Below are 57,671 nucleotides of genomic sequence, written 5' to 3'. Positions count from 1 at the left end.
GGCATCTACCTGCTCGGTTATCTGCATAGTGCCCAAGCCGCTGGCAATGTTTGAGCCCACTTTGCCTGCCAGTACTATGGAAGTTATAGTTGGGGCCAGCTCCAGAATGGTCATTTCGCGTACCATAAACCCGATGGTAGAGCGGGGAATAAGCGCATTGGTCAGGTTATATGAAACCTGAACGCAGGTTACGGCGCCAATAAACGTAGATACAATACCAACTATAAAAATGGAGTTTATACCTATTAATATGGCTTCGTCTATCGTTCTGTTAAACAATATGCGCGGCGATTCGATGCGGGTAACCAGGCTACCCAGGAATATGAGATATTTTCCGAAATGCTCCAGCATAGGGTGTGCGATGTCTGAACTTGGTGGTTTGTACTTGTTTAAATCAAATTTACGCTATAAATACCTATCTTACGCGTGTAATAGCTAAACATATAAAATTAAATATATTTCTGCATGCAACGTTACATACTGGTTACAGGCGGTACCAAAGGTATAGGAAGGGCGGTAGTAGAACTTTTTGCTAAAGAAGGGTTCCACATTATCACCTGCTCCCGAAACGAAAATGACCTGCAAAAGTTGAAGTTAGATATAGAACAGGCCTATACTTTTACAAAAGTGTTTTACCAGCAGGCTGATCTGAGTGATATAAAGTCAATCAATGACTTTATAAAATATGTTCAGGGCCTGAATGTGCAGGTAGATGTAGTAGTGAACAACAGCGGCCTGTTTGTGCCCGGCAAGATTACGGAAGAAGACGATGACGCGCTGCCGTTCATGATCCATACAAACCTGTACAGTGCTTATTATATTTCAAAAGCCTTTGCCAAGGACATGATCAAGCGCCGCAGCGGGCATATCTTTAACTTGTGCTCTACGGCAAGTATCACTCCTTACATAAACGGTGGCTCGTACTGCATCTCTAAATTTGCACTGTACGGCATGACCAAAGTACTTCGCGAGGAGACAAAGGAACATAACGTTAAAGTTACAGCGTTGCTGCCCGGAGCTACGTTAACCGCAAGCTGGGAAGGTGTGGATTTGCCTGCAGAACGCTTCATGAAGTCTGAAGATGTGGCAAACGCAATCTGGGGTGCCTATACCATGTCAGAGAACAGCGTAGTGGAGGAAATACTTATTCGCCCGCAATTGGGAGACTTGTAAGTTTGGGAGTTAAAGAGTTTAGGAGTTAAAGAAGGTAAAAGTTAGAAAGTTTTGAAGTTAGAAAGTTGTGATAGGTAGAGACGCAATGCTTTGCAACTTACACTACAAAAGAAACAACAATTTATCCATCAACCATTCAGCAATTAAATACATATAACTATGGAATTAAAAGGGAAGATAGCCGTGGTAACCGGTGTGAGCAAAGGAATTGGATTGTCTACTGTGGAGGCGCTATTGGATAAAGGTGCTATAGTTGCGGGTTGGGGAAGAAACGCTCCGGAGCTTAAGCACGAGAATTTCCACTTTTTTGAATGCGATGTTCGCTACCCAGAGTCGGTGCAACGTGCGTTTGATCAAACCATTTCGCAGCTAGGCGTTCATGTATCGGTGCTGGTAAATAATGCCGGCCTTGGTATTGGCGGTTACCTGGACGAACAATCAATAGAAGACTGGCTTACGATGTTTGAAACAAACGTGAATGGCGTATTCTACTGTTCGCGTCTTGTGCTGCCTGGCATGAAAGAGTTAGGCGAAGGCCACATCATCAATATCTCCTCTATAGCCGGAACAACCGGTATAGAAGGCATGTCGGGGTATTGCGGTAGTAAGTATGCGGTGCGCGGTATTTCACAATCTCTTTACAAAGAAGTGCGCAACTATGGCGTTAAAGTTACCTGTATTTTCCCGGGATCGGTTAACACCAATTTCTTTGACAATTTCGAGAATATAACCAGCCGCGAGAACATGATGCGCCCTGAAGACATTGCCTCAACTATAGTTCATGCCCTGGAGTCGCACGCAAACTACCACCATGTAGAAATTGAAGTACGCCCGCTGATGCCGAAAGGCAGAATTCAGAAGTAGAACTAAGATTTAGTGATGTACAGGAAGCCAGGATTTTGTTAATTTTGGACTGAAATATTAATGAATACTTAATAATGAGTGATGAATAATGGCTCAACTATAAACTATAATTAGGCATTACTTATTACTCATTAATCATTAAAGAATGTCTGTAGAAGTAAAGAACCTTACCAAAATCTTCGGGGAACAGCGCGCTGTAGATGATATTTCGTTTACAGTGGAGCAGGGGCAGATACTTGGTTTTCTGGGCCCTAACGGTGCCGGCAAATCCACTACCATGAAGATCGCTACCTGTTACCTGCCGCCATCAGCCGGAACTATAGTTGTGAACGGCTATGATGTGGAGCAGGACCCGATTGCTGTGCGCCGCATGGTGGGGTATTTGCCGGAACATAACCCGCTTTACCTGGATATGTATGTGCACGAGTACCTGGAGTTTGTGGCATCTGTTTATGGTATAAAAGGCAAAGCAGCCAAGGCCCGTGTGCAGGAGATGGTGGAGCTGTGCGGGCTTACGTTGGAGCAGGGTAAGAAAATAGGTGCCTTATCGAAGGGGTACCGGCAACGAGTTGGCTTAGCACAAGCACTGGTCCACGACCCGCAGGTACTGATCCTGGATGAACCAACTACAGGTCTTGACCCTAACCAGATCGTAGAGATTCGCTCGCTCATCAAGCGTATTGGACAGGATAAAACGGTGATCTTCTCGACACATATTATGCAGGAAGTGGCCGCCATCTGCGACCGCGTGGTGATTATTAACCGTGGCAAACTGGTAGCAAACAGTGATGTGGCGAGCTTACAGGCGGGTAGCAGGGGAGAGAAAACAACTATAGTCGAGTTTGAGCACCCTATTCAGATTGACTTGCTGCAAACTATAGCCGGAGTTACTAACGTGGGACAGGTACAAAGCAATACATACCGCATTACCTCGCGTCAGGATGCCGATATCAGATCTTCCGTATTCCGGATTGCAGCCGAACATAACTGGCCACTTGTAGGCCTGCGCCAGGAAGAAAACTCACTCGAACACATTTTCCAACAGCTTACTAAATAATGATGAATTATAAATTATGAATTATGAATGAGATGGTGGGATATCAATAGTTTATCATCCATTTCTAATTCATAATTCAGCATTCATAATTATAACAGAATGTTATCCATACTTAAAAAAGAATTTAACGGCTTCCTGAACTCGCTGATCGCTTACATGGTGATTGCGGTGTTTCTGGTAGCGACCGGCATGTTTACATGGGTGTTTCCGGATAGCAGCGTGCTGACGTACGGCTTTGCCGATATGCAGACACTTTTCTCGATGGCTCCGTGGCTTTTCCTGTTTCTGATACCAGCCATTACCATGCGCACGTTTGCTGAGGAGAAACGTGAAGGAACTATAGAACTGCTGCTGACTAAGCCCATTACTGATCTGCAACTTATACTTGGGAAGTTTTTTGCTGCGCTGTTGCTGGCCTTATTTGCGCTGGTGCCAACACTGCTATATTACTATACGGTATATGACTTAGGCAATCCACAGGGCAACGTCGACTCTGCTGCTGTTGTTGGCTCTTATCTTGGGTTGATCTTTCTTGCCGGTGTTTTCTGTGCCATCGGCGTGTTTGCATCGTCTATCTCCAGTAATCAGATCATCTCGTTTATAGTGGCGCTGTTTATGTGCTATATCATCTATACAGGCTTCGATCTGCTGGCTTCTATTCCGGCACTGGCAAGTTATAGTTATGGCATCAGCCAATTGGGTATTTCATATCATTACGATGCCATCAGCAAAGGCCTGATCGATTCGCGCGATGTGCTCTATTTCCTGTCCGTGATCACGATCATGATCTTATCTACCAAACTTGTATTAAGCAGCAGAAAATGGTAACGCAGGAAACGAAAAAACCTACAAGCAAACGCCGCCGCGATATCACCCGCTATCTTTTAGCTATAGTTTCGTTGGTTATGGTTAACATGCTGGTTTACAACTATTTTTTCAGGATAGATCTGACCGAAGATAAGCGTTACTCCATCTCTCCGGTAACAAAACAGATGCTGGGTGAACTGCCGGGTGAAGTATTTGTGGAAGTTTACCTGGAAGGCGATTTTCCGTCTGGCTTTAAGCGGCTACAGCAGTCGGCTCGTGAAACGCTGGATGAATTCCGAATTTATGCTGATGGCAATGTGCGGTATACATATTTTGACCCTAACTCTATTACCGACGAAAAGAAGCGCACCGAATTTATGCAGCAACTGGGCCAAAAAGGCATACAGCCGACCAACCTGCGTGCCACCGAAGAAGGTAAACAAGTAGAGCGTCTTGTATTTCCGGGAGCAATTATCCGGTATAATGGCAAAGAAACAGCTGTTAACTTTTTGAAAGGCAATCTTGCTGCAACACCAGACGAACGTTTGAACCAGTCGGTAGAAGGAGTGGAGTATGAACTGGCTGCCGGAATTCGTAAAATAGCTTTCCAGGGTAGTAAAACTATAGGTTACATTACTGGCCAGGGAGAACTTGAATTTCAGCAGGTAACAGACTTGTTAGGCTCATTGCAGCAATATTACCGCGTAGCGATGGGTAACCTAAACGAAATACCATCCCTTGAAGGCCTTGACCTGATTATCGTTGCAAAACCTACTCAGCCTTACTCTGATGCAGATAAATACAAAATAGACCAGTTCTTAATGAATGGGGGCAAAGCTGTGTTTTTTGTTGATGCCCTGGATGCGAACCTGGATAGCCTGGGCAGAGGCGGCACCTTTGCGATGCCTTATAACCATAACCTGGACGACCTGTTTTTCCGGTATGGCGTGCGCCTGAACCCGACACTGATCATGGACCTAAACTCGGGCTTTATTCCGTTGGTAACGGGCTATACAGGCGGCAGACCATCAACCGAGATGATCAACTGGCGTTTTTATCCGCTTCTTAACAAGTTTAGCAAGCACCCGATCACGCGCAACCTGGATGCCGTGTACAGCAAGTTCATCGGAACTATAGATACTGTGAAAGCTACAGGGGTGATTAAAACTCCATTGCTGTACACGTCACGATACTCACGCATTATGCAGGCTCCTGTACCGCTTACCCTGGAAGAAGCCCGCATGGATGTTAATCCGGAGCAGTACCAGGCAGGAGAGCAACCGGTGGGTTATTTGCTGGAAGGTACATTTACGTCTCTTTTCCGGAACCGTCGTGCACCTGCCGGAGTTGCCAATACTACGGTTAAAGAACAGGGGGTACCTACCCAGATTGCTGTTTTCTCTGATGGCGACCTGATCCGCAATGATGTGAACCCCAGAACAGGGCAAGCCTATGAACTGGGCTTCGACCGTTTTAACAACATTAAATTTGCCAACAAAGAACTGGCCATGAACACCATTCATTACCTGCTCGATTCGGAAGGATTGATTAACGTACGGAGCAAGGAAATAAAGCTGCGACCGCTAGACAGAGTGCGTGTACAGGAAGAGAAAACTTATTGGCAGGTACTGAACCTGGTAGTCCCGATCGCGTTGCTGGCCCTGTTTGGCGTAACCCGTTACTACCTGCGCAAACGGCGTTATGAAAAGTTTTAAAAAATCAGCATAAAACAGCCAAAAACCTGAAAAACCTTTGCTGTTGAGCTTAGTATAAATCCGAAATATTTTTAACTTTGCCTGAATAACATTATAGGGATATAGAATGAAATTTATAGTTTCTTCATCTGCGCTGCTTAAGCAGTTAGCCAGCATAAATGGGGTGGTAACCAACAACCCGGTAGTGCCAATCCTTGAGAACTTTCTCTTCGAGATCAGCGACAGCACACTAACTATAACAGCCAGCGACCTGGAGACATCCATGATCACAGAGCTGCCTGTTGAAGCAAGAGAGAATGGCCGTATTGCCGCTCCTGCTAAAATTCTGTTGGATACCCTGAAGAACCTGCCAGACCAGCCGGTAACCTTTACCATCGACGAAGAAACTTATACGATCGAGATCAGCTCATCAAACGGCCGCTACAAGCTGTCTGGCGAGAACGCTACTGATTTCCCGCGTGTGCCTGTTGTAACAGGTGGTAACGCGATCGAGATTCCTTCTAATGTACTTTCACGCGCAATCAATAAAACGATTTTTGCTGTCAGCAACGACGAGCTTCGTCCGGCTATGACAGGTATTTTTGTGCAGCTGCGTTCTGATAACGTTACGTTTGTTGCAACTGATGGTCACCGCCTGCTGCGCTACCGCCGTATGGATGTGGCTACAAGCCAGGAAGCATCGCTGATTATTCCGCGTAAGGCTTTCACGCTGCTGAAGTCTACACTGCCAACCGAGGCTACTGCAGTACGCATGGAGTTCAATAACTCAAATGCTTTCTTCAGCTTCGATAACATCCGCATGATCTGCCGCCTGATTGATGAGCGCTATCCGGATTATGAGAACGTTATCCCGGTGCAGAACCCTAACAAGCTGATCATTGAGCGTCAGTCGCTGTTAAGCTCTGTTAAGCGTATCTCTATCTACTCAAATAAAACAACGCACCAGATTCGCCTGAAACTATCTGGCTCTGAACTTCAGGTATCTGCTGAAGACCTTGATTTCTCAAATGAGGCGAATGAGCGTTTAGCTTGTCAGTACGACGGCGAAGACATGGAAATCGGTTTCAATGCCAAGTTCCTGATCGAGATGCTGAATAACATCGATTCTGACGAGATCACATTCGAACTGTCTACGCCAAACAGAGCTGGTTTGCTAATGCCACTTGCCAACGAAGACAACGAAAATGTTTTGATGCTGGTAATGCCTGTAATGCTGAACAATTACGTATAAGAACTATATTTCTCCTAACGCGCAGAAGGCGGGCCTCAAAGCCCGCCTTCTGTTTTTATATCGTATTCAGTATCTAACTGTAGTTAGCTATAAAATACTGGTTATCTGGAAAGTATAACTATAAATTAAACAAGTATCTTTCTAGTACAGCTTATTATATTCTGACTTGTTTCTACATTTGTAGTTAATACTTTTAGCCCTCTACTTCCAGATGAAGTTGTATTTATTCAGGTCTGTTCCTGCCGCCGCTGCAGCCGGATTCAGATCCAGTTATCAGCTACAAAATAACAGAAGCACCACTATAGTAGCCCGTGTATGGCTGGCTATTGCCCTTATTGTAGTTGTTAGTAACGAGCTGGTACCATATGAGCATAAAATCAGAGGTGCAGGCCTTTACCGGGTGGCCTACTATAGTTATGCCATGAGTTCTATGGCTGTATTGGCAACGCTCTGGTGGCTAAAACGCAAAAAAATATCCCCCGATTCTAAACTATACCGTTGGGCCTGCCTGGGCTATAGTTACATTTTTGCCATAACCTGCCTGCTGATGTCGGTAGCTTACCAGGGTAACCCGGTAAATAACATGACCATGTATCTGATGGGCCTGATGCTGGTTGGTATGCTGGTAGTGCTGGAATTGAAGGAGTTGCTGCTGCTATCAGTGCTTATTGAGCTCACTTTTGCGATAGGAGTACAGTTTCTTGATCTTTCGGAGGCACAGCAGATCACTAACCAAACGGGCTCTGTCTTTATCCTGATTTTCTTTTTCCTGCTTAGCCGTTTGAACTATACATTCAGAGCGAATCATTTTATGCAGCTACAGCTCATAAAAAAACAGAAGCACGCACTACAAGAAGCTAATAAGGCGAAAACTGCTATTCTCGGCGTAGTAGCACATGATTTGCGGACTCCATTTAACAATATACAGGCGCTTGTAAAACTTATGCAAACGCGCGAACTGAGCCTAGCTGATAGGCAAAAGTTCTACGACATGATCCTGAAAAGCTGCCAGAGTTCTGAAGATACAATTAATGACCTTTTGGTGATGGCACGCTATGAGCAGGAAGATGAATATCCGCTTCAGAAAACCGAACTTTGCGAGTTTATAGTATCGCTTTCTGAAGAATGGAACATTCGCCTGAAAGAAACCCGCCAACTAACTATAAGAGGTTCAAATGCTCCGTTATATGTAAACCTCAATCCCGAAAAGTTCAGGCGTGTAATGGATAACCTTATATCGAATGCTATTAAGTTTACGGATGAACACGGTCAGATCAACATCGGTATTTCCCAGACAGATCGTGAAGCGTTGCTGAGCATCTCTGATAATGGCATTGGCATACCACAACACCTGAAGCCACATTTATTCAGTGCTTTCTCTAAGGCATCTCGCAAGGGCCTGCGCGGAGAGAAATCAGTAGGGTTGGGGCTAAGTATTGCCAACACACTGGTGCAGCAGCATAAAGGAACTATAAATGTAGAAAGCGCAGATAACGGTACCACTTTTAATATTGCACTGCCGCTTTGCAATAATTAGGTCAGCGCACTTTCTTAAGTTTTATGTAAACCGGGAAGTGATCGGAGTAACCACCTATATAAGTAGTGCCGTTGTAGGTAGTCCGGGGTGTGTTTTTATACTTGCCAAACGTGTATTTAAGAAACTCCGGGGCGTATATCTGAGCGGAGCCATGTACATATTCAAGTCCCTGTTGGTCCAGCAAGGCTTTGGATACAAGGACCTGGTCCAGCATCATAAAATTGCCGCGCCTATGGTAACTGCCTAGCCCCTGCACATAGTTTATATAAAACGTATTGAACAGCTCAGTTTTATAGTTTGGATTTGGTCTTCCGTTAGCCTGTAGCACCTGTTGCAATACCGGCGAGTTAGGTTCTTCGTCAAAATCACCAATTACCAAAATGTTAGCGTCCTGATTCTGTTTCAGGTCCGCATCTATAAGCCGTCGGAGTGTGCTAGCCGCTGCACGACGATTGCGTGTGCCCTGCGCTGCATTGCCATAGTTTGCAGGCCAGTGGTTTATGTACAGGGTTACTTGTTGCCCTTCCAGTTCTCCTTTAACCTGCAATATATCCTTGCCTTTGAAATTCCGCTGCGGGAAATCAATTTTTACAGCTTTCTGAGCTAGTGGCTTAAAGTTTTTAGGGTTATAGATCAAAGCTACTTCCAGCCCCAGTCTGTCATCCGACTCAAAATGAATAAACCGATATTTCTTTTTCCGGAGTAGTGGTTGATTCAGAAGAGACTGCAGTACCTGGGCATTTTCCACCTCGGTTACTCCGAGAATAGCCGGCCCGTCTTTCCCGCCTATTGTAGCTATAGCTTGACTCAGGTTCTTAAGTTTATGCTCGTACCGGATGCTGTTCCACTGCAGTTCTCCATCCGGATTATAAGCGCTGTTATAGGGGTTGTCCTGTGCATCGTATAGTTTTTCGAGGTTATAAAAGCCTACTGTATAGGTTTTTTCCTTGGTCGGGAGTATACGGGCACAGCCTGCAAGGGTAAGAAGGGTAAAAAGCGTAAAGAGAATTTTTATTCCGTGGCGCATCGCTTAACTTTGTAGAAAATATATGCATTCAGGCATATTACGAGAGGCAGATACTATAAAGTTTAAATTTTAAAGAAATGAAGAAGTCAGAAATATATTTTAGCATTGCTTTAGACGACCAGAAGATACCTGAAGCCATTAGCTGGCGTGCAACTGATGCAGGCGAAAAGATCCATTTTGCAAAGGCAATCAACATTTCGTTATGGGACCGCGACGAAGCAGGCACTATGAAAATTGACCTGTGGACGAAAGATATGCCTGTAGATGAAATGAAATATTTTTACATTGATACGATTGGCGCTATGGCCCAAAGCATTGCTACGGCTACCAGTGATAACGTAATGGCTCAGAAAATGCGCGCGCTTTGCGAGGAACTAATGAACCACGTAGAAGCAGAGCGTCAGAAGAATATCCAGCAGTAGTCTGCCGAACTATAAAATCAAAAAGGCCGCTAGAAATAGCGGCCTTTTTTGATTTTATAGACTGGTATAGATTAGTTTACTGCAGTAGTTTCGCCGGTTGTTGCACTGGCGATTGAGTTGTCAGCTGGCTGTCCGCCTTTTGCCACAAACTCCTTATCATAATTGCTATAGTATTTGCGGTCTCCGAAGTAGTCGTTGTACTGCACAGTGCTCAGAACATTCTCCAGTTTTACATCACGCTCAGCGCAGATAGCTTTGCATTTCTGATCAATCAGCTCCTGGTTACCTGCATACTGAGTTTCTACAGCCATCATTTTTGCAACTACGTCCAGATTTATCTCACGCACTTTATTAGACTGATAATTGTTCAGGCGTAACTCGCGAATCATTTGATCTGAAAGGTTGTTGGCTCTGTTTTCTACAGTTATAGATTTCTCGTTTCCGTCGGCTGCAGCTGTGAAGATGAGACCTAAGCAAGCGCACAATGTTACCAATAAGCTTTTCATAGTTGTTTTCCTTTTTCCTGTTTTACTTTTCTACAACCAACCGGTGATGAAAATAATTCCCTGATACCAGATGATTTCTTATGATCTGTATAGTGCAGGAATTATGCCAAAAAGGCTATCCCTGTAACAGAATAGCCCTTTATATGCAGTTTTAACGAAAAAAGTTACCAGTTATTACGCCACATCATCGATTCGACAGGAGTAATGGTACGGTTATTATATTTCGCGTTTTCTTTCAGGTTATAATAGTTTTCGATGCCGCCTTTCACTTCAAAATAAATAAGCTGGCCAATTGGCATGCCATAGTAAACACGCACTGGCTGTGTAACCGAGATTTCCAGGGTCCAGGTATTGCAGAAGCCAACATCGCCTTTGCCTGCGGTAGCATGTATGTCTATACCCAAACGGCCCACACTCGACTTACCCTCCAGGAACGGAACGTGCGCATGTGTTTCGGTATACTCCAAAGTAACACCTAAATATAAAGTGCCTGGTTGCAGCACAATCCCTTCTTCCGGTATCTCAAAAACATCGATTTCATTGTGCTGGCGTGCATCCAGTATTTCGTCGCGGTAATTGGCCAGGTAACGGCCAAGATGCACATCGTAAGAGTTTGTACCGAGGCTTGAGCGTCTGAATGGTTCTATCAGGATAGTTCCTTTTTCTATCTCTTCTAGAATTTGCTTATCTGTTAGGATCATGGAAAGTGCAGGCTAAAAAATTGATTGTAAAAGTAATGAATAAAGCGCATACACACCAAGTATAAAAAGAACGGCAGCCCAATTTTGTGGTGCTGCCGCTATTTTATAGTTAAAAGACGCTTCTATTATGCGTGTATAGCCTTTAATGCTTCGTAGTTGGCCTGCACAAATTCATCTACCATTTCTGGGGTAATGGCCGTAGAAACAAACATAGCTTCGTACTGTGATGGCGCCAGGTAAATGCCACGCTGCAGCATTTCGTTAAAGTAACGTCCGAATAGGGCTGTGTCAGAAGTTTTGGCGCTATCAAAATCAGTTACGGGGTTGTTTGTAAAGAAGATTGTAAACATAGAGCCTAACTGGTTTACCGTATAGTTCAGCCCCAGCTTTTCCATGTTCTGTTTCATTCCGGCAACCATGCGGCCTGTAGTTTCCGCCAATTGGGTATATACCTGCGGGTTGTTTTTCAGGTGCTGTAGCATGGCCATACCGGCAGCCATGGCAATTGGGTTACCTGATAAAGTACCTGCCTGGTAAACCGGGCCGGCCGGAGCAACAAAGTCCATGATCTCTTTCTTGCCACCATAAGCACCTACCGGCATACCACCACCAATAATTTTTCCGAGTGTGGTCATATCCGGCGTAATACCAAACAGCTCCTGTGCACCGCCCTGTGCAAGTCTGAAACCAGTCATTACTTCGTCGAAGATCAGTACAATGCCTTCTTTGGTGCAAAGATCACGCAAGCCTTGCAGGAATTCCTGTGTTGGCTGCACAAGGCCCATGTTACCGGCAACGGGCTCCAGAATAATGGCTGCCACGTTGTTTTTGTTAGCATCTACCAGCTCCTGCACGGCCTGCAGGTTGTTAAAAGGAGCTGTCAGCGTATCGTTTGCTGTGCCTTTGGTTACGCCCGGGCTATCAGGTACACCTAGCGTTATGGCGCCACTGCCTGCCGCAATCAAAAAAGAATCGCCGTGGCCATGGTAGCAGCCCTCAAATTTGATCATCTTATCGCGGCCGGTATAGCCACGCGCCACCCGTATAGCAGACATAGTAGCTTCAGTACCGGAGTTCACCATGCGCACTTTCTCGATGCTTGGCACCATGCTGATAATGAGCTCTGCAATTTCTACTTCCTTGCGGGTAGGAGCACCGAAGGAAAGGGAATTTGGGATAGCCTGCTGTACTGCTTCCTGTACAATTTCGGAAGCATGGCCCAGGATCATTGGTCCCCAGGAATTAATAAACTCCATGTAACGGTTACCATCTTCATCATATAAATAAGCGCCTTTGGCAGACTTTATAAAACGTGGGTTTCCACCTACGGCTCTGAAAGCTCTAACTGGAGAGTTAACGCCGCCAGGAATAAAATTCTGGGCGCGCTGAAACAGTTCTTCACTGATTGGTGCAGTTTTCATCGGGTAATTATTTTTTAAGTATAATTAGTAAACCGTGTTTACTACTATAGGTTGAAGGTTCTCTAATTTAATGATCGGTACAAACTGGTTGTCGGGCTGCAGGTGATTGCGGGAGGCCCGGCTGGTATAGCCTACGGCAGGGTAAAGCGCACCTTTGCCAACACCATTTTCCTGTAGGCCCTGTGCAATGTTAGACCCATATTGCTGCAGCAGGCTGCCATAGAAGTACAGCATCTCGAAACCGGCATAAGCATACACCGAAGGCGGTACATTGTAGCGGTTGATATACTTCTGCCGGAAACTTTTAACGGCAGGTGTTCTAAGGTCGATAAATTTCGGACTGATAAAATATACTTCCAGGTTATCGAGCTGACGTAAAGAGATCTGGTTTATGTTAAGCCAACTATAGTAAGTCATCAGTGGGAGCGAGGCTGATGTCGCTTGTATTTTACTGGTTGCATTTACTGCTGCAGTCATCTTATCAGAAAAAACTGCCATGTGGCCTACATCAGTTAAGTTAAGGTCGTTGAACGTTTTAGCTGTGGCAGCTGCCTGTGCAGGATTTATTTTCTTATAGTTCTTTACTTTGCCACCCAACTTCTTAAACTGCTCTTTGTAGAAATAAGCAAAAGTGGTATCCTCTTTTGTATTCTCGAAAAGGATGACTGCAGTTTTTGGGGAGAAAGTGTTATAGGCATACGTTGCAGCCTGGCGCGCCTGTGTAGCTACTGAAGACTCAAAAAGATAAACATTGCTGCCTTCTTCTGCCAGATCAAGGTCCTGAGACAATGGATTAATAACCGGAATACCTGTTTCGCGGGCAAAACGGCTGGCTACACGTGCCGAGCTCTTATAAACCGGGCCAATAACCAAGTCCATTTGCTTTAGCTCGGGCAGGTTCAGTATACGGTTAACTATAGTTGTATCGGTACCGGCATCGTACGTATACAGGTTAACTTTAAGGCCCTGCGCAGCCAGTGAGTCCTGAGCTAATTGTATGCCTGCATACAGGTCGTTAATGAACTGGTTTTTGCGGGCGTTCTGGCCTGGAGCCTGGTTTAGCTGGAAGGGCAGGAGCAGGGCTACATCTACGCCTTGCTGATTACGGGCGGCGGCATTTAAATACCTGTTCTTGTCAAGGTTATGTTTAGCTACCAGTCTTTCCAGCGTCGCTTTGTCTTCCGGACGGTACCAGCCACTAACCAGTTTATCTGCATACACCTGGGCCAGTATCTTGTCGTTGGGGTAACGCTGTACTAATTTCTCAAAAGCAGCTTTATCGGTTAAGAGACGCAGGTAGTGTTGCTCTAATGCTGCAGCATCAGAGGCAAGCGGGCTAGTGTTTAACTGCTGAAGTTGCGTAAGCGCTTCGTTATAGTTGCCCAACTCAAACAGGACATTAGCCAGCAAGTAAGTAGCATCCGGCATCTGTGCCCAGTCAGGGTGCTGTGCTTTCAACTGTTGCAGCATTTGCTGCGCTTCTTTGTATTTTTGAGCCTTAAAAGCTGCAACAGAATAAAAATAGGAGGCTTCGGGGGCGTAAGGATTGCCGGCAGAAGTAAGCGGAAGAAATTCCGACATGGCCTGCTCATAGCGTTGTTGCTGCAACAGAATTTTACCGTTGCTGTAGGTAACATCCTGGTTTTGCTGGGCAAGTACCGGAGACGCCAACGAAAGCCCTAACACTAAAACTACACTCTTACAGAAGTTGCTCATATTTTCCAGTTTTGAATGTGAGAATGAGTGACCGAGTGAATTTTAATACCGAATATTATTCACCCAATCACTCATTCAAAATTCACTCATTAGTAGTTATTCCCACTCTATAGTTGCCGGTGGCTTAGAGCTGATGTCGTATACCACGCGGTTAACGCCTTTTACTTTGTTGATGATCTCGTTTGAAACATCAGCCAGGAATTCATACGGTAAACGGCTCCAGTCGGCGGTCATACCATCGATACTTGTTACTGCGCGCAGTGCTACTACATTTTCATAGGTACGCTCATCGCCCATCACACCCACCGATTGTACAGGTGTAAGGATAGCGCCGGCCTGCCATACTTCGTCATACAAGCCAGACTTTTTCAGGTTGCTGATAAAGATATGATCCACCTGCTGCAATATCTGTACCTTTTCCGGGGTAATATCACCTAAAATTCGAATAGCCAGGCCAGGACCCGGGAAAGGATGACGTCCAAGTATGGCATCGTCGATGTGAAGGGTTTTACCTACCAGGCGAACTTCGTCTTTAAATAACGTCTTAAGCGGCTCAACCACCTTCAGTTTCATGAAGTCGGGGAGACCACCTACGTTGTGGTGCGATTTTATAGTTGCTGAAGGGCCTTTTACGCTCAATGACTCAATCACATCCGGGTAAATGGTGCCTTGCGCCAGCCACTTCACGTCTTCAATCTTATGTGCTTCTTCGTCAAAAACCTCGATGAACACGCGGCCAATGGCTTTGCGTTTTGCTTCAGGGTCAGTTAAGCCAGCTAAAGCATCGTAGAACTTCGATTTGGCATCTACACCCTTTACGTTCAGGCCCATGTGCTTGTAAGAGTCCAGTACGTTTGCGAACTCATCTTTGCGAAGCAGGCCGTTATCTACAAATATGCAGTACAGGTTTTTGCCAATGGCATGATGTATCAGCATGGCAGCCACGCTGGAGTCTACACCACCAGATAAGCCTAGTACTACTTTATCGTTGCCCAGTTGTTGTTTCAGTTCAGCAACAGTAGCATCCACAAATTGTTCTGAAGTCCAGTCCTGCATGCAGCGGCAAATGTGTACCACAAAGTTACGGAGCAGGGTTTTGCCTTCGTCGGAGTGGGTTACTTCTGGGTGAAACTGAATGCCATATGTTTCCTGGTCGCGGAGCTTGTAAGCAGCTACACGAACCGTATCGGTACTGGCAAGAATCTCAAAATTATCCGGAACCTCTTTTATCGTATCGCCATGCGACATCCAGACTACTGAACCCGGCGTGAGCTCTTTCATGAGGCGGTTAGCCGTATGCAGCTCCGATAACCTGGCGCGGCCATACTCGCGGATGGTGGATGGTGTTACTTCACCGTTGCTCTCGTGGGCAATTAGCTGTGCACCATAGCATACACCAAGTACAGGCAACTTACCAAGGTATTGAGCAAGGTCTATAGTTGGGTGTTCTGCGTCCCGCACGGAGCATGGGCTTCCTGATAATATAACACCTTTTACTTCGTCTGTGAGGGCAGGAACGTTATTGTAAGGGTATATCTCACAGTATACATTAAGCTCGCGAACCCGTCTTGCTATAAGCTGGGTATATTGGGAGCCAAAGTCGAGGATGAGAATTTTTTCTGGCATGCGCAAAGGTAAGGCGCTTTTACAGTATTTACCAATACTTTTGAATATAAGTGAGGTTTGAGGGAGTTATGAATTATAAATTATAAATTATGAATGGGGGAGGGGGATTTGAATTTACCTCACCCCAGCCCTCTCTTAAGAACAGGAGAGGGAGTTTTGTTCTGTTGCTATAGTTGTGTCGTTCCTTAGTCGATACGATAGTTAACACCCCTGTGAGCTACGCTCGCAAGTTTCGAACTCCCGTTCTCACTTGTCCTCAAGGGGACAGTTTCTGTCACTGCTATAGTTTGAGCTGTCCTTCTATAGTTGGCAATTAACCTACCCCTCCCAAGAGGGGAATTCTGCTGTTGCTATAGTTTAAGTTATACATCTATAGTTCAGACCACGAGCAGGTAGGCGCAGCCTGCCCCTCAGAACTACCACCATGAAAAGGCGATGCAACTATAACTGCTCAAGAAGCATGAACTATAGCTATCGAAATGATCACAGTCTTTGGGTTGAGCGCCTTGTAGATTTCAGGTGCCGTCAGGCATTGCGACGCAGGAGCAAAAGAAATATACACCGCGCGATGCCCGAAGACGAGGCCTCGCGGCCGTGAGCGCACCAAAGCTGGATTGAAACTTTAGGCTGGTAAAGCTCCCAGGATAAAAGGAAGCTATGAAAGAAACTTCTCGTGTCAATTCAGTAACTATAGTTTGATAAGGTCATATAAGATGTCTCGACTAACGCTCGACATGACAAAGGTACTACTATAGGCTGAGATAGATTTCTCGCTACACTCTAAAAAACATAGGATTCAACTGTAGACATCATCGATATCTAAATTTAAAAGCACCTGATAATTTGAAACTTATAGTTTAAGAGTAAAATTTATGCGTTTTTAAACCGCAATAATTTGCTTTCAATGAGAATATCCGTACTTTTGTAACGGCAAATCGGCACGGCCAGCTCCTGCCAAATCCCCCAGGACCGGAAGGTAGCAAGGGTAGGTAGTCGAAGCGGCGCGATGTTGGTTTGCCACTTTTTTTTGCCCATACCCCAACGGCATCTGCTGCCATACCTAAAAATAGCCGCTTTTCTTCCGGTTTCAGGATTTATAGTTTAGCTTTGTAACTATAATCATCCCATCTCATATGAAATTCTTTATCGATACTGCAAACCTGCAGGAAATTCAGGAAGCGCACGACCTAGGCGTGTTAGACGGCGTTACCACCAACCCATCGCTGATGGCGAAGGAAGGCATCTTCGGTCACGATAACGTGATGGCGCACTACAAGAAAATTTGTGAAATTGTAGATGGCGACATCAGTGCAGAAGTAATCGCTACAGATTATGAAAACATCATTAAAGAAGGTGAGTTTTTAGCTGAGCTGCACCCGAATATTGTGGTGAAAGTGCCTATGATCCGTGATGGCGTTAAAGCGATCCGTTATTTCAGCGAGAAAGGCATTAAAACAAACTGTACGCTGGTATTCTCGGCTGGTCAGGCGATACTTGCTGCTAAAGCTGGTGCTACCTATGTGTCTCCGTTTGTGGGCCGTTTAGATGACGTATCTACAGATGGTATGCAGCTGATCGACCAGATCGTGCAGATTTACAGCAACTATGGCTACCAGACGCAGGTATTGGCTGCTTCGGTTCGCCACGTAATGCACCTGGTGCAGTGCGCTGAGATCGGTGCCGACGTAGTTACCTGCCCGCTTAATGTAATCACTAGCCTGCTGAACCATCCGCTTACCGACATCGGTCTGCAGAAGTTCCTGGCTGATCACGCAAAAGGAAATAAATAGTATTAATTAGAAATTATGAATTAGAAGTTAGAAATGGGTACAAATGCCTTCATTTCTAATTTCTAATTTTTAATTCATAATTTACTCCCAATGTACATCATCAAAGTAAAAGGCAAGGCCAAGATTCCGGATTACATACAGTTACGCGATAGCAATTTCGTGCTGATAGCTTATTTCCGGGCCGACCGGCCTCTGAAAAACCTGGACCGCTATGGGCTGGAAGGGAAAGAAGATGCACTGGCTGCTTTGATAGATTCACTGGAATTTGGTAAACTGCAGAAATTAGAGATTTAAGTATACATGAGTTTTTCTTCTTCACCCGTAGTATCCCTTCGCGATGTAGCTGTTTACCAGGATGTTAATACCATTTTGAGTGGTGTATCGTTCGATATTGAGAAAGGGGAGTTTGTGTACCTGGTAGGGCGCACAGGCAGCGGGAAAAGCTCTTTACTTAAGACTTTATATGCCGACCTGCCTTTACTTACCGGCTCGGCCTCGGTTTCTGATTTTAACCTAAGCAAACTTCCCCGCACAAAAATCCCGTTTCTGCGTCGACGTTTAGGTATTATCTTTCAGGATTTTCAGCTGCTTTTTGATAGAACCGTTGCTGAAAACCTGAGCTTTGTTTTGCGCGCAACCGGCTGGAAGGACAAGAGCAAAATAAAGCAGCGCATTTCTGAAGTGCTCATGCGGGTTGGACTCGATGCAGCCGCCAACAAAATGCCACACCAACTTTCGGGTGGCGAACAGCAGCGTATAGTAGTGGCCCGCGCCTTGCTGAACGAACCTGTAATACTTATTGCCGATGAGCCAACCGGTAACCTCGATCCGATTGTAGCAGATGGCATTATGCAGCTGTTTATGGAGATAAACAACAGCGGTACGGCTATACTCATGGCTACACACAACTATGAGATCATTAACCGCTATCCAAAGCGTGTGCTTAAATGCGAAAGCGGAAAAGTACTTGATTCTAATAAAGAGACCTTCGCGTTTACAACAGCCAGCTACTAAGTTTTTCCGGTTTTATAGCCTCATGCGGCAGCTATAGTTTATAGTTGCAAGCGATAACTATAGTTTTCATTGAAGCACAATCTCTGATATCAGGCTGAGAGTGTCATCTAACAAAACTTAGTGCTCATGCTCATTGTGCGTGAACGTTTCTTCTGCAGCCTTATCTTTAAGGATGACCTCGCTGATCAGCAAGGCAAGCCCTAACCCGACACCGGTAGCAATCAGATCTAAGTAGTCAAAAACTCTTGAAGTATAGTTTTGCTCAAGCTCGTATACCGCTGCACCCAGAGCCGCTAAAGCCATGTTCTTAGGTATATTTTTATTGCTGAACCCTGCTATGAGTAAACAGGCGCCCAGCACGTAAAAGAAACTTGGAGCAAACCCTTGTAATCCAAAATCATCCATCTGATTCTCAATAACCCAGGGCCTGTATACTAATTTGCTGGCAAAACCCAAAAGTGCAGCTATTACCCCAACTATGCGTAAGGTTTGTTTTTTGCTGTCTGTAGTCATCATCTTTGCTTTCAGTAGATTTAGATTAACCAGCGCATTAAGCTGGCAGGGAATTACAATCCTGTGTAAGTTCTCACGAGTTTCCGCACCCAAACATTCAGTTCCGGATACACTTTAAAGCCCAATGTGAGTGCGCTATAAACTATAGTAATGGCTATTGAGCGCACCGCGATATCGAGGTAAACATTGCCCAGGTAAGGGATGAGATATGATGCAGCCAGCGACACCAAGGCTATAGTTGTTATGCCAAGTGAGCTCCAGGCAAATGGCTGCATTTTGTAAGCCCATAGTACAAAGAACATCCGCAGCAGGTTAATAAATATCAGCGACAGCATGGTGGCAAAGGCGGCCCCGTTCATGCCATAGAGCGGAATAAAAATAGTATTGGTCCAGATGGTTAGCCCGGCGAGCACAATGTTAAACAGCAGGTCCCAGCGGTACTTATCAGAAGTTGCCAGTATGATGCCGTTAATACCCGTTGCAAGGTCTACCAGTCGGGCCATAGCCAGGAAAAAAACCACCCACTTACCCGCACTATAGGTTTCGGGCATGAAAGAGAACAGGTTATCGAGGTTAGCCCAAATGCCGATAAAGAGCAGCAACCCAATAATAAGGTTAATAAGCGTAATTTGCTTGTAGAACTTCGCCATTCCCAGCATATCTCTGTTTTTCCAGAACTCGGCTACTTGCGGAAAAGCAATCTTAAAGATGGCCAGCGCAGGTGTAACAATAGCGCTCGTGATATAAAAGGAAGTAGTGTAAATACCATTGTCAGCCAAACTCACGGAACTAATCATAACCTGGTCGACTGACTTAATGATGGTAACCGAAATGTTGCCCATGAACGTGAACAGTCCGAAATACAGCATCTCCCGGAACGGAATAATACTTACCGCTTCGGCAAACTGTGGCTTTATGAAGAACTGTTTCAGCCACATGGTATAGGCGATCAGCACCAGCGCAATGGCAGAGTTGGCGGCCACGTACCACAGCACAAACATCTCAAAATCCATCCAGCCGAAACTATAGGCCAGCAGCAACACCAGTATCAGCACCCGTGACAGGAAATCCTTTACAAACGACGAAACTATCGTTTTAAAAAGGGAGCGCAGGTAGGCCGTGAACAGGTTAAAAAGCAGCGTAAAAAACGCCAGCGGAATGATGTAATGGTAATAATCTAGCAGGAGAGAGGAGTTCTCTTTGTAATAATCGGCTACTACGGGCTTAAAAATGATGAACAGCGCCGTCATGAGGGCGAAACCGAACATCGGCACCGAGAGCAGCACGAACAGGAAGCCGTGGTGTTTTTTCTCTTTGTTGCGGAAGTACGGGAAGTACCGTACACTCATATTCACAAAGCCAAGTGCTGCAAACTGCGCAAACATCTCGGCTATAGTTAGCAGCAGGCGTGTCAGGCCAACCTGCTCTTCATCCAGGATGTTCGGAAAAAGGATCAACACATTTACGTACCCGATGGCAATGCCGGCATACGAGATGATGGTGTTCCAGATACCTTCGCGCTGTAATTGTCTACTCATTGGCTAAAGTCAGGGAGCAAAGGTAAAATTTTTGGGGATAGTAAAGTAACTATAGCTTCGCCTTTGCAGGCTGACTAGTCTGAACAAACTCCTTTAGGTATTTTAAAGCCAGTTCACTGCTTTTTCCATCATGCTCCGTCCCAACAGTAGCATTGTAGTATTTTGCGCGCAGGTAAACTTCTGGTTTTTGATTTAGCGAACTTTGTAACAAATCCCGTAGCTCGCTATAGTTAGTCGCAGCATCTGCTAAGCCATGTGCTATAAAACCATAGTAATCGTGCAGGCTCTCGGTTGAGTTCATGTTGTAGAAGATCGACCAGACATTTAGTAATACTGCTTCCAGGTGAATTCCCGAATTCCCACTTAGTTGCACATCAATCCGGTTGAGATAATCGAATGTTGGCTCAGTGCGGGGATCGGAAATGCTGATGTTGGAGCTTATAGTGGAGAGCGTTTTAAAGTCTCGTTTGTCGCGGGGATGGGGACGAAGAATGAAGTTTATAGATGGGAAATCTATAGTTAACTGCCGGAGCAGCCTGGTAATTTCGCCCAAATCATCCATCAGATTACAGCCTATCCCGATGGTCCCGATCTGTTGACTGGTATTTCTATAGTTAGCGTAAGCATCGGCTTTGGGCATGCCTACCAACTCCACTTTGCCTTCAACTGGGCCACATAGTTTATACTTAACCAGTGCATCCTGCCCCTCAAGTAAGTTCAGGTCGAATTGCAGGGGGGGGAAAATAGGGCTGACACTGGCGTGCTGGATATAGGCTGTATTAATGCCAGCAGCTTTGGCGGCAAGCAGCATGGCACGGGCATCTGGGTTGTGATCGTTTGCAAAAACTATAGTTGCCGGCTTGTACTTGCGAAGCTTCTGCAGGTATACTTCATAAAAACCAATGGCATCAAACAACACATCATAAAACCGTAGCGTGCTTTCCTTTTTATGTTTCAGAAACTGGAAGTAAAGCGGCAGGAATTTATAGTAATAAAGCACCTTCTTCCGCAGCGACAGGCGGTTAACTATAGCATTGTACTTACCGATTTCCTTGCTCTGCCCAGCTACAAAAACAGCATCAGGAATACCTTCCTGTATAAACTTCAGACTGTCATAATTATTCTGGCTCACCACATATAGCCACACTTTTCCCTTCAACTTTCCAGGTTGCTCCACCGACTTAAACAGGTTGCCGACAAGCCGTACTAAACTATAGCCAAGTACTTTTAGCAAGCGCTTGACCAGAGAAGTTGGGGACACAGCATTTTTAGCGCTTTCTGGCAGTTTATAAAAACCATCTGAAAAGTGCAGGTGCAGGATGTTGCTGTAGAGGACGTACCAGTTTTTCACGATTTATACCATATCCCAGGTAAGGGGAGTGCCGGCTTTAATGTTGGTGGCAGCCGGTTTACCCAGCAATTCTTCATAATGCTTTGGTGCGAGCCCAAGTCCCGGACGAATGACCCGGATATTTTCTTTGGTGAAAGCTTCACCTGCGGCTATGTCTTTGGCCGCATAAACTGAGCGCTTGAACAAACGACTTTTCTCTTCGGCCTTTTGTACCCCATACTGCACGTGGCCCATGGCTTGCCAGGCTCTTTCCGATTCCACCACCAGCATTTTCAGTTCTTCAGGCTCCAGCGAGAAAGCAGAATCTACACCACCATCAGCACGGCGCAGCGTAAAATGTTTCTCAATTACGGTGGCTCCCAAGGCCACCGCTGCTACGGCTGCACCCACGCCCATCGTATGGTCTGATAGGCCAACCTGCACATTATATAGTTCGCGCATGTGTGGTATGGTGAGCAGGTTCGTGTTTTCGGGAGTAGAAGGGTAGGTGCTGGTGCATTTCAGAAGAATGAGCTCCTGGCAGCCCGCCTCCCGTAAAACCTGCACGCCTTCTGCCACTTCCTGCACAGTTGCTGCCCCTGTGCTCATGATCACCGGTTTTCCTGTTGCAGCTACTTTGCGTAAAAGTGGATGATCTGTGTTTTCAAAAGAAGCAATCTTATAGACAGGTGCTCCCAGCTCTTCCAGGAAATCAACCGCCGTCTCATCAAACGGCGACGAGAAAGCGATCATGCCACGCTCTTTGGCTCGCTCAAATATAGGTTGATGCCACTCCCAGGGCGTGTAGGCTTCCTTGTACAGGTCGTATAGTTCGCGGCCTTTCCACAACGAATTCTCATCCTCTATGGTGAAAGCGCCTGGCAAGGTCATGGTGTCGGCAGTGTAAGTCTGTAGTTTTATGGCGTCAGCACCAGCATCGGCAGCGGCATCAACTATAGCCAATGCCCGCTCCAGCGACTGGTTGTGGTTGCCCGACATTTCGGCAATAATAAAAGGCTTATGATTTGCGCCAACCAGGCGGCCTGCAATGTTTATATCGTTGATCATGATTTTCTAAATTATACTTTCTATGGCAGTTCCAGAACAAAGTGGTAGGCATCCGGGTGTTCCGGAGCTGGCGTGCCATAGTTGAAACCGGCTTTCTCAAATGCCCTTACAGAGGCTCTGTTGTTCTGCTGCACAAGCCCTTCGACTAATTTTAAATCCGGTGATTCAGCTTTGAGTTTGGCAATGCCTTTTTGCAGTACGATGTGCCCCAAGCCTTTGCCCCGGTAACCAATGCTGATCAGGTAGCTTATAGTTGCTATACCTTCCTTTATATCGAATCTGATCTGTGCGGCAGGTAAGCCATCTATCTCTGCAATATAAAATCTACAGGCAGTATCTTCAAGCCGGGCGGTATACCAGCGGGTGTGGTTATCAAGCAGAATCGGCTCTGGATTAAAAGACTGCCGGCGTACTTCCGGATCGTTGTTCCAGTCAAATATCAGTTCCAGGTCGGCTATAGTTGCCTGCCTCAGTGTAAGGCGCTGGCTCAGGTTCAGTTGCTCAAATACCGCTAATAACCGTTTGTCACTCTGTCCATCAAAAAAGCGCCGTTGTGCTGATAGTTGCTTCTCAAACTGGTTGAAAGAATCCGAGTTTACAGCCTCTAAACTATAGGGTTGCGCAACACCGTTCTTTGTCAGGAATTTGTATAAACCAGTTTGGTTATCGGCTGTCTGAAGAACGAAAAGCATTCCGCCAACTGCTGCATATTCGTATGCCACACCGCTTGCCGATGTAACTGCTACAGCACACTTTTGCATCAGCTTACACATTTGTTCAGCATCCAGGTTGTGGTGTAAGCTATAGTTGGTGCTATCTTCTACCCAGCTTTGCAGTTCATCCAGGTGTTTGTAGGCGCTTCCAGCTACAATTTCTATAGTTGCGGTCTTATGTAAAGTAGCTATTTCCTGGGCAAGTCTCAACGTATAGTTTTCAGGATCAGCGCCACCTAAATTTAAAAGTATGTGCAGCTCTCCAGTGGGTATTGTTCTGTGTTGCCTGGCAGCTTCTAAAAAAGGTGGTCGAAGCAGTGCGAATTCCGGGCCCAGCAGCAATTTTGTATATGGAGCAGTTCTATAGTTTGCAGCTTCAATTCCACCTGCTTGGTTCAGTACTACATCCGCTGCAAATGAGTAGGCGTGAATATCATCAATACAAACCAATTGCGCCCCTCGTGCTTTTATAGTCTGCTGATAAGCGGTAGCGAAACTATAGCCGTCCAGCACTACAATTTCTTCTTCTGAAATATATGCTGCCAGTTCATAGTTAAAACGTTCTTCAGTTGGGGCGCACAAAGGCAGCGAAATAATGCCGTCGCAAGTCTCCAGAATCTGGGCTTTCAGCGCATCATCCGGCTCCTGAATGGCAAATACACACTCAAAATAATCGCGCAGCATACTGGCTAGTGCCAATGATCGCACCACATGGCCCAAGCCAATGCGGCTGTTGCCATCAGCCCGGAGTATGATGCGACGTTTATGGATGGTGCTATGCAAGTTTATGGATGAGTTTATATTTTAGTTCGGCCAGTTTCCAGTCGGTTTCGTTGTCGATGTCCTGTACTTCCAGTTCGTCAAGTTCTACTGCCCCGGAGTTATCCGTAAATAGCTTACCTGTGTTTAGTAAACGGTCCGTCCTAAACCAATAAAACTGCCCGGCATCATGGTATGCGGCAGGTAAATCCTGAGAGCGGCTGTTTAGGTGCTCCGGCCAGTTTAGGGCTACCTTACCAGCTTCTATTTTCAGGCTTCTCCAGATCGGGTAATTATACTTTAAAACAGGAAAAACAGTATCAAAGTTTTTATTCTGCAGTTGCTGATATGCCTCCTTAAGCGCCGATATTGTAAGCAAAGGCGCCGTGGGGTAGATACAGCAACCAAACTCAAATTGCTTTCCTATAGTTTTATAGTTGTGCAGCACTTCCTTTAATACAGCAGCTGTAGTGGCAAAATCATCTGAGGTAGCTTCGCTCCTTAAAAAAGGAACATTCGCCCCCAATTTTGTGGCTACTTCTGCTATTTCAGCATCATCCGTAGATACCATCACCTCATCAAACAGTCCAGACTCCAGTGCTGTCCGGATAGAGTAAGCAATAATAGGTCTCCCTAAAAAGTCTTTGATGTTCTTTCTGGGAATACGCTTACTGCCACCTCTGGCTGGTATGATGGCAATGGTTTTCATCCTACAAATTCTTTCACCTTCTCAATTACAAACTCCTGCTCTTCGGCTGTCAGGCTTGGGTACATCGGCAGGCTCAGGCACTCGCTGTAGTAGGCTTCAGCTTCCGGGTAATCTCCTTTTTTATAGCCCAGGTTTCTGTAGTAAGGCATGGTATGGGCGGGAATGTAATGCACCTGTGCAAAGATGTTGTGCTGGCGCAGAAAATCATATAAGCCTTTTCGGTCGGCCACTTTGATCACATACAGGTGGTAAGCATGGCCGGTGTCCCCATTCTCAGTTAAGGCTTCTGCAGACGTGCCCAATACTTTAATACGAGCTATAGTTGCAAATGCTTCGTCGTACACCTTGGCAATGCCTTTGCGTCGTGCAAGGCCGGCATCGGCACGTTGCAGCTGCGTAATACCAAGGGCGCAAAGCATATCCGGAATTCTATAGTTGTAGCCGAGCTCCTGCATTTCCATGTACCAGCCGCCGTGGTTTTCTTCCATCAGGTTCGGGTCGCGGGTAATGCCGTGGGTGCGCAGCTTCAGCAGTTCCTGGTATAGTTCATCGCTGTTCGTTGTGATCATGCCGCCCTCGCCGGTTGCAATGTGCTTAACCGGGTGGAACGAGAAGATGGCCAGGTCAGCGTATTTTCCGTTACCGCATAGTTGTTTCTCGCCCTTGCTATCTATAAAATAACCGCCAGGAGCATGACAGGCATCTTCTATTATCCAGCAGCCAAACTCATCAGCCAGCTTTCTGAATTCTTCCAGGTTTACCGGGTTGCCGGCAAAATCTACCGGAATAATACCGGTGTAGTAACCTTTTGGCTTGCTTTCCACCATAGCCCGTACTTTGTTTATATCCAGTAAAGCTGTTTCCGGATCAATGTCTGCAAACTCAACAATGCCACCACAATAGCGCACGCAGTTAGCAGAAGCCACAAACGTTATCGGTGTGGTTATCACTCTCGATTCCTCATTTACACCCAAAACCAGTGTGCACAGATGCAGGGCCGCTGTACCGTTGCTTACCGCTACCGCATATTTAGCGCCCACGTAGTTGGCAAACGCCTGTTCAAACTCAGCTACTTTAGGCCCTTGTGTCAGGAAATCGGATTGCAGCGTTTCCATCACTGCATCAATATCATCCTGTGTAATGTGCTGGCGACCGTAGGGGATGGGCTTCATGTTTATAAATTCTGAGTTCATTGTTGGAACTACTATAATTAGAAATGAGAAATTAAAAATTAGAAATTTTTGTAGCGTTAAGCTTTAATCCATTTCTAATTTCAAATTCATAATTTTTAATTTAAACTGCAAAGTTCGGGTCTACGTGCTGACGGATCTGTTCGCGTAGCTGCTCTGCCGACAGCCACTCGGTGTTAGTGCCGGAATTGTATTTAAAGCCCAGCGGAACCATTTTGCCGTTAAAAGCTTTCAGGAAATCTTCGGTTGCCCAGGTTGGCGTTGATGGCAGGATCACGTAATATTTATCCAGCTCCACTGTGTTCAACGAGTCCGTTTCGGTAATCATCTCTTCGTGCAGCTTTTCGCCCGGACGAATGCCTACAATTTCCTGTTTGCAGTTTGGTCCAATGGCCTTTGCCAACTCGGTAATTACATAGGACGGGATCTTCGGAACGAAAATCTCACCGCCCCAATGCGTTTCCAGCGCATGAAACACCATTTCCACTCCTTCTTCTAGGGAGATATTGAAACGGGTCATGTCCGGATGGGTGATAGGCAGCACACCTTCACTGCGTTTTGTCAAAAAGAAAGGCACCACTGAGCCTCGGGAACCAATTACGTTGCCGTAACGAACCACCGAGAAGCGGATGTCGCGCTTGCCTTTCATGTTATTGGCTGCCACAAACAGCTTATCAGAGCAAAGTTTGGTAGCGCCATACAGGTTAATCGGAGCGGCAGCCTTGTCTGTAGAAAGGGCCACAACTTCTTTCACGCCACTATCCAGGGCAGCGTTAATTACATTCTCAGCACCCAGCACGTTGGTTTTGATGCACTCCATCGGATTATATTCGGCAGCGGGTACCTGTTTCATGGCAGCGGCATGCACAATAATGTCGATGCCTTCGCAGGCGCGTTTAAAGCGCTCGCCGTCCCGCACATCGCCAATAAAATAACGGATCGCCTTGTACTTGCTGTGCGGAAAAATCTGCGACATTTCGAACTGCTTGAGCTCGTCGCGCGAGTAAATGACCAGTCGCTTCACATCCGGGAAACGGGCAAACACCATCTCCACGAACTTTTTACCAAACGAGCCCGTGCCGCCCGTTACCAATATAGACTTATGATTCAGGTCTAATGCCATGCTTTGTTTTTATGCTTTGATATATGGCAAACTATAGCCAACATTCCGCTGCAAGTTAAATATTTAATTGTTGAATTGTTGGATGGTTTTATGGTTAAATTGTTGGAATCAAGTTTCGCAATTAAACAGTTCGAGACAACTGTTAAAGTCACTGAACAAGCTGTTTTCATAAGCTCTCAACTATAAACTATAATTTGTAACTTTCGGGCTACACTTTTAACCTATGCTGAAAAAGGCGCTCTTCCGACTGCTGCACACTGCCAGTTACTACTTCCGTTATACATCGGTGCTGCATCACTCATCTAAAAAAGTGATGGCTCCTTCGCAGGTGTTACAGTTTAATGAGCAGGAACAAGCATTTTTACAGCACTCTGCAGAGACCTTCAACTATAGCTTGGACTATAGTTTAGGTTACCGTGTTAAACCTGTGTTTATAGTTGCCCTTCAAGATGTTACGTTTCTGGGGAATTCCGGGGCGCTGGTGCAGAACGGTAAAGTAATAGTAGAATCGGTGTTTGATGTGAGCCGGTTAGCTAAATCTCCAGCTTTCAAAACGCCGTCGGTTATGTTGCCGAAAAGTAAAGAGGGGATTTACACTTCAATTCTGCATCTGCCCTGGGCTGCCAATAACAACTATCACTGGTTTTTCGACTGCCTTCCGCGCTTATATTTTTTGCTTCAGGAAGTAAAAGGACCTATTAACCTGATCATGCGCCACGATTTGCCAGCTTATCAGCATGAAACGTTGCATTTTTTGCTGCGGCAGCATCCAAATGTGAAAGTGGTTTACATTGGGAAACATGAGAAATGGCAGGTTGAACAGTTTTTGCTGCCTTCTTATCTATCTAACGCCCAGAGTGGTTATCTGCCTTTGCCTGTAAGTCAGTGGTTGCAAGAAAACATTTGGAAAGGGTATAAGGTAGCTTCATCTGAAACTAAACAGAGAATTTACATCAGCAGGAGCAAGGCCAAGACCCGCCGTTTATTAAACGAGCAGGAGCTTTTACCGCTGCTGGCAAATTATAATTTTAAAGTTGTCAGGGCAGAAGAGTTAAGCTACCAGGAACAAGTGCAGCTCTTTTATGATACTGAGTCAGTAATAGCTCCGCACGGCGCCGGACTAACAAATCTATTGTTTTCAAAGCACAGTAAGGTGTTAGAGTTACATCCCTCCAACGTCATTAAACCTCATTATTTCCTTCTAAGCAAAGGTCTTGGTTTTGACTATGATGCCATTATTGGTTCTGCAGGAGATATGAATGAAAACTTTACAGTTGATGTGGCGCAGGTAAAACAGTGGCTTGCGAAGTTTGTCTGAATCAGGCTTCCTTCACCACATTTCATAAATACAGGGGAGGGAGTTTTTGGCCTTGCTATAGTTGCGGCTATAGTTTTAATAGTTGTTGAATTAACACCCCTGTGAGCTACGCTCGCAAGTTTCGATCTTCCATTCTCACTTATCCTCAAGGGACAATTTCTGTCATAGCTATAGTCTATTTATAGTTGCTGAATTACCCCGCCCCAACCCCTCTAAAGAGGGGAATTTTGGCTGTAGCTATAGTTTAAGCTATCGTACTATAGTTACAAACTACGAACAGGCAGGCGCAGCCTGGCCCACGGAACTATGACCACGGAAAGGCGATGCAACTATAGCTTATCAAATTAAAGATAAACTATAGCTATCGAAAGATCACAGTCTTTGGGTTGAGCGCCTTTGACTTGTTGCGGTGCCGTCAGGCAATCCGAGCAGAGCGAGGATAGCAAGAAGGCAGCAGCGCGATGCCCGAAGACGGGGCCTCGCGGCCGTGAGCGCACCAAAGCTAGAAATGAAACGATAGGCTGGTAAAGCTCCCAGAATAAGTGGTAACTATAGCACGAACTGCTTGTTCCCAGTAGCAACTACAGTTGACTATAAAACATAAGATGCCTTGGCATCGCTCGACATGACAGGGAAACAACTACATGCTGAAATAAAAAGCGCAGTAAGTGTAAACCTGCTGCGCTTTTCAATCTTATTGAACTATAATTTCATTACTTCTTGGCTTTCGGCTTGGCTGCAGCCTTTTTAGCCGGAGCTTTCTTGGTAGTAGCTTTCTTTTCAGCTGGTTCAGGTTTCTTTTTAAAACCGCCTCTGCCTTTTTTCTCAGGAGTAGCTTCTGCCAGATCTAAACATTCCTGCAGGGTTAGCTCTGCAGGCTCTTTACCTTTCGGAATCTTCACGTTCTTTTTGCCAACCACAATGTAAGGTCCGTAACGGCCATTCAATACCTGTACATCAGGGTTTTCGTCAAAGCTCTTGATCAGCTTTTCAGCATCAGCTTTGCGCTTCTGCTCAATCAGTTCGATGGCTTCTTCCGGCGTAACCTGAAGCGGGTCGAGATGCTTAGGCAATGAATAGAACTTGCTGCTATGGCTGATATAAGGGCCGAAGCGACCAATAGCGGCTTTCATCTCTTTGTCCTCGTACATGCCTACAATGCGTGGCAGTTTGAAGAGCTCCAGCGCGTCTTCCAGGGCTATGCTTTCCAGGAATTGCCCTTTGCGCAAGCTGGCATACACCGGCTTTTCACCAGTATCGGGGTTTTCTTCACCCAACTGCACATAAGGTCCGAAACGGCCCAGTTTTGCAATCAGTTTTTTGCCTGATACCGGGTCAATACCAAGTTCTCTGGCGCCGGAAACCGCTGCACGGTCAATTGTTTCGCTGGATTCAATACGCTTATGGAATTTCTCATAGAATTTTTCCAGCATGGCTTTCCACTCTTCGTGGCCTTGCGCAATCTCGTCAAATTCAGCTTCAACTTTAGCTGTAAACGAGTAGTCAATCACCGTCGGAAAGTGATCTACCAGAAAGTCGTTCACCACCATAGCCATATCCGTCGGGAAGAGCTTGGCTTTTTCGGCACCGGTTATTTCGGTCTTGGTCTGTGCACTTACCTGATCCTTCTGTAAAATCAGTACGCGGTACGGACGTTCTTTTCCTTCGCGGCTGTCTTTCTCCACATACCCACGTTTCTGTATCGTTGAAATAGTAGGAGCGTACGTAGACGGACGGCCAATGCCCATTTCTTCCAGCTTCTTCACCAGGCTGGCTTCCGTATAGCGGGCAGCAGGACGGCTGTAACGCTGCGTAGCCAGCATGTGCCGCAGGTCAATTGTTTGTCCAACCGAAAGTGGAGGCAACATGCCTTTTACATCATCATCCTGCAATTCTTCATCGTCCTTCGACTCGATGTACACTTTCAGGAAACCTTCAAACTTGATTACTTCGCCGGTTGCTACCAGTTTTTCCGGCTGCGTAGAAATACCTATAGTTGCGGTTGTCTTTTCTATTTCGGCATCCGCCATCTGAGAGGCAATGGCGCGCTTCCATATCAGCTCGTAAAGTCGCTGCTCGTTGCGGTCACCGCTTACCGTCATTTGCGAAAAATCCGTAGGGCGGATGGCTTCGTGCGCTTCCTGTGCGCCAGACGATTTGGTTTTAAAACGACGCGTCTTAATAAACTTCTCACCGAAAGATTGCTGAATGGCATTGGCTGCACCACTGATCGCTTCTTCTGATAGATTCACCGAGTCAGTACGCATGTAAGAAATCTTACCTGATTCGTACAGCTTCTGAGCTACCGACATGGTTTGCGCTACCGAAAAGTATAGTTTGCGGCTGGCTTCCTGCTGTAAGGTAGATGTAGTGAACGGAGGAGCAGGGCTGCGTTTCAGCGGCTTCTTCTCCAAATTCTCTATTGTATGGGCAGCACCAATGCATTTCTGCAAAAAAGCCTGTGCTTCTTCTTCTGTTTTAAACCGGGTCGGCAGTTCGGCATCCAGGGTTTTACCTTCAACAGAAAAAGAGGCTGTAATTTTAAAAGCTGCATCAGCCTTAAAGCGCTCAATTTCACGTTCACGCTCCACCACCAGGCGCACCGCCACCGACTGTACACGCCCCGCCGAAAGACCAGTCTTTATTTTTTTCCATAGTACCGGCGATAGCTCAAAGCCAACTATACGGTCCAATATACGGCGGGCCTGCTGTGCGTTCACCAGGTCCATGTCAATGTTCCGCGGCGAACTTATAGCGTTCAGTATGGCGTTTTTGGTGATTTCGCGGAAAACGATGCGGCGTATTTTGGAATCATTCAGGTTAAGAGCCTCGGTTAGGTGCCACGAAATGGCTTCTCCTTCGCGGTCATCATCGGATGCGAGCCATACCGTTTCTGCTTCTTTTGCCAGTTTGCGGAGCTGTGCTACCACATCCTTTTTGTCGGAACTGATGACATAGGTTGGCTTAAATCCATTCTCTATATCAATAGCGTTGTTGTCCTTTGGCAGGTCGCGTACGTGGCCGAAGCTCGACTTTACAACGAAATCTTTCCCTAAATATCCTTCTATCGTCTTGGCCTTTGCAGGCGACTCTACTATTACTAAGTTTTTTATCATGCTTTGTTTTCCAACAGGACTGCGCTCATTTTTGCCCAAAGTTCATATTTTTTTTCAAACTATTACAACCTCTCGTACATAACATAGGTTTAATAATCTTTAAATTACTTTCGTTACAAACTAAATACCTAACCTAACTATACGGCTATACTTGTAAAATCTATGCAACGCTACCTTTACCTGTGCCGGCATGCAGAGGCCCGCGATTCATTCTTGCTACAACCTGATTTTGAGCGCAATCTCACGCCAGACGGGGTACGGCAGGCGCATGAAACCGGCAAATGGATCCGTGAGCATTATACAACTATAGACGCTATACTGGCGAGTCCGGCAAAAAGGGCAGGAGCGACAGCCAGAATTCTTGCAAGCCGGTTATATTACGATGAAGAACAGATAATTTACGATCCTGAAATTTATAACCCCAAAGAGGCACAGCTTTTAAAAAGCATAAGTCAGTTACCGGAGTCTGCCCAGAAGGTTGTAGTTGTCTCGCATAATCCAGCACTTACCCAGCTGGCGCGCAGCCTGGTTAACCGTAATTTGCCTTACCTGGAGCCGGGGCAGGTATATGCCATAACGGCCATATTACCGCAGTGGCAGGACATTTTTATAACAGAGGCCAGCCTGCTAGATACACATCAGCCGCAGCGGATTTAGCATTTTTAGTTTGGCAAAAGTTCATTTTATAGTTAGTTTAGGGCTGATATAGCTGTATAGATACCAACCAAGACCAATTTATGGCAACAACCACAGTGGCCGTTATAAACCAGAAAGGCGGCACAGGTAAAACTACCACCACCATTAACCTGGGCAGTGCATTGTGCAAACTAGGTAAGCGTGTGCTGCTGATTGATTTAGATCCACAAGCCAACCTGTCTTATTCTCTTGCAGTTACAGAGCCAAAGGCAACACTTGCCGACGCTTTTTTAGGAAACAATACGCTACAGGATGTATTGTTGGAAAGAGATGGATTATGGGTAGCGCCCGGGTCTAACGAACTGGTGGATATTGAAATTTCGCTGGTGGCACAGCCGGAACGTGAGAATTTTCTAAAAAACATGCTGCAGGATGTAAAAGGCTTCGATTATATATTGATTGATTGTCCGCCTTCGCTTTCCGTATTAACATTGAATGCACTTACTGCTGCCACCGAAGTACTGATACCGCTTCAGATGGAAGTTTTGACCCTGCAGGGGCTCGATCAGATCACAAATACAGTGCAAAAAGTAAAAAAAGCGTTCAATCCGAAACTTAAAATAAAAGGGATCGTAGTGGTGATGTTTGATGTACGCAGAAAACTAAGCCAGGAAGTGCTCGAATACCTGCAGGAAAACGTGAAAGAACCAATCTTTAAACAAAGTATACGCCTGAATGTAAAGCTTGCTGAAGCGCCTTCGTTTGGCAGAAGCGTGCTGGACTATGATCCTAGCTCGAATGGTGCCAGAGACTATAAGGCACTTGCTGAGGAGTTCATTTCCCGCTAATGATTCAGGATTAAAATTGAAAGATAAAGTTAAAATAAACTATTTTGCCCTATATTCAGTATCTGATATACTTTATATTTGATGGACGAACAGAATGTGCACCAAATTTCAGTGCAATTCAAATAGTAACTCAACACAACTCATATGGCCTTAGGTAAAAACTTGAAGTTGAGCAAAGACAAGCTCATTAGTGATGTGGAAGGCAGTACTGGTAATGAACCGCGGCCTGCGAAAGCTGCAAGCACCCGTAAGCCAACTGCTCCGGCTGTTGCAGCCGATGCACCTGCTGCTACCACAACGGTACCGGCTGGCCGAACTGCCCAATCGCCGGGTCCTAAAAATGCTCCTGACCCTGTGAAAGTGAACGGCAATGGTAATGGCAACGGTAAAGTTACTGACGAGCAATTACTGCAAAACCCGGATTACATCAATGATCAGTTGAATAGGGTGCTGTACGCGCTTGATGCCTTTAAAAAGGGTGATATTTCTGTTCGCCTGACCAAGCAGAACAACGATATTTTTGCCGAGATAGCAGAAGCCTATAACTCGATGGTGGAAATGATCGGTGGTGTGGGTGGTGAAGTATCCCGTATCTCGAAAGTAGCCGGTGTGGAAGGTAACCTGAAAGCCCGTGCATCAGCCGAGAACGCTTCCGGTTTCTGGAAGGATATGATCAACAACATCAACGGTCTTGTGGATTCGATCGCGGTTCCGGTACTTGAAGTGGGTAAGGTATTGAAGAATATCTCGCGCGGTAACCTGGACGAAACATTCCAGATTCCGGTATCCGGCGACTTTAAGGTGATGGCGGAAACTATAAACCGTACCATCGATAACCTGAACCTGTTTGCGGGTGAGGTAACCCGTGTGGCACTTGAGGTAGGTACAGAAGGTAAACTGGGAGGCCAGGCATCGGTACCAAACGTTGCCGGTGTATGGAAAGACCTGACCGATAACGTGAATACCATGGCAGCCAACCTTACCCTGCAGGTTCGTGATATTGCTAACGTATCCACAGCCGTTGCGAAAGGTGACCTGACCCAGAAAGTTTCTGTAGCCTCACGCGGTGAAATTGCCCAACTGAAGGACAACGTAAACCAGATGGTGGATTCGCTCAACATCTTCGCTGATGAGGTAACCCGTGTGGCACGCGAAGTAGGTACAGAAGGAAGACTGGGCGGCCAGGCAAAGGTGCCTAATGTAGGCGGCGTTTGGAAAGAACTGACCGACAATGTGAATACTATGGCCAGCAACCTTACCTCTCAGATGCGTGATATTGCAAACGTATCGACAGCGGTAGCAAAAGGTGACCTGACCCAGAAAATAACAGTGAATGTACGCGGCGAGATGGCCGAGCTGAAAGACATCATCAACCAGATGGTGGACTCACTTAACATTTTTGCCGGTGAGGTAACCCGTGTGGCACGCGAAGTGGGTACGGAAGGTAAACTGGGTGGCCAGGCGAATGTGCCAAAAGTAGAAGGAACCTGGAAAGAGCTCACGGAGAACGTGAACCTGATGGCCTCGAACCTGACGAACCAGGTACGCGACATTGCCAACGTAGCAACCGCTGTGGCGAAAGGCGACCTGACGCAGAAGGTATCTGTGGATGTGAAAGGCGAACTTGGTGACCTGAAGGATATATTGAATGAAATGGTGGACCGACTGAATGTGTTTGGCGCGGAAGTATCGCGTGTGGCACGTGAGGTAGGTACAGAAGGAATATTAGGTGGTCAGGCAAACGTGCCGAACGTGGCCGGTATCTGGAAAGAACTGACCGAGAACGTAAACCTGATGGCAGGCAACCTGACTAACCAGGTGCGTGACATCGCCAACGTAGCAACTGCGGTGGCAAAAGGTGATCTGGCGCAGAAAGTATCCGTGGATGTACGGGGCGAACTTGCAGACCTGAAGGAAAACCTAAACCAGATGGTGGACTCACTTAACATTTTTGCTGACGAGGTAACCCGTGTGGCACGCGAAGTGGGTACGGAAGGTAAGCTAGGTGGGCAAGCTATAGTTCCGAACGTAGCGGGAGTATGGAAAGACCTGACGGACCACGTAAATACCATGGCTGCTAACCTTACCCTGCAGGTACGCGACATTGCCAACGTAGCAACTGCGGTGGCAAAAGGTGACCTGACTCAGAAGGTATCCGTGGATGTAAAAGGTGAGCTTGCTGACCTGAAAATGAACCTGAACCAAATGGTGGACTCACTTAACATCTTCGCTGGTGAGGTAACCCGTGTGGCACGCGAAGTGGGTACGGAAGGTAAACTGGGTGGCCAGGCATCGGTACCGAATGTAGGCGGTGTTTGGAAAGACCTGACCGATAACGTAAACACCATGGCATCAAACCTGACAACACAGGTACGTGGTATAGTTAAAGTAGTAACAGCTGTATCAAAAGGTGACCTGACCCAGAAACTTAGCCTGGAGGCACGAGGAGAAGTTGCCGAGCTGGCAGAAACAATCAACACGATGGTGATTGACCTGAACAGACTGGCTGGTGAAGTGTCGCGTGTGGCCAGAGTTGCGGGTGTGGAAGGTAAACTGACAGAACGTGCCACCTTGCAAGGTGTGGGCGGTAGCTGGAAAGAACTGGTAGATACCCTTAACGATCTGCTGGAGTCTATTGTAACGCCGATGCTTGATGTATCACGTGTAGTACGAGCGATTTCTGAGGGTGATTTAACCCAGAAAGTAGAAGCACAGACTGCCGGTGATATCCTGGATATGGCCAATGCACTGAACCTTGCCGTTGATAACCTGAATGCCTTACTCGGTGAAATCAATGATTCCTCGCTCGTAGTAGGCTCTTCTTCAGAAGAAATGGCTGGCAAGGGGCTGGAAATGAACAAGGTGACGCTTGATGTGGCGCTTGCCATGCAGCAAATGGCAGAAGGCGCGCAGAACCAGGCATTAAAAACAGACCAGGCCTTTAAACTGATCGAAGAGATCATGAAAGGTACGAAAGAGACTGCCAACCGTGCCGAAGTGGTGAACAAAACAGCGTTGCTTGGTGAGGAAAGCTCTCAGATTGGTCTGAAAACAGTAGCGGAAGTGGTGAAGAACATGGAGGAAATCTCCAGTTCAGCAGCTCTTACAGCTAAAACCATCGAAGTACTGAGCACACGTTCGCAGGAAATCTCCAAATCACTTGGTGTAATCACGGACATTGCTGCCCAAACCAACCTACTGGCCCTGAACGCTGCTATTGAGGCGGCAAGAGCAGGTGAGGCAGGCCGCGGTTTTGCCGTAGTAGCGGAAGAGATTCGCAAACTGGCCGAAGGTTCACGCAAATCAGCTAACGAAATTGCTACGCTGGTTGAGGATGTGAAAAAAGATACCGCCTCTGCAGCAACTGCGATCTCGACGATGGAAGGTCGTGTATTGAAAGGAAAGAATGCAACATTCGAAGCATCCAGCGCTTTCAAAAATATTGCGGCATCCAGCGGCGAAACGCTGAGAACGGCACAGGACATCTTAACGGCAACCGAAGTTCAGAAATCATCTATCGGAGATGTTGTGAAGTACGTGGAGGAAGTGGTTGCCATTGCGGAACAAACCGCATCTGGTACGCAGCAGGTAGCTAGTACAGCCAAGCAGTTGTCTACTTCCATGCAGGAGCTAACGTCATCGTCTCAGAACCTGAACGACATTGCTGCCGACCTACAGATCAGTATTTCGGCCTTTAAACTTATTGATGGCAACATCATCTTTAACCAGGCTAAGCCTAAAAGATTAACATCCATACCTGCTTCCAATGGTGTAACCAGACGCGCCGTTACCCGGGCTACAGGTCGTGGAGGCAGATCTGGTAATAACAACAGTAACTAAGGAAATGCCTAGCAAAAAGAATACTGCGGCACAGGCAGCACCTGTGCCTGTAGAAGAAAATACGCCTGCACCTGCCAATGGCAAAGAACAACAGGAAAAGAGCAAAGCCAACGAGCCGCTCCTGCACCTGATCGTTTTTAAGCTTGGGGCTGAGTACTATGGAATAAAAATAGAGCAGGTAAAAGAAGTAACCGTTACGCCAAGTATTACCCGTATGCCGCGCACACCTGATTTTGTAAAAGGAGTGGCCAACATACGCGGTGATATCATAGCTATCATGGACCTGGAAGAGCGCTTCGGCATTAAACCGGTGCCAGCTTCTTCGGAGAACGGCATAACCTATACACTGGTGATCGAAGCCAAAGAGTATAGCATTGGAGTAGTGGTGAAGGAAGTACCTCAGTCGCTGAATCTGTCTGTTTCCAAGATGGATAAAGCGCCGTCTTTTCTGCAGGATATTGCCGTGCAGGAAAATTACATTGAAGGCCTTGCCAAAGTTGATAACCGCCTGATTATAGTACTGGATATGTATAAGATCCTCTCAGGCGATGAGATCAAGCAGTTATCAAGCTAAAACAGCAAATCATAACTTATGAAAAGAATATTGATCGTTGATGATTCCTTCTACATGCGTACCATGTTAAAGAACATGCTTTCGGATGCCGGCTACGAAGTAGTTGGGGAAGCCCCGAACGGACAGACAGCCCTTGAACTGGCAAAGGAACTTAAGCCTGACCTGATTACACTGGATGTGATTCTTCCAGACAACACCGGCCTGGATGTGCTGAAAGGTATTAAAGCCGAACAGCCAGATATGAAGGTGGTGATTGTGAGTGCAGTTGGTCAGGAGGTGATCGTAAACGAGGCGATGGAGTATGGCGCACTATCTTATATTGTAAAGCCTTTTTCGGAAGAAAAAGTGCTGGAGGTTGTTAGTCAGGTGCTTAAGGAAGAATAAGAACTATAGTTCTGCTTCGGTTTGTGTAGTGCGCTATGTGTCAAGCAGCTAAGATTAAAGTTTTACTGGCAGACCAATCGAGTTACTCCCGCCTGGTTCTGGCTAACATTCTGGAAGCAGATCCTGCCATAAATGTAGCTGGGTGTGCAACAGATGCTGAGTCGCTGCTGAAATTGGTGAAGAAGGAGCGGCCTGATGTTGTTTTGCTAAACTATAGTTTACCGGGCAACAAGCACCTGTTTGCATTAAAGCTACTTTCCAGTGCAGCGGCAGTACCGGTAGTGTTGATGGTAAAGAAGCAGGACCTGAATAATACAATGCTACAGAAAGCGGTTTCGCTGGGAGTACATAGCTTTATTTTAAAACCTGCATACAGGCAGTATCCTGATTACAGAAGCATTGGCAGCCATCTTTTAAAGCAGGTGAAAGCTGTATACAACAGACCGGAACAGGACATGCAATATTGGCTGACAGGTATGCTGGCCGAAGCAAATGCTATAGTTGCTAAAGCTGATCTGCCTGAACCACTTGTGGATACAGTTATTGTAATCGGGGCTTCAACAGGAGGCACTCAGGCGTTAGAGGAGATTGTGAAGGCTTTGCCTGATAAATTGAATGCAGCTGTCTTAGCTGCTGTGCACATGCCCGCCGGATTATCCAAATCATTGGTGGAGAGGTTACAGCGGCAGACCAGCTTAACGGTTAAGGAAGGCAGAAGCGGTTTACTTCTCAGGAAGAACAAACTTATAGTTGCCCCAGGTGGTCGGAACATGATCATACACCCTGTTTTAGGAAACACGGGCAACTATAAGATTGGCTTTGTAGGGGAAGAAGCGCAGGCAGACGAAATTCCTTCAGTTGATTTGCTAATGCAGTCTGTGGCGGCTGGCTCTGTTAAAAATGTACTAGGCATTGTTTTAACCGGAATGGGCAAAGATGGTACAAAGGGTGCAACTGCCATTCGTAAGCGTGGCGGAACTATAGTTGTGCAGGATCAGGCCACTTCTAAGATATTCGGGATGGCCCGGTCTGTAATCAGGAGCGGGGAAGCAGATGTAGTGCTGCCCTTACAGGAGATACCACAATTCATACACAGCTTTGTGGCGAATGAAATTGCCGCTGGTGCTACCAGCGATACTTTATGAAATCGAGAGAACAGGAATATAAAGAGATATTTATAGCAGAGGCGCTGGAATATTTTGATGCCCTTAACCGGCACATCAGCGACCTGGAGAAACGCCCGCAAGAAGATAAGTTGCTGGCGGAGATCTTCCGTTTACTGCACAACCTGAAGGCCAATGCCAAGGCCATCGGTTATCTCCGTATCTCAGACGTATCCCATAAACTCGAAACAGCTTTCAGCCTTATCCGGAACAAGGAGCTGCAGTTCAGCGACGAGATTGTAACGGTACTTTTTGAAGGCGTGGACCTGCTAGGTGAACTGATCCACAACATCGACAACGAAAACTATGGCGAGCCCGACCCGGTGCTGCTCCGTAACCTGGATATTATAGTTGATAACCTTTCGGACAGCACAATTGAGCTTGCCAAGGTACAGCGCTATAATCCTACCAAAAACCTGTCGTTGTCGGAGCTGGTGTATATCCAGATCAAAAAGCTGGATCATTTGCTAAACCTGGTTGGTGAGCTGGTAATAGACCGAGACAGGATCTTATCTATCAGCCGTGAGCTGGGCAACGACGAACTAAAATCCGTGAGTTCGCACCTGAACCGCATTACCGAAGAACTGCAGTATAGTATTATGGATGCACGTCTGGTAAGCATTGGTTCGCTGTTCAATAAATTCCCGCGGATAGTGCGCGATATAGCCATTGCCGAAAAAAAAGAAGTAGACCTGGCGCTATCGGGCCACGACATTCAGATAGACCGGAACATACTCCAGATTATTACCGACTCGCTTCTGCACCTGGTGCGCAATGCCATTACACACGGAATTGAAAAACCAGAGCAGCGTGAAAAGAAAGGGAAATCACGTACCGGTAAACTATCGCTGGTGGCGCGTAACGACCGTGAAAACGTACAGATTCAACTTTCTGACGACGGCAACGGGATTGATCTCGTACAGGTTCGAAAAGCAATTGTTGAAAGAAATTTTCTTTCGACAGCAGCTGTAGAGCATTTACCGCCTACCGAAGTGCTCTCTTACCTGTTTGAGCCTGGTTTTTCGCTAGCTAAAGAAGTAACAGAGTTCTCCGGAAGAGGTGTTGGCCTGGACGTGGTGAAAAATGCTGTTGACGCGATTGGTGGGCGCATCTGGGTGGAATCGGAAAAAGGGCTGGGGACTACCTTTATACTGCAGCTGCCTACATCTATTGCAGTAAAAGGTGCATTGCTTTTCGAAGTAGATTCAATTTTCTATGCTATTCCACTGATCCATACCGAGCAGGTGGTAGCTATGGAAGTAAGCGAACTGCACGAAGTTGGCGGTGTATTGGTAGCCGATGTTTTTGGCGAAACCATAACCGTAGTTTACCTGCACGAGCTCCTGAACGTGAAGGAGCGTGAAATGAATTTAGGTGATAAATCCAGGCTGAAAGGACTGGTACAGAATATTATTATAGTTTCCTACAATAACAGGAAGCTAGGTTTGATTGTAGATAAACTATACAGGCAACAGGATATCGTGGTGAAGCCGTTGAGCAAGCCACTGGATGCCATAGACCTGTATGGAGGTGTAACCTTACTCGGTTCCGGAAACGTTTGCCTGGTGCTTGATGTGCCAGCCGTAACCAGGTACTTTATTAGTCGCAGACAGCTGGTAGCAGCCGAGTAAAATTTATAATAGCATGACCAATATAACGGAACCTCACATAACCGACCTCGAACGCGATATTATTAAGGAGATTCTTAATATAGGGCTTGCCCGCGCAGCAGATTCTTTTGCAGCAATTGCAAAAGATAAAGTGCTGCTTAAGGTGCCTGATATACAGCTGATAGAGGTAAAGGAACTGCTGAAACTGGTAGCTCAATATGAGAGTACACACTTTATTATCCAGTCTGATATTAAAGGTGACTTTAATGGTGCTACCCTGATGCTGTTCTCAAGCGACCATGTCACACGGTTATCGCAGCTTTGCCTGAACATGGTAGAGGTTCAGAAGGGGGAAGTAAATGCCATGCAAGAGTCGTTGCTGCTTGAGATCAGTAACATTATTACAGGCGCTATGGTAACGCAACTAGCTAACATCCTGAAAGCAAATATCTACGGTTCGCCACCTAAAGCCCCTAAAAGCCACATTGCTGATTCGCTGAAAGATATTCTGGTTCAGCACCCGCTGTTTCAACCACTGGTGTTTACCGTTATCACCAAATTTACGCATAACTCCAGGAGTGTAGAGTTACCATTGTTGCTATTCTTCGATACCGGTACTTTCCTTAAAATACTGGAAATCATACGCACATTTGACCTTGAGAAAGACCGACCAATTTAATAATTGCCTATAGTTATAGTTACTTTATAGTTTACTACTTCCTGTTTATTTCATAGCTATAGTTACCTGCTGCAGGCTCTGCTCTTGCCTGCGCCTATGGTTTGTGCCTGTGCCATAGTATCCCTGCCGGTTTCCTTCCTGGCTATTTATAATCGTAATTTATTGTTTTACAACCTATTGTTTTTCAGGGGGTATACCTTTAGCTGATCATTATACTTTTGATTATAGGTATAGTTTTCGTTTTTTTGCCGGCTAAATTTTACAATCAATAACTTACGCTTAATTAATGAACGCATTAGGAAGACATATCCTGGTAGAATTTTACAACTGTTCTCCTGAACTCATGAATGACGTGGTTCATATAGAGAACAGCATGGTAGCCGCCGCCGAAACAGCCGGTGCCACTGTTATAAACAGTACATTTCACCATTTCTCACCATACGGAGTTTCTGGCGTGGTCGTGATTCAGGAAAGTCACCTGGCGATTCATACTTGGCCTGAATATGGCTATGCGGCTGTTGACCTATTTACCTGTGGCGATTCTGTTGACCCGTGGGTGAGCTATAACTACCTGAAAGATGCGTTTGAAGCGAGCCATGGATCTGCAATGGAGTGCCGTCGTGGTCAGCTCAATTTATTAAAACGTAACGATTTCAATTTGGAGTCGCTTCGCGATGTGTCGCCACGACCGGAAGAAAAGATCGGTACAATAACCCGTGATGTGTGGTTTACAGAACGTGATGAAAATATTGCCCTTTCCTTAAAACATACCGGCGACCAGCTATACAAAAAAGATTCTCCTTACCAGCGCGTAGAAGTTTACGAAACTTTTGCTTACGGTAACCTGCTTACACTGGATGGCATGGTAATGTGCACGCAGAAAGATGAGTACGTTTACCATGAGATGATCACACACGTACCGATGTTCAGCAACCCGAAAGCAAAGCGTGCGCTGGTAATTGGTGGTGGCGATGGCGGTACCGTACGCGAGCTATTGCGCTATGAGCAACTGGAAGAAGTAACGCTGGTAGAGATAGACGAACTGGTGATTGAAGCCTGCAAGCTGCACCTGCCGGAAACCGCTGTTTCCTTTGCTAATCCGCGTCTGAACCTGCTGATTGAAGATGGTATTAAGTACATTAAAGAGTGCGAAAACGAGCGATACGATCTGATTATAGTTGACTCAGCAGATCCGGTTGGCCCGGGCGAAGGTTTGTTCACTGCCGAATTCTACAGCGAAGTATACCGTTGCCTGACAAAAGACGGCATCATGATCACCCAAAGCGAGTCTCCGCGCTTTAACAGTGCCGTTTTTGTTGAGATATATGATACTTACAAGAAAATATTTGGAGCAGAGAAAGTACATTGTTACCTGGCTGCTATTCCAACATATCCAACCGGCACCTGGAGCTTCTCTTACTCTTCGAAAGGGGAGGCGCATCCGCTTAAATTTGATGTAAACGCTGCCGCCGCTTTCTCTAAAGCACAGGGACTTAAATATTATAACGAAGACATACATATGGCTGCCTTCGCGTTGCCAAACTTTGTAAAAGAACTGTTAAACTCTAAACCAGGTGAGGTAACCGATGAGTACTCCGCAGAACCAACAGCATAAGAGCAAAGCTGAAAAAATTGCCAACTTCGACCCGAATGGGGTAGGAGATGTAAACGCCGGTTTGTTCGGCCTGCCATTCTCAGTTGATGAAGCAGAAGTGGTTGTAATTCCTGTGCCGTGGGAGGTGACGGTATCTTATAGTGCTGGTACAGCCAATGGTCCGAAGGCTGTTTTTGATGCCTCGCCACAGATAGACCTTTTTGAGCCTGCTATTAAGGATGCCTGGAAAGCAGGCATAGCGATGGAAGAAATTTCAGAAGAATGGCATGCAGTAAGCGACGAACTACGCGAGAAAGCTGAAAAATATATTACCTGGCTGGAAGAAGGACAACCTGAAGCCGATGCTGCTGAACTTCAGGATCTGCCTGCAGAAGTAAACGCAAAAGGCGATGAATTGCTGCAGTGGCTGAAGCAGAAAGCACTCGGTTATATGGATCAGGGCAAAGCTGTTTGCTTGCTGGGTGGCGACCATAGCACTCCGCTTGGTTTAATCCATGCAATGGCCGAGAAGCATGAGGAATTTGGTATTCTTCAGTTGGATGCCCATGCCGACCTGCGTGTTGCGTACGAAGGCTTCAAGTACTCACATGCTTCCATCATGTACAATGCCCTGCAATTGCCTCAGGTGAAGAAACTGGTGCAGGTTGGTATCCGTGACCTGGCACAGTCAGAAGCAGAAATGGCTGAACAGTCAAACGGAAGAATCACTATTTTCTATGACTCAGTAATAAAGGAAAACCTGTATGCCGGCGAAACCTGGAAGAAAGAGTGTAAGAAGATCATCGCGCAACTGCCACAGAAAGTATACCTGAGTTTTGATATTGATGCCCTTGATCCGAAGCTTTGCCCGGGAACAGGCACTCCGGTACCAGGTGGTTTAGAGTTTGAAGAGGCCGTTTACCTGATCAAGCAACTGGTTAAATCCGGACGCGAGATTATTGGCTGCGACCTGAATGAAGTTGGCCCGGGAGAAACAGAGTGGAATGGCAACGTAGGAGCACGTATGCTGTACAAGATGTGCAACTGGATGGCGGTGTCGCAAGGCAAGTTAAAAGCAGATTTTTAATCTTTGCTTGCACAGCTGCGTAAGAGGTTTAATAATTTACCTTTACTATATACTTCTTAAGCTATAACTATGGGATTTATTATTAAACTTTTACTGACAGGACTGGCAGCTGTACTGGCATCTTATATTTTGCCAGGAGTTCATATTGATAGCTTCCTGACGGCGCTTATACTTGCCCTAGTACTGGCCCTGCTGAATACGTTTGTAAAACCGATATTGGTTATACTTACCATTCCGGTAACTATAGTTACGCTCGGGCTTTTTCTACTGGTAATTAATGCACTAATTATTCTGCTGGCAGATTACCTTATTGCCGGCTTTGATGTGAGCGGCTTTATTACAGCTTTACTGTTTGGAATTGTGATGGCCATCATCAGCGCTATCCTGGATTTTATATTCTAACTATAGTTTAAACTATAGAACTATAGTCAACTGAAAAGCGGCACCTGATATTTTCGGGTGCCGCTTTTTTATTGTTTTAAGACGAATTTTGGCGCTGCTATAGTTGTGATATTTCCTTCTGTTTTAATCCAGGCAAATCTTAACTATAGTTTAGCCATTCATCCATTGCTCACAGGCGTCTGCACATTCGCGGCAGGCCTCGGCGCATTTCTGGCAGTGGTCATGGTCATGCTTGCCACACTCTTCCGCACAGGCACGACAAATTTCGATGCATTCCTTCATTACATGTTTGGCATGTGCCGAGTCGCGGGCTACAAAGCGGGCAGTTAAGGTACAGATGTCAGCGCAGTCGCGGTCCAACATAATACAGCGCACCATCATTTTCACATCCTCCTCCTGCAGGCACATGGAAGCGCAGGTTTCGCAGGCAGTTATGCATTTTATCAGCACATGTTCCAGGTTGTTTGTTCTCTCTGATTTCATAGTTTATTTTTTGAGTTGCTATGAATTAAACTACGCGCTCAGGTGTAGTTAGTTATGAGCTACAGGACGGGCAGCACTACAGGTTTAGGTAAAATAACCGTATCTTTGAGTAAACAGAAGAGAGCAGAAAAATACATATGACAGGCATTCGGGAAGCGCGGGAAGCATTAAAGCTATACTTTGGTTATGATAACTTTAGGCCAATGCAGGAACAGATTATTTCCTGTATTCTGCAGCAGCAGGATGTGGTAGTACTAATGCCAACCGGGGGCGGAAAATCTGTCTGCTACCAGGTACCTGCTGTGGTAATGCCGGGTTTGTGTGTGGTGGTTTCGCCGCTTATTGCCCTGATGAAAGACCAGGTAGAAGCCCTGCTTGAAAATGGTATTAAAGCCGCTTACATGAACAGTTCACTGGCTGCAGAAGAGCAATACCGCGTAGAAAATGCCTGTCTTGCCGGAGAGCTGAAGTTGCTTTATGTCTCTCCTGAAAAACTGTTGTCAGCGGGTTTCCTTTCATTCCTGAAGCGCTTAAAGGTATCCTTGTTTGCCGTAGATGAAGCACACTGTATCTCTGCCTGGGGCCACGATTTCAGGCCGGAGTATACGCAGCTTAGAATTCTGAAGCAGCAATTCCCGCAAACCCCAATGGTAGCCCTGACAGCTACCGCCGATAAGCTTACCCAGAAAGATATTCAGGAACAGCTGGCACTTCGGAATCCGGAGGTTTTTATTTCTTCATTCGACAGGCCGAACATCAATTTAATGGTTAAACCTGGCCGCGACCGGTTTAATAAGATCACAGAGTTCCTGGAGCGACACCACGGTCAGCCGGGTATTATTTATTGCCTGAGTCGCAAGGGTACAGAAGCGATAGCTGAAAAATTAAAGCGGAATGGCTTTAGGGCTACCAGTTACCATGCCGGCATGAGTGCCAGTCAGCGGGCAAAAGCGCAGGAAGATTTCCTGAAAGATGATGTGCAGATCGTTTGCGCAACGGTTGCCTTCGGGATGGGAATTGATAAATCGAATGTGCGCTGGGTGATCCACTATAACCTGCCAAAAAATATAGAAGGCTATTATCAGGAAATCGGGCGTGCCGGCCGCGATGGAGCCAAATCGGATGCCTTGTTATTCTATAGTTACGCCGATGTAATGAGCATGCGCAGTATGCTGACAGAAGGGAAGGAAGAACAGGTAGAGCTGCAACTGGTAAAACTGGAACGCATGCAACAATACGCCGAGGCAACTATATGCCGCCGCCGGATTCTGCTGCAATACTTCGGCGAGACCATGCATAAAGACTGTGGTAACTGCGACATTTGCCGTAACCCGCCTACCTCCTTTGATGGCACCTTGCTGGCTCAAAAAGCCCTATCAGCTATTGCCCGCACGCAGGAGCAGGTAAATATGGGGCTTTTGATTGATGTATTGCGCGGCTCCAGAAATGCACAGGTGCTGGAAGGTGGTTATCATCAGATAAAAACCTATGGCGCCGGCCGCGAGATCAGCACCATGGACTGGCAACGTTATTTGCACCAGATGCTTAATGCTGGCTTGGTAGAGTTAGCCTATGATCAGAATTATACTTTAAAACTAACGGAGCAAAGCAGGCAGGTGCTATTTGATGGACGCCCGGTACAGCTTGTAAAGTTTGACGAGGTAAAACAGCCTGCCGAAGAAATCCGACCTAAGGTAAGACCTAAGAAAGAAGTTATTCAGGACGCCTTGTTTGAGCGCCTCAGAGCGCTCCGTAAGCGCCTGGCCGATGAGCACGGAGTGCCGCCTTATGTCATTTTCTCAGATAGCACGCTGCAGGAAATGGCTGCTGAAAAACCGGCCAACCGGATTGCGATGCTTTCCATATCCGGTGTCGGGTCTGTAAAATACGAGCGCTATGGCTATGATTTTGTGAATGAGATCATCGGCTTTATAACAGAAGAGCAGGAGAAAGGGAACAAGCTGAAAGGAGCAACACACCTGGTTACCTACGATCTTTACCAAAGCGGAAACAATCCAGAACAGATTGCCCGCATGCGCAACCTGAACCCTGTAACTATCTACTCGCACCTTGCTACATTATTTGAGCAAGGTTATGATGTGGACTTGTACAGGTTTGTGAGCAAAAAAGAGTATGAAGCTATAAAGAAAGCTATCTTTAGTTTAGGGCCGGAGGCGAAACTGAAAGACCTGTACGAGTCGCTGGGCGAACAGTATGAGTACCACAAGATCAGACTTTCCATTGCTTTGTTTAAAGCAGAGCAGAACAGTTAACTATAGTTTACTGGATGAAACTATAGTTTATAAATAAAGAAAGCCGACCCAACCGGGCCGGCTTTTTCTGTTAACCTTAATCGATGATTTTGCTTATTTCAGCACAGCAATTGCATCCGGGTAAGCGTCCACATCACCGGCAACGAAGCCGTCTGTGCCAACTTTGCCCTGCAGCAGCAAGATGCCTGCTACGTGTGGTGCTGCAAAAGAAGTGCCTGTAGCATAGTTTGTTAAACCACCGTTTTTAGCTGTGGTTGTCACATCTACACCTGGTGCCGTAAAGTCAACTGGCTGGCCATAGTTTGAGAACTTACCAAAGCGATCGTAACGGTCCATGGCTGTTACTGTGTAAACATTATCTGCATTTACACGGGCCGGTGAATTGTTAATACAATCTGTACCGCTGTTACCTGATGCAACCGCGAACATGATTCCTTTTGCTGCAGCTGTTCTTACGGCGTTATCCAGCGTAGATGAAATTCCACTGCCAAGGCTCATGTTTACTACATCTCCGGCAGTAGCTACATTAATGATGTGGTTTACAGCAGAAATAGCGCGAGACACTGTTCCCTGACCAGCATCGTCAAACACACGCAGGGCAACTATAGTCGCACCTGATGCTACACCGATCATACCGGAACCGTTGTTTTTAGCAGCAATAATACCTGCTACGTTTGTGCCATGTCCGTAACCATCTTCGATAGAGGTATTACCATAGATAAAAGACGCACTTCTTGTCAGGTCAATGTTCAGGTCCGGGTGGTCTGTATCGATTCCAGAGTCGATGATCCATACTGTTTTACCGCTGCCATCACCATACCCTACACGGGCAATGTTCCATGGCACCAGTTCACCTTCAGCAGGCGTTATAGTTTTGTATAGACCAGTATTTGGAGCAGGTTCTGTTTCTACAGGAGTAGGTTCAGTTGGTGCCGGCTCTGTTGGAATTGGAGTAGGAGTTGGGTCTACTGGAGTTGGAGCTGGCTCAGTAGGAGTTGGAGTTGGTTCTGTTGGTTCAGGAGTTGGCTCTGGCGTGGTGTTCTTATCTTTTCCTTTGCCAGTGTTCTTATCTGTGTTTTTTGAATTACCTTTTCCTGAAGCGTGGGAAGGCTGGCCTTTATCAAAGGCATGTGTTGGCTTACTCAGCGAAATGATGCGGTCCTGCTCAACGTAATCTACTTCCGGGTTACTTTTCAGTTCTGCTACTTGCTCCTTTGTAAGCTTAGCAGCAAAACCGTTAATTGTGCCTTCAAAAGTTTCTTTCACATCAGATTCGTTCAGTTTCATATCACGAAGCAGGCGCTGTCGTGTGGTCTTCAGGGTTTCACGATCGCTGATCGACAAATTGCCGGTGCGTGTCGCATTCAATTCGTTGCCCTTCTGCTTCATTACCACAATGTATTGTCCTTCAATAGGCTGTCCGTGTGTGGCGGTAAGTGCGGTGGGATTTACATCAAACTGATTTTCCATCAGTTCTTCTTTCTGGCAACTGCTGAGCGTTACAGCAGAACCAAGAACAGCCATATAAACGGCCTTCTTGAATGCGCTTGAAATCATAAGTGTGCTTTGGCTAAAAGTTGAAAACTATTATGAAACCATTTTTAATATCAGTCGTAACTGCGGCAACCTTCCTATAGTTCAATCTTCTGAAAAAGTTTTTGACTGTAACAGCGAATTGTACTAAAGCTATAGTTCGGAGCTTTGGTTTTGACTCTGGTTAACTGTGTGGCTAATGTATAAATACAATTCTGATTTATCAAAGCACTCACTAAATATTGGCAATATTTATTTTTAGTATATTTTAATATAAATATTAATATTTTTGATTATGCTTTTGTGATAAGAATGAGACTCTGTTTTATTATGCATTAACTTTCTGCAAAGTATTGAAAAAATAAGATCACATAAACTGATTTATGTCATTGCTACAGGTTAATCAAGTAAATAAAAGCTAATTAAAATAATTGCTAAAATGTTTAGTAATTTATAATTTCATTAGCTATATTTACAAATCTGTTGCTAAAAGGCAATACAGGTGTATATTTTAAGCTAAACTAATTGGCACAGTAGCTATGGTTACATCAAACATCAGGTATCTGCGTAAAAAAGCTGGTTATACCCAGGCGCAGCTTGCCGAAAAACTCGATATAAAACGCTCTTTGGTTGGTGCATATGAAGAAGGCAGAGCAGAGCCAAAGCTGAGCACCCTCGTAAATATTGCGAAGCACTTCCATATTACACTCGATGAACTCATCACGGTAGATCTGTCAAGTAATACAGCCACGGGCAACGCTACAACGGGTAAAATGCGTGTTCTGGCTATTACCGTTGACCAGGATGATAAGGAGAATATCGAACTTGTTCCGTTAAAGGCAAGTGCCGGCTACCTGAACGGGTACGCCGACCCTGAGTTTATTGAAGAACTGCCACGTTTCCGTTTACCCATGCTTGGCAACAGTGGCACCTTCCGTGCTTTTGAGATCAGCGGCGACTCTATGCTGCCTATCACATCCGGAACGGTTATAGTTGGACGCTATGTAGACGATTGGAAAACTATAAAAGACGGTACGCCCTGCATTATTATAAGCCGGAAAGAAGGTGTGGTATTTAAACGCATCTATAATAAACTACAGGATGGTGCTGTGCTTCGCCTGCACTCCGATAACCCGGTCTATTCTCCTTATGAGTTACATGTTGATGATATACAGGAGATATGGGAAGCAAAATCCTACATCAGCTCCACTTTCCCGATTGCCGATCTGTCACTCGACAAATTATCTTCTATCGTGCTGGATTTGCAGAAGGAAATGCAAAAGTTAAAGAAAGTAGAGTAGGGCAACCTGCATCAGTTTTATAAACCTGCGCCATAACGGTGCAGGTTTTTTTGTTTATAGTTCGCCCATCAGCCCCTTTACCATCATCCTTAACAAGTATTGAGTATTATGCGTAAAGCAAACAGTACTATTCAATATGTACAATGCCAAACTTATACCACCAAGCAGAATGATAAAACAGATAGCAGCTTCCGAGCGTCATGAAGCAAGAACAGGAGATTGGCTCCGCTCATTTTACCTTTTCTCCTTTGCCGATTATTATGACCCGGCGAATGTGCAGTTTGGGCCGCTGCGTGTTTTTAACCACGATTATGTAGGTCCGGACTCCGGTTTCCCGATGCATCCGCATTCTGATATGGAGATTGTAACGATCGTGCTGGACGGCGAATTAACCCACATCGATAACCTGGGCAATGAACTGGTTATTGGACCAGGCGAAGTGCAACGCATGACCTCTGGGACCGGGATTACACATTCCGAAGCCAATCGCTCTAATAATGGAGTTAACTTGCTCCAACTCTGGTTCCTGCCGAACAAGCGGGGATTAGCACCTTCCTATGAGCAGATGAAGGTTGATTTTCTGGATAAGAAAGATGAACTGGTGCCTCTTGTAACCGGGCAGAAAGTGATGGAAGATGTCGTTTTCATAAACTCAAATTCTACTATTTACTATGGGAACTTCAGCCAGGGTAAAGATTATGATTACCAGACCTTCAAGATCCGCAAAAATCTGATTTATGTTTTAGAAGGAAGCTTGATCGTGAACGGCGTTGAACTACAGGATAACGACCAGATCAGACTGGAAGATCAGGATATAGTTTCATTCCATGCTACTTCTAAAACTACTTTTATATTAGTAGACGTGCCGGCAGTAGAAGCGAACTACTAGCCAAAAAACAAATAAAGTTGAGAGCGGTTATACCCTTAATCAGGTATAACCGCTTTTATTTTAGCGCATAAGCTAGCGGTTTGTTATCTTCGCCAAAAATTGCAACTATAATAATGATACTTAAAAGCGAGCGTCTCAATAATGTGTCTTACGACCTGCGTGGACCGGTATACGAAAAAGCAAAGGAACTGGAGCAGCAGGGGCATTACATTACAAAACTGAACATTGGTAATCCGGCACCTTTCGGCTTCGATGCCCCGCCGGCAATGGTACAGTACATCATCGATAACATGCACCTGGCACAGGGCTATTCTGATCATAAAGGCTTACTCAGCTCCCGTGAGGCGGTAAAGCGCTATTATGAGAAGAAAGGTATTGCCAATATTCATGTTGACGATATTTTTCTGGGCAACGGTTTGAGCGAGCTTATCATGCAGTCGGTGCAGACGCTGCTGAACGATGGTGACGAAATGCTGGTACCATCTCCGGATTACCCGTTGTGGACTGCAGCCGTACGTTTTGCAGGCGGTAAGGCCGTGCATTACCTCTGTGACGAAGAATCGGAGTGGTTCCCGGATGTAGCGGATATCAGAAGCAAGATCAACAGCCGCACAAAGGCCATTGTTATCATTAACCCAAACAACCCGACCGGTGCGGTTTACTCTAAAGAATTATTGCAGGAAATTGTACAGTTAGCAGAAGAGCACAATCTTGTTATCTTCTCTGATGAGATCTATGACAAAATCCTGTATGATGAAGTAGAGTTTACTTCTACAGCAACTCTTTCTGATAAAGTAGTATTTGTAACGCTGAGTGGTCTTTCTAAAAACTACCTGGCAGCAGGTTACAGAGCAGGCTGGATAATGGTGAGCGGTGCCAAGCACAAAGCAACCAGCTACCTGGAAGGATTAAACTTACTTGCCAGCCTGCGTGTGTGCAGCAACGTACCGGCACAGTTTGCGTTGCAGGTTGCACTGGAAGGTCCAACCACTGTAGATAGCATGGTGTTGCCAACAGGCAGACTAGGCCAGCAGCGCACTATCTGCTACGAAAAATTATCTGCTATACCGGGAATTTCCTGCGTGAAGCCAAAGGGTGCGTTCTACCTTTTCCCGAAGATTGACGTGAAGAAATTCAATATACAGAGCGATCAGCAGTTTGTGCTTGATTTCCTGGAAGCGCACCAGGTATTGCTGGTACACGGCAGCGGCTTTAACTGGAAACAACCAGATCACTTCAGGGTAGTGTATTTACCGGGAGCAGAAGAGTTAAGCCAGACAATGGATAAGCTAGCCCTGTTCTTAAGCACGTATCAGCAAGGCAGTAAACAGCAAAAGCCACTGGAAATGGCACTATAGGTAAACTATAGTTTGCACAATACTTTTCGTTAATACAAAAGCCGCGACAGAAGATTCTGCCGCGGCTTTTATTTTATAGTTGCCAAATTATGAATTCACAATTCAGCATTTATAATTCATAATTAATTTTACATCGTATACTTTCGGCCTTTGTTCTGTTCTTTCAGGTAATCCATCAGCGGCTGGAAGTAGGCTACCATAGCTCTGGCACTTAACTCTTCGCCTGTTTTGTCCTTCAGCATCTTTCTCCAGTCCGCAGATGCGCCCGGGTACATAATATCGTGCAGGAACTTGCCCACTTCTTTGTTGCCGTAGTAGTTGGTGGCGTGCGGGTTCTGCTTCAGGATGTTCTTGGCAATGTGATCGTGCAACTGGAACAGAATCACGTAAGACATCGCATAGTCATAATACTGGGCAGCATCGTCGTTGATGTGCGTTTTAGTAGCAGCGTCCAGGTAGTTTTCGCCGCGCGCGGTAGGCGGTACCATGCCCTGATACTTTTTGGCCAGTTCCCACCAGCGTTTATTCAGTTGGTCGGCAGGCAGGTTTTTGGCATAAAAGTCATGTTCCCACTCGCTCATTACACCAGCTGCAAAAGGTATAAACGTTACATAGCTCAGCGCTTCTTTCAGCAAGGTTTGCACCTCATCGGTTTGTGTATTCTTATCGATCAGTTGTAGCTCTGCCAGGAACGGCTTCTGCATGGCAGCCAGGCCCATTAAGCTACCAATTGCTTCGTGGTAAGCACGGTTGGCTCCTCCACGTAACAATACAGGTACATCGGGGTTGGTGTAAGTAATGTAATAATAAATGTGGCCCAGTTCGTGGTGTGTAGTCTCATACCATTCTGCATTCGGCTCTACGCTCATCAGGCAGCGTACATCTTTATCCAAATCCATGTGCCAGGCCGATGCGTGGTTGTTCTTTTTGTAGCCGGCATTTGGTGGCAGCGGGTACAAGCTTGATTTAGTGTAGAAGGATTCAGGCAGTTTATCAAAGCCAAGACTAACATAGAAACGCTCTGCCTGCTCTACCAGCCACTTATCGCCTTTCGTTTTCAGTACTCCGTCCAGGTCAATGCCTTTTACTTCCACCATCGGGCTCCAGTCCTGGCCCCAGCGGTTTGGTAACCAGTGCGCTGGCAGGTAATCCGGAACCTGTTTCTCGCCATATTTTTTGGCTAATTCGTAACGGGCATACGTGTGCAGTTCGCGGTATAATGGCAACAGTTCTTTGTTGATCTGCTCCATCATGTCCATCATCTCTGCTCGGGTCATGCCATAGTCCGATGCCTGGTAGGTAAAGTAGTCATCATAGCCCAGGCTCTGCACAGTTTTGTTGCGCAGATCACGTAGGTTTAACAAACCTGTTTTTAGACCAGGGCCAACTTCTTTGCTCGCGTTCCATGCTGCAAGGCGTTTCTTAACATCGTTCTCCGTTTTCAGAATGTTGTCGATGTCGTTTGTGGTGACCGATTTGCCATTCAGTTTAAAATCATAACCGTATAGTTTCTCGGTTTGCTCAGTTTCTGCTTTGATCCGTGCTTTTACTACATCTGGCACAGTTTGCGGATTATTGGCTGCGGCATAAAGAATAGCTTCAAACTGCTTTACCTGAATCGGGGTGAGCTGCTCCTTTTGCTCCAAAAATTTACGTGCCTGCTCAATGTTCTCTACACTGCCTGTAAAGGCGGCATAAGCTTCGTTTGCTCTGCGTGTGGCCATAGCGTTTGTAGAGTCGCCTTCCACAATTTTGGTATTAGACGCCCATTCTGCTTCTGCCGATTTGGTGTACAGGTCCTGGTAGGTAGTGGAATACTCATCCAGAAAAGTTTGTGCTTCCTGTTGTACTGCAGTCATTTCCGTGGTAGTAGCATTCTCTGCCGTATCGGATTTAGGGCTGGAGCAGGAGAAGAGGATTGCTGCCGTTAAGCCGGTTAAAATGATTTTTTTCATAAGGTGGGTTGTGGTTATCTCTCTAAGTTAGCTGTTTACGCACTGATACGCAATAACTATAGTTCTGCAACTATAAAACAAAAGCACAGCCTGTTATAGCTGTGCTTATCGTTATTCTGTAAGGCCAAGTTGTTGCAGAAATGCCATCTGATCGAAGTAAGAAACATCTTCCACAATTTTACCATCCTTTACTTTCAGGCGGGCAAAGATCCGGAGTTCAAACTTGCGGCCTTTCATCTCAATCGGGTCATCGGGGCTGATGTTTTCTACGGTGCCTGTTGATATAAACTCTACGGCCACTTCATCACCGTTATGGATGTAATGAATCACTTCATCTTTCACATCTGGTGCCATTTCAAACAGCGGTCCGTAAATAGTTTTAACGTGCTGTGCGCCAACTACAGGTTCTGGCATTTCCGGCGACACAAACAACGCATCATCTGCATAAAGGGCCTGCATGGCATCCAGGTCGTGGCGGTTAAAGGCATCGAACATGGCATGCATTACCCTAACGGCTTCAGCTTCCTGATTTTGGGTTGTGGTAGTGTCTGTTTCTATAGTTGCAGGCGCTGTTGCTTCAGTAGTAGCAGTAGGTTGTTGCTCGCAGGCTATAGTTGTGCCTAACAGCAGGAGCAGTGCGGGTAAAAGTTTTTTCATAGAATTTTATGTTGGGTTATAGTTACTGCACAAATTAAACTATAGTTCTCTTTCCAACTGCTCTTCCGTTACCTGTGCTTCTAAAAGCAGGCTCTCATCTATGGTTTTGCTGGTTTTAGCGCCAAGCTCTTTCAACTGCTCTACCTTACGTATCAGGTTGCCTTTTCCTTCGGTTAGTTTGTTCATGGCGGCGTTGTAGGCGCTCTGGCTGCTTTCCATGTGTTTGCCTATCAGGCGTAGGTCTTCTACAAAGCCTACAAATTTATCGTACAGGCGGCCGCTTTCTTCCGCTATTCTGATTACGTTACGTTTCTGATCTTCCTGGCGCCACACACCGGCTACCGTACGTAAAGTAGCCAGTAGGGTAGAGGTCGTTACCAGTACAATATTCTTATCGAAAGCATCTGTAAACAGATCGTGATCGTGTTGCAGGGCCAGGTTAAAAGCAGGCTCTATCGGGATGTACATCATCACAAAATCCGGGGAGTTGATGCCGCTTAACCGGTGGTAATTTTTGCTGCTTAGATCACGGAAGTGCGTACGGATAGAGCTGATGTGGCTGCGCAGGTAGGCTTCCAGTTGTGTATCGTCTTCGCAACTGCAGTAAGCTTCGTATGCCACCAGCGAAAGTTTCGAGTCAATGACCAGATGTTTGTTGTCGGGCAGGCGGATGATCACGTCCGGACGATACACTTTACTCTCATCGTTCTGGCGGACTTCTTCGCGCTCATAATGCACACCTTTGCGCAGGCCTGATTTCTCGAGTAAGCTTTCCAGCAGATATTCGCCCCAGTTACCCTGCGTTTTGCTTTCGCCTTTCAGGGCTTTAGTTAGGTTCAGGGCATCCTGGCTCATTTGCTGGTTCAAAGATGCCAGCTGCGTAATCTGCTCTTTCAGCGACACGCTTTCCTTCAGCGACTTCTCATACGTTGCATCTACTTTGGCTTCAAACTCTTTTATGCGCTCTTTCAGTGGCGACAGGATCTGCTCCAGGTTTTCGGCGGATGCTTTTTTGAAGTGCTCGGCGTTGTTCATGAGCACCTGGTTGGAGATGCTGGTAAACTGCTCCAGGAATTTCTGGCGAAGTTGTTCCAGCTCTTTGTTCTGCTCCTGCAGGCGCTGGTTCAGATAATCGTAGTCGGTTTCGGCTTTGGTAAGTGCGTTGGTCAGGTCAAGTATCTCGGTTTGCGTTTCGCGTAGCTGTGCCTTTAGTTGTTCGGCCTCTTCCGCTTTAATCTTTGCCTGTCCTTCCAGTACCCCCTGCGTAACGGCCGACTGATTTATAGTTTGCTGTAATGCACTCAGTTTACCCTTCAGCGAAAGGTAAGCAACTATAATCCCTGCCATAAATGCGGCTATACCTACGATCATCTCCATAACAAGTAAAGGTAAACTTTTTTAGTATTACGTGCTATAGTTTTGCTAAGGAAATTAGCTAGAAGAACGAAAGAGCCTGTGCTACAGAGCTATAGTTGCATCCCTATTTTACGACATGCACTCTGAACTTGCGGCCTTTAATCTTGCCATTGCTCAGCTTTTCGGCTACAGTTTTGGCCTGGGCTTGAGGTACGGCTACAAAGCTGCTGCGGTCCTGCACTTCAATTTTACCTATCTCTGCATGAGTTAATCCGGTCTCGGCAATCAGTGCGCCTACAATATCGCGGGGGCTAAGTTTATCTTTACGGCCGGCATTTATAGTTATGGTGGCAAAAGCAGCTGTTTGCGGAGCAGAAGCTATAGTTGCTTTCTGCAGCAGCCCGTCTGCTTTCAGCCATTCGTCCATGCGCACCTGGTCCCAGTCGCGGAGTTTGCGTTCGTCGCGCGGTGTGGCTAAGGTATAAACGGTTCCTTTTTTGCCGGCACGGCCTGTGCGCCCGCTGCGGTGCTGGTAAGCTGCCAAATCATCAGGCAATTCGTAATGCACAATCGTTTCCAGCAGGTCAATGTCCAGTCCGCGGGCGGCGACATCAGTTGCTACCAGTACCTGCGTGGTACCGTTACGGAACAGCGTCATCATTTTATCGCGGTCGGGCTGCTCCATACCGCCATGCAGGGCGCGTGCGGCTATACCATTCTGTTGCAGGGCTATCGTGAGGTCATCTACAGCGGCGCGGGTGTTGCAGAAAACCACAGTACCACCGGTAATGGCTGTCTTTAACAAAGCAACTATAGTTTCCTGTTTCTGAGCTTGTTCTGCTTTTACTCCTTTTAGTAGCAGCTGGTCTGGTATGGCGCTGGCCGATGCTTTCACAAACTGAGGATTCTTGAGCGAATCTGCGATCAGGTCTTTCACTTCCTGTGGCATGGTAGCCGAGAAAAGGATCACCTGGCGTTTGGCCGGCAGCGCTTCCATGATCTGGTCGATCTCTTCTTCAAAGCCCATCTCCAGCAATTTATCCGCTTCATCCAGCACCAATTTCT

General features: G+C 46.1%; 49 protein-coding genes and 1 other RNA gene (2 of these 50 only partly in view). 28 read left to right on the top strand and 22 right to left on the bottom strand.

Going from position 1 to position 57,671, the window contains the following annotated elements; genetic code table 11:
• A protein-coding gene (locus GXP69_RS15040) for an MlaE family ABC transporter permease (protein ID WP_394367363.1) crosses the window boundary here: on the bottom strand, positions 1-348 show its 5' portion. The gene continues 381 nt to the left of window position 1, outside the view; the window shows 348 of its 729 coding nt (coding positions 1-348); the start codon lies at positions 346-348; the stop codon falls past the left edge of the window.
• 117 nt (positions 349-465) lie between these two features.
• Between GXP69_RS15040 and GXP69_RS15035 the strand changes: the two genes are divergently transcribed.
• The 7 genes from GXP69_RS15035 to GXP69_RS15005 all read left to right on the top strand — a co-directional run bounded on the left by GXP69_RS15035 (position 466) and on the right by GXP69_RS15005 (position 8,384).
• Positions 466-1,173 (top strand): SDR family oxidoreductase, encoded by a 708-nt coding sequence (locus GXP69_RS15035; protein WP_163915894.1) that lies wholly within the window; start codon positions 466-468, stop codon positions 1,171-1,173.
• A 159-nt stretch (positions 1,174-1,332) separates the two neighbouring features.
• Complete coding sequence (locus tag GXP69_RS15030) at positions 1,333-2,037, top strand: SDR family oxidoreductase (RefSeq protein ID WP_163915893.1); 705 nt, start codon at positions 1,333-1,335, stop codon at positions 2,035-2,037.
• 145 nt (positions 2,038-2,182) lie between these two features.
• On the top strand, positions 2,183-3,094 hold the full coding sequence (gldA, locus tag GXP69_RS15025) for a gliding motility-associated ABC transporter ATP-binding subunit GldA (RefSeq protein WP_163915892.1): 912 nt from the start codon (positions 2,183-2,185) through the stop codon (positions 3,092-3,094).
• A gap of 99 nt (positions 3,095-3,193) precedes the next feature.
• Entirely contained in the window at positions 3,194-3,922 is a 729-nt protein-coding gene (gene gldF, locus GXP69_RS15020; RefSeq protein ID WP_163915891.1) for a gliding motility-associated ABC transporter permease subunit GldF, read from the top strand.
• On the top strand, positions 3,916-5,616 hold the full coding sequence (gldG, locus tag GXP69_RS15015; RefSeq protein WP_163915890.1) for a gliding motility-associated ABC transporter substrate-binding protein GldG: 1,701 nt from the start codon (positions 3,916-3,918) through the stop codon (positions 5,614-5,616). Before gldF ends, gldG begins: the two co-directional genes overlap by 7 nt.
• Positions 5,617-5,722: 106 nt before the next feature.
• On the top strand, positions 5,723-6,847 hold the full coding sequence (gene dnaN / locus GXP69_RS15010) for a DNA polymerase III subunit beta (RefSeq protein WP_163915889.1): 1,125 nt from the start codon (positions 5,723-5,725) through the stop codon (positions 6,845-6,847).
• Between the two features lie 211 nt (positions 6,848-7,058).
• Positions 7,059-8,384, top strand: a complete 1,326-nt coding sequence (locus tag GXP69_RS15005) for a sensor histidine kinase (protein WP_163915888.1) — start codon at positions 7,059-7,061, stop codon at positions 8,382-8,384.
• A 1-nt stretch (position 8,385) separates the two neighbouring features.
• Here GXP69_RS15005 and GXP69_RS15000 read toward each other — a convergent pair whose 3' ends face one another.
• The gene (locus GXP69_RS15000) at positions 8,386-9,411 is read right to left on the bottom strand and encodes an endonuclease/exonuclease/phosphatase family protein (RefSeq protein WP_163915887.1); all 1,026 of its coding nucleotides are present in this window, start codon (positions 9,409-9,411) and stop codon (positions 8,386-8,388) included.
• A 77-nt stretch (positions 9,412-9,488) separates the two neighbouring features.
• Between GXP69_RS15000 and gldC the strand changes: the two genes are divergently transcribed.
• Positions 9,489-9,833 (top strand): gliding motility protein GldC, encoded by a 345-nt coding sequence (gene gldC, locus GXP69_RS14995; RefSeq protein ID WP_163915886.1) that lies wholly within the window; start codon positions 9,489-9,491, stop codon positions 9,831-9,833.
• 71 nt (positions 9,834-9,904) lie between these two features.
• On the opposite strand, the gene GXP69_RS14990 is transcribed toward gldC, so the two are convergent.
• The 5 genes from GXP69_RS14990 to guaA all read right to left on the bottom strand — a co-directional run bounded on the left by GXP69_RS14990 (position 9,905) and on the right by guaA (position 15,803).
• On the bottom strand, positions 9,905-10,339 hold the full coding sequence (locus GXP69_RS14990; RefSeq protein ID WP_163915885.1) for a hypothetical protein: 435 nt from the start codon (positions 10,337-10,339) through the stop codon (positions 9,905-9,907).
• 164 nt (positions 10,340-10,503) lie between these two features.
• Positions 10,504-11,040, bottom strand: a complete 537-nt coding sequence (gene dcd, locus GXP69_RS14985; RefSeq protein WP_163915884.1) for a dCTP deaminase — start codon at positions 11,038-11,040, stop codon at positions 10,504-10,506.
• A 125-nt stretch (positions 11,041-11,165) separates the two neighbouring features.
• Positions 11,166-12,461 (bottom strand): glutamate-1-semialdehyde 2,1-aminomutase, encoded by a 1,296-nt coding sequence (hemL, locus tag GXP69_RS14980; RefSeq protein ID WP_163915883.1) that lies wholly within the window; start codon positions 12,459-12,461, stop codon positions 11,166-11,168.
• 24 nt (positions 12,462-12,485) lie between these two features.
• A complete protein-coding gene (locus tag GXP69_RS14975) occupies positions 12,486-14,177 on the bottom strand; it encodes an ABC transporter substrate-binding protein (protein ID WP_163915882.1) in 1,692 nt (563 codons plus the stop codon).
• 96 nt (positions 14,178-14,273) lie between these two features.
• Positions 14,274-15,803, bottom strand: a complete 1,530-nt coding sequence (gene guaA, locus GXP69_RS14970) for a glutamine-hydrolyzing GMP synthase (RefSeq protein WP_163915881.1) — start codon at positions 15,801-15,803, stop codon at positions 14,274-14,276.
• Positions 15,804-16,730: 927 nt separating this feature from the next.
• Between guaA and ffs the strand changes: the two genes are divergently transcribed.
• From ffs to GXP69_RS14950, 4 genes are all read left to right on the top strand, one after another.
• Positions 16,731-16,827: signal recognition particle sRNA small type (gene ffs, locus GXP69_RS14965), an RNA gene on the top strand.
• A 109-nt stretch (positions 16,828-16,936) separates the two neighbouring features.
• The gene (fsa, locus tag GXP69_RS14960; protein WP_163915880.1) at positions 16,937-17,593 is read left to right on the top strand and encodes a fructose-6-phosphate aldolase; all 657 of its coding nucleotides are present in this window, start codon (positions 16,937-16,939) and stop codon (positions 17,591-17,593) included.
• Between the two features lie 90 nt (positions 17,594-17,683).
• Positions 17,684-17,887 (top strand): fructose-6-phosphate aldolase, encoded by a 204-nt coding sequence (locus tag GXP69_RS14955; RefSeq protein WP_163915879.1) that lies wholly within the window; start codon positions 17,684-17,686, stop codon positions 17,885-17,887.
• Between the two features lie 6 nt (positions 17,888-17,893).
• Positions 17,894-18,607 (top strand): cell division ATP-binding protein FtsE, encoded by a 714-nt coding sequence (locus GXP69_RS14950; RefSeq protein ID WP_163915878.1) that lies wholly within the window; start codon positions 17,894-17,896, stop codon positions 18,605-18,607.
• Between the two features lie 117 nt (positions 18,608-18,724).
• On the opposite strand, the gene GXP69_RS14945 is transcribed toward GXP69_RS14950, so the two are convergent.
• From GXP69_RS14945 to pseB, 8 genes are all read right to left on the bottom strand, one after another.
• Entirely contained in the window at positions 18,725-19,123 is a 399-nt protein-coding gene (locus GXP69_RS14945; protein ID WP_163915877.1) for a hypothetical protein, read from the bottom strand.
• Between the two features lie 50 nt (positions 19,124-19,173).
• A complete protein-coding gene (locus GXP69_RS14940) occupies positions 19,174-20,658 on the bottom strand; it encodes a lipopolysaccharide biosynthesis protein (protein WP_163915876.1) in 1,485 nt (494 codons plus the stop codon).
• A 49-nt stretch (positions 20,659-20,707) separates the two neighbouring features.
• Entirely contained in the window at positions 20,708-22,009 is a 1,302-nt protein-coding gene (locus GXP69_RS14935; protein WP_163915875.1) for a hypothetical protein, read from the bottom strand.
• 3 nt (positions 22,010-22,012) lie between these two features.
• The gene (gene pseI, locus GXP69_RS14930; RefSeq protein WP_163915874.1) at positions 22,013-23,056 is read right to left on the bottom strand and encodes a pseudaminic acid synthase; all 1,044 of its coding nucleotides are present in this window, start codon (positions 23,054-23,056) and stop codon (positions 22,013-22,015) included.
• A 20-nt stretch (positions 23,057-23,076) separates the two neighbouring features.
• Positions 23,077-24,552: a UDP-2,4-diacetamido-2,4,6-trideoxy-beta-L-altropyranose hydrolase gene (pseG, locus tag GXP69_RS14925; RefSeq protein ID WP_235925739.1), complete on the bottom strand. Its 1,476-nt coding sequence runs from the start codon at positions 24,550-24,552 to the stop codon at positions 23,077-23,079.
• Complete coding sequence (gene pseF / locus GXP69_RS14920; protein WP_163915873.1) at positions 24,545-25,237, bottom strand: pseudaminic acid cytidylyltransferase; 693 nt, start codon at positions 25,235-25,237, stop codon at positions 24,545-24,547. The genes pseG and pseF overlap by 8 nt, the downstream gene beginning before the upstream one ends.
• Complete coding sequence (pseC, locus tag GXP69_RS14915) at positions 25,234-26,409, bottom strand: UDP-4-amino-4,6-dideoxy-N-acetyl-beta-L-altrosamine transaminase (RefSeq protein WP_235925738.1); 1,176 nt, start codon at positions 26,407-26,409, stop codon at positions 25,234-25,236. The genes pseF and pseC overlap by 4 nt, the downstream gene beginning before the upstream one ends.
• Positions 26,410-26,530: 121 nt before the next feature.
• Complete coding sequence (pseB, locus tag GXP69_RS14910; protein WP_163915871.1) at positions 26,531-27,550, bottom strand: UDP-N-acetylglucosamine 4,6-dehydratase (inverting); 1,020 nt, start codon at positions 27,548-27,550, stop codon at positions 26,531-26,533.
• Positions 27,551-27,773: 223 nt separating this feature from the next.
• On the opposite strand from pseB, the gene GXP69_RS14905 reads away from it, so the two are divergent.
• A complete protein-coding gene (locus tag GXP69_RS14905; protein WP_163915870.1) occupies positions 27,774-28,868 on the top strand; it encodes a glycosyltransferase family 61 protein in 1,095 nt (364 codons plus the stop codon).
• A 713-nt stretch (positions 28,869-29,581) separates the two neighbouring features.
• On the opposite strand, the gene topA is transcribed toward GXP69_RS14905, so the two are convergent.
• Entirely contained in the window at positions 29,582-31,984 is a 2,403-nt protein-coding gene (gene topA, locus GXP69_RS14900) for a type I DNA topoisomerase (protein ID WP_163915869.1), read from the bottom strand.
• Positions 31,985-32,146: 162 nt separating this feature from the next.
• Here topA and GXP69_RS14895 point away from each other — a divergent pair, with 162 nt between their 5' ends.
• The 11 genes from GXP69_RS14895 (at position 32,147) to GXP69_RS14845 (ending at position 44,801) form a co-directional block, all read left to right on the top strand.
• On the top strand, positions 32,147-32,641 hold the full coding sequence (locus GXP69_RS14895) for a SixA phosphatase family protein (RefSeq protein ID WP_163915868.1): 495 nt from the start codon (positions 32,147-32,149) through the stop codon (positions 32,639-32,641).
• Between the two features lie 80 nt (positions 32,642-32,721).
• Positions 32,722-33,468 (top strand): ParA family protein, encoded by a 747-nt coding sequence (locus tag GXP69_RS14890; protein WP_163915867.1) that lies wholly within the window; start codon positions 32,722-32,724, stop codon positions 33,466-33,468.
• A gap of 144 nt (positions 33,469-33,612) precedes the next feature.
• Positions 33,613-37,308, top strand: coding sequence for a HAMP domain-containing protein (locus GXP69_RS14885; RefSeq protein WP_235925737.1), 3,696 nt, complete (start codon positions 33,613-33,615; stop codon positions 37,306-37,308).
• 4 nt (positions 37,309-37,312) lie between these two features.
• A complete protein-coding gene (locus GXP69_RS14880) occupies positions 37,313-37,882 on the top strand; it encodes a chemotaxis protein CheW (protein WP_163915866.1) in 570 nt (189 codons plus the stop codon).
• Positions 37,883-37,900: 18 nt separating this feature from the next.
• On the top strand, positions 37,901-38,266 hold the full coding sequence (locus tag GXP69_RS14875; RefSeq protein ID WP_163915865.1) for a response regulator: 366 nt from the start codon (positions 37,901-37,903) through the stop codon (positions 38,264-38,266).
• Positions 38,267-38,301: 35 nt separating this feature from the next.
• Positions 38,302-39,411: a chemotaxis protein CheB gene (locus tag GXP69_RS14870; RefSeq protein WP_163915864.1), complete on the top strand. Its 1,110-nt coding sequence runs from the start codon at positions 38,302-38,304 to the stop codon at positions 39,409-39,411.
• Positions 39,408-41,060, top strand: coding sequence for a chemotaxis protein CheA (locus tag GXP69_RS14865; protein ID WP_163915863.1), 1,653 nt, complete (start codon positions 39,408-39,410; stop codon positions 41,058-41,060). Before GXP69_RS14870 ends, GXP69_RS14865 begins: the two co-directional genes overlap by 4 nt.
• 13 nt (positions 41,061-41,073) lie before the next feature.
• Positions 41,074-41,718, top strand: coding sequence for a chemotaxis protein CheC (locus GXP69_RS14860; RefSeq protein WP_204282049.1), 645 nt, complete (start codon positions 41,074-41,076; stop codon positions 41,716-41,718).
• Between the two features lie 286 nt (positions 41,719-42,004).
• Positions 42,005-43,333, top strand: a complete 1,329-nt coding sequence (gene speE / locus GXP69_RS14855) for a polyamine aminopropyltransferase (RefSeq protein ID WP_163915862.1) — start codon at positions 42,005-42,007, stop codon at positions 43,331-43,333.
• Positions 43,305-44,399: an agmatinase family protein gene (locus GXP69_RS14850; RefSeq protein WP_163915861.1), complete on the top strand. Its 1,095-nt coding sequence runs from the start codon at positions 43,305-43,307 to the stop codon at positions 44,397-44,399. The genes speE and GXP69_RS14850 overlap by 29 nt, the downstream gene beginning before the upstream one ends.
• Positions 44,400-44,468: 69 nt before the next feature.
• The gene (locus GXP69_RS14845) at positions 44,469-44,801 is read left to right on the top strand and encodes a phage holin family protein (RefSeq protein WP_163915860.1); all 333 of its coding nucleotides are present in this window, start codon (positions 44,469-44,471) and stop codon (positions 44,799-44,801) included.
• Positions 44,802-44,951: 150 nt separating this feature from the next.
• Here GXP69_RS14845 and GXP69_RS14840 read toward each other — a convergent pair whose 3' ends face one another.
• Entirely contained in the window at positions 44,952-45,284 is a 333-nt protein-coding gene (locus GXP69_RS14840) for a four-helix bundle copper-binding protein (RefSeq protein ID WP_163915859.1), read from the bottom strand.
• Positions 45,285-45,421: 137 nt separating this feature from the next.
• On the opposite strand from GXP69_RS14840, the gene recQ reads away from it, so the two are divergent.
• Positions 45,422-47,557 (top strand): DNA helicase RecQ, encoded by a 2,136-nt coding sequence (gene recQ, locus GXP69_RS14835; protein WP_163915858.1) that lies wholly within the window; start codon positions 45,422-45,424, stop codon positions 47,555-47,557.
• 93 nt (positions 47,558-47,650) lie between these two features.
• Here recQ and GXP69_RS14830 read toward each other — a convergent pair whose 3' ends face one another.
• Entirely contained in the window at positions 47,651-49,114 is a 1,464-nt protein-coding gene (locus tag GXP69_RS14830; protein ID WP_204282048.1) for a S8 family serine peptidase, read from the bottom strand.
• Positions 49,115-49,629: 515 nt separating this feature from the next.
• Between GXP69_RS14830 and GXP69_RS14825 the strand changes: the two genes are divergently transcribed.
• The 3 genes from GXP69_RS14825 (at position 49,630) to GXP69_RS14815 (ending at position 52,638) form a co-directional block, all read left to right on the top strand.
• The gene (locus GXP69_RS14825; RefSeq protein WP_163915857.1) at positions 49,630-50,391 is read left to right on the top strand and encodes an XRE family transcriptional regulator; all 762 of its coding nucleotides are present in this window, start codon (positions 49,630-49,632) and stop codon (positions 50,389-50,391) included.
• 169 nt (positions 50,392-50,560) lie between these two features.
• Positions 50,561-51,280 (top strand): pirin family protein, encoded by a 720-nt coding sequence (locus GXP69_RS14820; protein ID WP_163915856.1) that lies wholly within the window; start codon positions 50,561-50,563, stop codon positions 51,278-51,280.
• A 113-nt stretch (positions 51,281-51,393) separates the two neighbouring features.
• On the top strand, positions 51,394-52,638 hold the full coding sequence (locus GXP69_RS14815) for a pyridoxal phosphate-dependent aminotransferase (protein WP_204282047.1): 1,245 nt from the start codon (positions 51,394-51,396) through the stop codon (positions 52,636-52,638).
• A 128-nt stretch (positions 52,639-52,766) separates the two neighbouring features.
• Here the strand turns inward: GXP69_RS14815 and GXP69_RS14810 are convergent, their stop codons facing one another.
• The 4 genes from GXP69_RS14810 to GXP69_RS14795 all read right to left on the bottom strand — a co-directional run.
• Positions 52,767-54,593, bottom strand: coding sequence for a M2 family metallopeptidase (locus tag GXP69_RS14810; protein ID WP_163915855.1), 1,827 nt, complete (start codon positions 54,591-54,593; stop codon positions 52,767-52,769).
• 111 nt (positions 54,594-54,704) lie between these two features.
• Entirely contained in the window at positions 54,705-55,250 is a 546-nt protein-coding gene (locus GXP69_RS14805; RefSeq protein ID WP_163915854.1) for a nuclear transport factor 2 family protein, read from the bottom strand.
• Positions 55,251-55,289: 39 nt separating this feature from the next.
• Positions 55,290-56,627 carry a DNA recombination protein RmuC gene (gene rmuC, locus GXP69_RS14800; protein WP_163915853.1) on the bottom strand — a complete coding sequence of 446 codons (1,338 nt, stop codon included), beginning with the start codon at positions 56,625-56,627 and terminating at the stop codon, positions 55,290-55,292.
• Positions 56,628-56,730: 103 nt separating this feature from the next.
• Positions 56,731-57,671, bottom strand: partial view of a DEAD/DEAH box helicase gene (locus tag GXP69_RS14795; RefSeq protein WP_163915852.1) — the 3' portion only. Its footprint extends 442 nt past the window's final position; 941 of the gene's 1,383 nt are visible here — the last part of the coding sequence; its start codon lies beyond the right edge, outside the window; the stop codon is at positions 56,731-56,733.

The organism is Pontibacter burrus, assembly GCF_010686685.1.
In the GTDB taxonomy this organism is placed as follows: domain Bacteria; phylum Bacteroidota; class Bacteroidia; order Cytophagales; family Hymenobacteraceae; genus Pontibacter; species Pontibacter burrus.
Note: the sequence above shows the minus strand (reverse complement) of the source record. Positions and strands in the feature narration are given on the sequence as shown.

Coding starts and splice junctions, on each gene's coding strand:
- GXP69_RS15035 (WP_163915894.1), top strand. CDS start 466: ATGCAACGTTACATACTGGTTACAGGCGGTACCAAAGGTATAGGAAGG.
- GXP69_RS15030 (WP_163915893.1), top strand. CDS start 1,333: ATGGAATTAAAAGGGAAGATAGCCGTGGTAACCGGTGTGAGCAAAGGA.
- gldA (WP_163915892.1), top strand. CDS start 2,183: ATGTCTGTAGAAGTAAAGAACCTTACCAAAATCTTCGGGGAACAGCGC.
- gldF (WP_163915891.1), top strand. CDS start 3,194: ATGTTATCCATACTTAAAAAAGAATTTAACGGCTTCCTGAACTCGCTG.
- gldG (WP_163915890.1), top strand. CDS start 3,916: ATGGTAACGCAGGAAACGAAAAAACCTACAAGCAAACGCCGCCGCGAT.
- dnaN (WP_163915889.1), top strand. CDS start 5,723: ATGAAATTTATAGTTTCTTCATCTGCGCTGCTTAAGCAGTTAGCCAGC.
- GXP69_RS15005 (WP_163915888.1), top strand. CDS start 7,059: ATGAAGTTGTATTTATTCAGGTCTGTTCCTGCCGCCGCTGCAGCCGGA.
- GXP69_RS15000 (WP_163915887.1), bottom strand. CDS start 9,411: ATGCGCCACGGAATAAAAATTCTCTTTACGCTTTTTACCCTTCTTACC.
- gldC (WP_163915886.1), top strand. CDS start 9,489: ATGAAGAAGTCAGAAATATATTTTAGCATTGCTTTAGACGACCAGAAG.
- GXP69_RS14990 (WP_163915885.1), bottom strand. CDS start 10,339: ATGAAAAGCTTATTGGTAACATTGTGCGCTTGCTTAGGTCTCATCTTC.
- dcd (WP_163915884.1), bottom strand. CDS start 11,040: ATGATCCTAACAGATAAGCAAATTCTAGAAGAGATAGAAAAAGGAACT.
- hemL (WP_163915883.1), bottom strand. CDS start 12,461: ATGAAAACTGCACCAATCAGTGAAGAACTGTTTCAGCGCGCCCAGAAT.
- GXP69_RS14975 (WP_163915882.1), bottom strand. CDS start 14,177: ATGAGCAACTTCTGTAAGAGTGTAGTTTTAGTGTTAGGGCTTTCGTTG.
- guaA (WP_163915881.1), bottom strand. CDS start 15,803: ATGCCAGAAAAAATTCTCATCCTCGACTTTGGCTCCCAATATACCCAG.
- fsa (WP_163915880.1), top strand. CDS start 16,937: ATGAAATTCTTTATCGATACTGCAAACCTGCAGGAAATTCAGGAAGCG.
- GXP69_RS14955 (WP_163915879.1), top strand. CDS start 17,684: ATGTACATCATCAAAGTAAAAGGCAAGGCCAAGATTCCGGATTACATA.
- GXP69_RS14950 (WP_163915878.1), top strand. CDS start 17,894: ATGAGTTTTTCTTCTTCACCCGTAGTATCCCTTCGCGATGTAGCTGTT.
- GXP69_RS14945 (WP_163915877.1), bottom strand. CDS start 19,123: ATGATGACTACAGACAGCAAAAAACAAACCTTACGCATAGTTGGGGTA.
- GXP69_RS14940 (WP_163915876.1), bottom strand. CDS start 20,658: ATGAGTAGACAATTACAGCGCGAAGGTATCTGGAACACCATCATCTCG.
- pseI (WP_163915874.1), bottom strand. CDS start 23,056: ATGATCAACGATATAAACATTGCAGGCCGCCTGGTTGGCGCAAATCAT.
- pseF (WP_163915873.1), bottom strand. CDS start 25,237: ATGAAAACCATTGCCATCATACCAGCCAGAGGTGGCAGTAAGCGTATT.
- pseC (WP_235925738.1), bottom strand. CDS start 26,409: ATGAAGCCCATCCCCTACGGTCGCCAGCACATTACACAGGATGATATT.
- pseB (WP_163915871.1), bottom strand. CDS start 27,550: ATGGCATTAGACCTGAATCATAAGTCTATATTGGTAACGGGCGGCACG.
- GXP69_RS14905 (WP_163915870.1), top strand. CDS start 27,774: ATGCTGAAAAAGGCGCTCTTCCGACTGCTGCACACTGCCAGTTACTAC.
- topA (WP_163915869.1), bottom strand. CDS start 31,984: ATGATAAAAAACTTAGTAATAGTAGAGTCGCCTGCAAAGGCCAAGACG.
- GXP69_RS14895 (WP_163915868.1), top strand. CDS start 32,147: ATGCAACGCTACCTTTACCTGTGCCGGCATGCAGAGGCCCGCGATTCA.
- GXP69_RS14890 (WP_163915867.1), top strand. CDS start 32,722: ATGGCAACAACCACAGTGGCCGTTATAAACCAGAAAGGCGGCACAGGT.
- GXP69_RS14885 (WP_235925737.1), top strand. CDS start 33,613: ATGGCCTTAGGTAAAAACTTGAAGTTGAGCAAAGACAAGCTCATTAGT.
- GXP69_RS14880 (WP_163915866.1), top strand. CDS start 37,313: ATGCCTAGCAAAAAGAATACTGCGGCACAGGCAGCACCTGTGCCTGTA.
- GXP69_RS14875 (WP_163915865.1), top strand. CDS start 37,901: ATGAAAAGAATATTGATCGTTGATGATTCCTTCTACATGCGTACCATG.
- GXP69_RS14870 (WP_163915864.1), top strand. CDS start 38,302: ATGTGTCAAGCAGCTAAGATTAAAGTTTTACTGGCAGACCAATCGAGT.
- GXP69_RS14865 (WP_163915863.1), top strand. CDS start 39,408: ATGAAATCGAGAGAACAGGAATATAAAGAGATATTTATAGCAGAGGCG.
- GXP69_RS14860 (WP_204282049.1), top strand. CDS start 41,074: ATGACCAATATAACGGAACCTCACATAACCGACCTCGAACGCGATATT.
- speE (WP_163915862.1), top strand. CDS start 42,005: ATGAACGCATTAGGAAGACATATCCTGGTAGAATTTTACAACTGTTCT.
- GXP69_RS14850 (WP_163915861.1), top strand. CDS start 43,305: ATGAGTACTCCGCAGAACCAACAGCATAAGAGCAAAGCTGAAAAAATT.
- GXP69_RS14845 (WP_163915860.1), top strand. CDS start 44,469: ATGGGATTTATTATTAAACTTTTACTGACAGGACTGGCAGCTGTACTG.
- GXP69_RS14840 (WP_163915859.1), bottom strand. CDS start 45,284: ATGAAATCAGAGAGAACAAACAACCTGGAACATGTGCTGATAAAATGC.
- recQ (WP_163915858.1), top strand. CDS start 45,422: ATGACAGGCATTCGGGAAGCGCGGGAAGCATTAAAGCTATACTTTGGT.
- GXP69_RS14830 (WP_204282048.1), bottom strand. CDS start 49,114: ATGATTTCAAGCGCATTCAAGAAGGCCGTTTATATGGCTGTTCTTGGT.
- GXP69_RS14825 (WP_163915857.1), top strand. CDS start 49,630: ATGGTTACATCAAACATCAGGTATCTGCGTAAAAAAGCTGGTTATACC.
- GXP69_RS14820 (WP_163915856.1), top strand. CDS start 50,561: ATGATAAAACAGATAGCAGCTTCCGAGCGTCATGAAGCAAGAACAGGA.
- GXP69_RS14815 (WP_204282047.1), top strand. CDS start 51,394: ATGATACTTAAAAGCGAGCGTCTCAATAATGTGTCTTACGACCTGCGT.
- GXP69_RS14810 (WP_163915855.1), bottom strand. CDS start 54,593: ATGAAAAAAATCATTTTAACCGGCTTAACGGCAGCAATCCTCTTCTCC.
- GXP69_RS14805 (WP_163915854.1), bottom strand. CDS start 55,250: ATGAAAAAACTTTTACCCGCACTGCTCCTGCTGTTAGGCACAACTATA.
- rmuC (WP_163915853.1), bottom strand. CDS start 56,627: ATGGAGATGATCGTAGGTATAGCCGCATTTATGGCAGGGATTATAGTT.